This window comes from Bacillus cereus group sp. BfR-BA-01356, from assembly GCF_022663635.1.
GTDB lineage: Bacteria > Bacillota > Bacilli > Bacillales > Bacillaceae_G > Bacillus_A > Bacillus_A cereus.
This window is the reverse complement of the sequence record NZ_JAKUFX010000036.1, coordinates 1-44,496: the sequence shown is the minus strand read 5'-3', so window position 1 is coordinate 44,496 and position 44,496 is coordinate 1. Positions and strand designations below refer to the sequence as shown.

Sequence of the window (44,496 nt, the reverse complement as noted above, 5' to 3'; positions counted from 1 at the left end):
AATCGAGAGATTCATAAGAAAACGTCATCCTTTCTAGTCTAGCTTTTTTAGAAAGAATAACGTTTTTTTACACTTGGGGGTAGTGAAGATTTTTAAGTTGATGGGCATGGGGTTTTATCCACATTACATTTCTTTCGAAAAATAAAAAAATACAGATTAGGATTTACCTCATCTGTATGTATCATTTACTTTTATATAAAATGAAAGACGCCTGCAAAGCAGGCGTCTTGATGCGTTTACGGCGAGAGACCAGGCGACCACATTCGCGTGTTTAGCACTTAAGCATATCTCTCGTCTTACGTAAATTAGCTCATCGCTTTGCTAATATAACATTAATAAAGTATAAGTGCAACATGTTTATAAAAATATTTTATTTCCTCTGTTATCCAAACGAACAATATGTAAATTATAAATTGATAATTGCAACATATATGTTACAATTAATGTAACAGCGAAATCATCATAAAACAGTAGATGGATATTATGAAAAAAATAAAGGATGAACGTCTCATTCTGCAAACATTAAAAAACGTGCATATCGCCTTTCTTTTTCAGTCACTTGGTATAATTGGAATTTTAAGCTACATCGGATTCACTGAAGGAATGGATCAAATTACGAAATCTCCATTGTGGCTATTATTTATGTTTACAAGTATTTTACTTGCTTATTTACAGTTAAGTGTTTCAATCGATGTAGAAGAAGGCGAAAAGGAAATACAGTTAACTCCTTATTACAAACTTATCTTCCACTCCCTTATTGTAGGAATCGTTACGGCTATTATTTATATTATTTTCAGTCCAGAAAGACCACTGTTTGAAGCTATTTTAACAGGTAGTATTCTTTTCATATGCTTTTTAGTTTCTTATTCCGTTAGTTATTTTATTAAAAAACGTCGCTTACAAGACAACGATGAATAAAGAGGAAGGGCTATCCCTTCCTCTTTTGTTTTGTTATCGCACTGTACCAGTTAAACCGTAACGAATGTCTCGGAACATATTCACTATGTCACGATTAAAATCGTTTGTAACTGTACCGTTACGTAGACGCGTACTCATTGCATCGACACGAGTAAACATATCATTTCTTACAGAAACATATACGTTTCTGTTTCCAACTTCATTTGAAACCGCTTGACGAATTTCGTTCGCCATCGCCGTTTCATTTGTCACTGTGTTACGTGGTTTTACCGCAATCGCTACATCGTTTCCATATACAACTGTAGACACACGGTCTACGTTATTCATACGTTTCACACGATTTGTTATTCTTTCAGCTGTTTTACCATCATTGTTAATGTATGAATTGTTCATTGTAATATTACGAGTTGGATGCGGATTAGCAATTTGTCCATTGTAATTTACATCTCGATAATAATTGTATCCTGTATCGTTACGACCATTTCTATATGTTACATAATCTGTATAACGATCATTACGTGTCACATTATCACGATACTGGTGTGTATCATTATAAGATGTACGCTCGTAATTGTAGTTACGTCCATCCATTGCATTGTTATCTTTCGGTGTACCACATGCAGCTAATGCACTGGTAACTAACAAAGAAGCAGCAATCACTTTTACTTTCGTATTCAATACAAAAACCCCCTCTGTTAGAATGAGCTTCTCTACTGAAAAGCTCCCTCTTATGATGAGTAACCGAGAAGGTTTTTACACTGTTAATATTTCACTAGGAATTTTCTAGCACTTCATAAAAAAACTTCATTTTCTTAATTAACAGGAATGCAAAAAAGGCGGGAATACTCCCGCCTTTTTAAACTTCTTCTTCGTTCTCTTCTTCTGAAACGGGCTCTCCAAATACATTCGGTGGATCTGGTTGATAATACATCGTTCCTGGCTGTGGTGCATATGCAGACTGAGTTGGTTGATAATATAAAGGATTCGCATATTGCGGACCGCCTGGTTGTGGACTATATAGTCTACTTTCTCCTCCGCATCCACAATCTTCCTCACCCTGCACAAGCGGTGGCATATTATTATCCATTGGCATCATATTCGGGTTTGGCATAGACGTATATTGCGGTCCAAACGGCGCTCCTTGCTGATATGGCATTTGATATGGATTTGGTTGTTGATAATACGGATTCGGCGGCATCATGGGCTGTTGATACGGCATTTGATAGGGCATCATATTGGGTGGTTGATTGTTATCCATGATTGGCATCATATTAGGCATTTGATTGTTATCCATAATTGGCATTATATTCGGCATTTGATTGTTATCCATGATTGGCATCATATTCGGCATTTGATTGTTATCCATGATCGGCATTATATTCGGCGGCTGGTTGTTATCCATAATTGGCATTATATTCGGTGGCTGGTTGTTATCCATAATTGGCATTATATTCGGTGGCTGGTTGTTATCCATGATTGGCATTTGAATATTTGGCATTTGAATATTTGGCGGTATGACTTGTGGAATAACTACATTTTCTTTCGATACATTTGGCGATACTATATTCCCTACATTCTCTTTCTTCACTTGTGGTGACACTATATTCCCTACATTTTCTTTCTTCACCTGAGGCGATACTATATTTCCTACATTTTCTTTCTTCACTTGTGGCGATATTATATTCCCTACATTTTCTTTCTTCACTTGCGGCGATACTATATTTCCTACATTTTCTTTCTTCACTTGCGGCGATACTATATTCCCTACATTTTCTTTCTTCACTTGCGGCGATACTATATTGTTTTTTTTCGTTTGCGGAGAAATGATATTGTTAGGTTTCATTTTACTAATTTGAGGAGCAATTAACTCGCTTCCTTTTTTTATTACATCTGAAATTTTATATTCTTTTTTCGGTTTTATTGGTGGTTGTGGCGGCTGCGGTAATACATTTACCGAAAACTTCGTGTTTTCTTTTTCCGCCGGTTTTTGTTTTTCTATCACAGGTGGTTTTTGAATAACAGACGGTTTTTCAACTGGTTTTTCTTTTTGAATTGGCTGTTCTTTTTGCACTTCTTTTTGCGGTTTCACCTGTACCTCTTTTTGCGGCTTTACCTGTATCTCCTTCTGTGGTTTCACCTGTACTTCTTTTTGCGGCTTTACCTGCATCTCCTTCTGCGGTTTTACTTGCACTTCTTTTTGTGTTTGTTGCATAGCTGGCTGCTGTGTAATTGGTGCTGATTGATACGTAACTTCTTCTTCATCTTCTATTCCAAGCGGAGTTGGTGTTGCTGCAAATTCTTTTTGCTGCACTTCTTTTACGTATTGCTTTGGAGGCGCTGAACCTGCTCCAGCCTGTTGTTTCATGTGAACACTCTTGGATGGCACTTTAATTTTCATACCTGGCATAATTAAATCTGGATTACTAAGTTGTGTATTTGTTTTTTTCAACGTGTCAAAATCCACTCCGTACTTTTTCGCAATTTTCCAAAGGGTATCCCCTTTTTGCACGATATGAATTTTCAAATTTTCCCCCTCCTGTATAACTTATCTATAAGTAACAAATCTCATGAAGTAACTCTTTCTAAATAACATTAACTTCTTTTCACTTTTATCACTTCTTCGATTTTCAATATCATTCGAAGCGGAATAAGCATAAAGAACCACAATGATTTCTTCAAAACAATGTATGCCCATTTCGTTCTCGTTATGATTATATGTATGAAAAAAAGCAACGGGAATACCGTTGCTTTACACACGCTCTAACATACGATTTAATGCAAAAACCGCTTCTGTCGTTACTTGTTTATCTACGCTAATAACGTTAATTTCTTCTCCTCTTTCTATCGTTTCAAGTGCCCATAATAAGTGAGGCAGATCAATTCGGTTCATCGTTAAGCACGGACACATAAATGGATTAAGTGAAACAATTTCTTTATCTGGATGTTGCTGAATAATTCGGTTCACTAAATTCATTTCTGTACCAATCGCCCATTTGCTACCAGATGGCGCTGATTCAATCATATCAATAATATATTTCGTTGAGCCTGCATAATCTGAAGCAGCTACAACTTCATAGCAACATTCTGGATGTACAATAATATTCATATCCGGATGATTTTTTCGTACACTCTCAATATTCTTCATTGTAAAATTTTGATGAACAGAACAATGTCCTTTCCATAAAATCACTTGAATTTCTTCTATATCCCCATCGTACTCTAATGAATCTGTGTGTGGGTCCCATACTGCCATTTTATCTAACGGGATACCTAAATCGTGCGCTGTATTTCTCCCTAAATGTTGGTCTGGTAAAAAGACGAGACGTTCTTTTTGAGTAAACGCCCAAGATACCATTTGCTTTGCATTAGAAGAAGTTACTGTTGCTCCTCCGTTACGACCACAAAACGCTTTAATTGCAGCTGTAGAGTTCACATATGTTAACGGAATCATCGTATCTCCAAATAATTTCGTGAGCTCTTTCCATGCTCTTTCTGTTTGTTCAATATCTGCCATATCCGCCATCGAACAACCTGCACGCATATCTGGTAAGATGACAACTTGATCATCTGTAGTTAACATATCTGCTGTTTCCGCCATAAAGTGCACCCCGCAAAACACAATATATTTTGCATCTTTATTGCTCGCTGCAACTTGCGCAAGCTGAAGTGAATCCCCTGCTGCATCTGAAAATTGTACCACTTCATCTTTTTGATAATGATGCCCTGGAATGAATAACATTTTCCCCATTTTCTCTTTAATTTCACGAACACGCTTTTCCATATCTTCCGTTGACATTGTGTAATAACGCTCTGGTAACATCGTTTCAATTGGCTGTACTTGTTCTAAAATACTCATATACGTTTCTCCCCCTCTAAGCCACTTTCCTTACTCTTCAATATTGAAACTAATATCAAGTGCTTTCACTGAATGTGTTAACGCTCCAAGTGAAATATAATCTACCCCTGTTTTTCCGTATTTCGATAAATCTTCAATTGTGATGCCTCCTGAAGCTTCCGTAACGATGGCACTTGGTACAATCTTTGAAAACTCCCGGATTTCATCTGGCGTACGATTATCGAACATAATAATATCCGCACCAGCAGCGACAGCCTCTCTCACCTGTTCCTCAGTTTCTGTTTCCACTTCTACTTTCACCATATGTCCTAACTTTTCTTTCACTGATGTAACAGCTTTTGTAATAGAACCAGCAAAAGCAATATGATTGTCTTTAATCATGACACCATCATATAAACCGAAGCGATGATTAAATCCACCGCCGCACACGACTGCATACTTATCAAACATACGCAGTCCTGGCATCGTTTTTCGCGTATCACAAATACGAGTATAGCTACTATCTAAAGCAAGAACCGCTTTACGCGTCATCGTCGCTATTCCACTCATACGCTGAATAACGTTTAATATAACGCGCTCTGCTGTTAATAACGATGCGATTGGACCTTGCACTGTTGCAATAATTTCTCCTTTTTCTACAAGATCCCCATCTTTTTTATGAAGCTCTATTTCAATTCTCTCATCAATTAATTTAAATCCTGATTCAATTACTAAACATCCTGCAAAGACCCCTGTATCCTTCGCAAGAAACGTTCCTTTCGAAAGCAAGTTATCTGGAAAAATAAGCTGAGATGTTACATCTCTTTCTCCTATATCTTCTAAAAAAAATCGGTTTAATGCTTCTTTAACTTTTATCGTGTTCATAAAGCCTCTCTTCCCCTCATCACACAAGTTGTCGTTTTCTCTTTACTCGAACAATCTCTTTCTTTCCTATATTTCTATCTGGATAATCACTCCGGTAATGCCCGCCAATACTTTCTTCTCTTTGCAAGGCTGACACAACTATAAGCTCACAAACCGTTAACATATTAATAAGCGTTATCTCTTCATTCGTAAGAACATCATGTTGTAATATCATATTTCGAACACCATACTTACTAAGCCATCTCTTCGCATAAGATAAACTTTGCTCTGTTCGCACAATCCCAACATATTTCATCATGCATTTTTGTATTTCTTCTTTCGTCGGTAAATGATTCAGAACGATAAACTTTGCTTCCTTTTCGGCTAGCATGTTCACCTTTTCTTTTGTCTCTCTAGATAAAATGTGTCGTCCGATTCTTTTTCCAAACACAAGACCTTCTAATAATGAATTACTCGCTAATCTATTTGCACCATGAACCCCGTTACAAGCTACTTCACCGACTGCGTATAAGTTCGGAATAGACGTCTCTCCATCACAGTTCGTTTTCACGCCGCCCATGTGAAAATGAGTACCAGGCACGACTGGAATAAGTTTTTTATTTATATCGACTCCATTTGTTTTACATATCGATGACACGGTCGGAAAGCGTTGTTCAAAGTTTTGAATCATTTCGATGTTTAAGTACACTTTTTCACCCGCAAGTAGCTGTTCATGAATAGCCCTTGCGACTACATCACGAGGCGCTAAATCCTGTTCGGAATGTATATCCATCATAAAACGCTGCCCTTTTCCATTTATAAGGACAGCTCCTTCTCCGCGAACAGCTTCGGACACAAGACCAGAACAACGCCCACCCGCGTATAACATCGTCGGATGAAATTGTATAAACTCTAAATCTACAAGCTCTCCGCCTGCACGGTACACCATTGCAAGTCCATCGCCTGTAATCGTCTCATCATTAGAAGTAAAGGCGTATAAACCGCCAATACCGCCTGAAGCTAACACCGTATAATCTGCATTGTAACGTTTCAATTCTCCTTTATTGTTGCGAGTTAAAGCCCCAACACATTTATCTTTTTCTATAATAAAATCGAGCACCATTTCCTGTTCCACTACCGTAACGTATGGAGCTACTTCTTGAATAAGATGCTCTAATAAATTCTTTCCTGTTGCATCGCCACCTGCATGTAAAATACGACGTTTTCGATGCGCTCCTTCTTTTCCAAGATGAGGACCTGTTTCATCTCCATCAAATTTCATTCCATTTTCAATAAGGTTATTAATTTCTTTCGGTCCTTCCTCGACTAAATAACGGACCACTTCTTCATTGTTATAATGACACCCTGCTACTAGCGTATCTTCAAAATGATCATTAGGATTGTCGTATGTAGCTACCGCTGCGGCAATTCCACCTTGAGCTAAATGTGTATTATTATTACGTTTCGTCTCCTTTGTGATAATAATCACATTCTTTTCGTGACAAATCTCTTTTGCAACACGAAGTGCCGCAACGCCACTTCCAATAATTAAGACATCTGCGCTTGGCATAATTGTTGCCTCCTACTTTACACTTTTCAACTGTCTTGACACCTATATTTACATAGTTTTAAAATAATGACAAGAGTTTTTTTATAATTCTTATTTTCACTACCATTTAAAAAGTAAAAGAAATGTAACTCTTACTAGAGAGAGGAACTTACATGATGATATATCTTGACTATGCAGCTACTACACCTATGAGCGAGGAAGCGTTACAAACATATATGAAAGCAGCATCGCAATACTTCGGAAATGAACAAAGTTTACATGATATTGGAGGAACGGCTTCTTCTTTATTACAAGTTTGCCGAAAAACATTTGCGGAAATGATTGGAGGAAAAGAACAAGGAATATTTTTCACAAGTGGTGGATCGGAATCGAACTATCTTGCAATCCAATCACTTCTAAATGCCCGAAATAAGAAGCATATTATTACGACACCTATGGAACATGCATCCATTCGAAGTTATTTTCAATCCCTAAAATCAAAAGGCTATACGATCACTGAAATTCCTGTTGATAAAAATGGACTCATTTGTTTAGTAGATTTAGAGGCAGCTATTACGGAAGATACTGTGCTAGCAAGTATACAGCATGGAAACTCTGAAATCGGAACCGTTCAAAACATTACAGAAATCGGGGCACTTTTAAAAAAATATAATGTTTTATTTCATACGGATTGTGTGCAAACGTTTGGTAAACTGCCTATCCATGTTTTTGAGATGGGGATTGATAGTCTTTCTGTTTCAGCACATAAAATATACGGACCAAAAGGTGTCGGCGCTTGCTACATAAATCCGCAAACTCGCTGGGAACAAGTATTTCCAGGAACTTCTCACGAAAAAGGATTTCGCCCAGGTACAGTGAACGTTCCCGGCATCGCATCTTTTTTAACAGCTGCTGAAAATATATTAAAAACTCAATGGGAAGAAAGTTTACGTTTTAAAGAGTTACGATCCTACTTTTTAGAGCAAATACAAACACTTCCGCTAGAAATTGAAGTAGAAGGTCATTCTACTTCTTGTTTACCACATATTGTTGGGGTTACAATAAAAGGAATAGAAGGTCAATATACTATGCTAGAATGTAATCGCCATGGTATCGCCATTTCCACCGGAAGTGCTTGCCAAGTCGGTAAACAAGAACCTTCGAAAACTATGCTTGCAATTGGAAAAACGTATGAAGAGGCAAAACAATATGTCCGCTTCTCTTTCGGACAACAAACAACGAAAGATCAAATTGATACTACTATTCATGCACTACACACAATTGGAAATCAATTTTATAGAGGTGTTAAATCATAATGAAACAAAATGAACAAAAAAAGATTTTAGGTGAAGAAAGACGACAGCTTATCCTCCAGTGGCTTCTTGCTGCAAATGAACCGTTATCGGGGAATGAACTATCGAAAAAGACGAACGTAAGTAGACAAGTTATCGTGCAAGATATTTCCTTGCTTAAAGCACGAAACGAACCAATTATTGCAACTGCTCAAGGCTATTTATATTTAAAGCCACAAGAGAAACAACAAACTTTCGAACGCGTAATCGTATGCCAGCACAAACCAGCAGAAGTACGTCAAGAACTTACAATGCTTGTTGACCACGGCGTTACGATTAAAGACGTAAAAGTTGAGCATCCTGTATACGGTGACTTAACAGCATCCATTATGGTAAGCAATCGCTTTGATGTAGAGCAATATTTACAAAAAATCGAAAACACAAACGCTTCCTATCTATCGCAACTAACAGATGGTATTCACTTACATACAATTGAAGCAGATTCTAAAGAGAAGTTAGATGCTGCTTGCGAAGCTTTAGATAAAGCAGGATTTCTCGTTTATTAATGTAAAGCACAGAGTTTTTATCATTCTCTGTGCTTTTTTAATGCTATAATATTGTAATCAATCGTAAAGGAGATCAAATATGGGAATTGAACTCGTTCACTTTAGCATTGGGAAACCGAAACAAATGAAATATAGCGAAGATAAAGAAATGATTACCGGTATATGTAAAGAACTTACCGAAGAAGCTTTCCTATCAAAAGATGGCTTCCTTGGTGATGATGTAGCAGATTTAAAACACCACGGTGGACCTGATCGCGCAGTTTGTGTGTACTCACACGAGCATTACGCACTATGGGAAAAAGAATTTCAAACAACACTTCCAGCTTCCGCATTTGGCGAAAACATTACCGTAACAAATATGTTAGAGCATGATGTTTGCATCGGAGATACATACAAATTAGGTGAAGCGATTATTCAAGTGACACAAGCGCGCGTACCTTGTAGCACAATTTCAAAACGCCTTGGCATCCCTGGCATACTGCCGCGTATTGTAGCAACTGGATTTACTGGCTACCTATGCCGCGTTCTTCAAGAAGGTACTGTACGTAAAGATTCAAAAATCACATTACTAGAACGTCCATCAAGCAATGTTTCTGTTTTATTCTCTAACGAAATTTATTTTCATAATAGAAAAGATAAAGATGGCATCGAGAAGATTCTTGCTGTTCCAGAACTAGCTGATATTTGGCGTGGTCAATTAGAAGATCGTCTTGCGAAGTTGAAATAAAGTGAAACTTTAATCAGTGGGGGTTTTGTTCATTCCCCACTGATTATCAGCCCGATCCCCTCATAACTTCTTCACTTTCGCTGAATTTTGAGGTGGGGCTCTTACTGCCCGGCAAATAGCGGGATAAAGAATCCCACCTTCTGCAGGTGGGATTTTATTAATCTATTAAAAAATATATTAGGCAATGAAATGATATTGACGATTAGACAAATACCAACATTCCATCTACATCTTACAACCAATAAGAAGAATAACTCCCCAGCACAGTAACAGAAAAACCGAGTGCTTCAAGTTCCATCGTTACGCCTGGCAATAATACGTCATCGTATGCTTTATCGACATCGATTAAGAAAAAGTAATTTCCAAGACCTGTTTTCATCGGACGCGATTCGATTTTTGATAAGTTTAATTTTCTCCATGCGAAAGCTGATAACACTTGATATAGGGCACCTGCATAATCTGCAGGTAACGTTATCATAAGCGTCGTTTTCTCTCCGCGGTTCTCTCCGTTATTCGGGAGTACTGCTTTCTTTTTCTTATGGAGTACTAAGAAACGTGTGTGATTATTTTTATGCGTATGAATACTACGTCTCACAATTGTTAATCCGTATTTTTCTGCAGCCGCTTCATTTGCAATAGCGGCAATTTTCTCTTCAGGATGTTCTTTCACATATTGTGCAGCAGCACTTGTAGATGTCATATCTCGAACAGTTACTCCTTTTAATTCTTCATTTAAAAATTTATGGCACTGTGCAATGGCATGCGGATGAGAATGCACTGCATATACTTCATCCCACACTTCTGCATACTGCGGATGTACAAGTAAATGCTGCTGAATTGGTACTGTAATTTCTCCTACAATGGAAAGTGGCTGCTCATGTACAAGGTAATCAACCGTTATATTCACTGAACCTTCTATTGCATTTTCTAACGGTACAACTGCGAAGTCTACATTTTCATTTGCAGCTGCATCTATACAATCTGGAATCGTTCGATACGGTACATGCTCTGCTTCCGGAAAAAAACGACTCACCGCCATATTTGTAAATGTTGCTTCTGGTCCTAAATATCCTACTCGAATCATCGTCTTTTCCCCTCTTTTTCGTTTTCTTACTGTTATACCATACTTTTTTATATTCTTCTATGTAAATTTCGAATTTTTAAAAAAGACTAGCATTCGCTAGTCTAAATGTTTCTTATACTCTCTTTGAGCGAAGAAGAAATAAATGATACATGCTGCGATATAAAACAGAATGAACAAACCTACTTTTCTTAATGATCCATCCATAAAAAGCGTATTATGAAACGTATATAATGCAACTGCACTATGCATACTCCCTACTATAATTGGCGCAAAAAATAGCATACATAATTGCCAACGAGAAATTTTCCATACTTCTTCCTTCGTCATTCCAAGTTTAGAGAGTGCACCATACTGCTTTCGGTCCGATGCAATATTATGGAACCATTTAAAATACACGATACTACATGAAGTGAGAAAGAATAATATACTAATAAATGAGCCTACAAATAGAGTAATATCGCCGCCTTCTTTCATATTTACATACAACTCCATATTGCTTCGAAATGCATTATTATTATCTTGTTTTATATGTCTTCGTAAATCTTCATTTAATTTCTTCGTCTTTTCGATATTTGATAATGTGTAGCCTCTATATATCATTTTTTCAGAATCAGGAACCTGATTTGCTATACTGTCAAAATCTTCATCATTCATAACGAAGAACAGACCATTAATGTACGAAGGGTGATGGTTAAATTGAACCCCTTCTTTCTGACCGTTAAATACGAATTGATATGGTTGATTCATTACTTGCAATTGAATCTCTTTTTGATTATACACATTCGAATTATTGTATTTATTATAATAAACGAGTGTCACTGTACCTTTTTTAGGACGATACGTTTTCTGTTTTTGTTTCCTTGCTTCTTGGTTATATTCACTTTCTTTTATAAGCGGTACTATTGTTGTTTCTCCCTTATTAGACTGAATGGATGCATAAACTCCAACAAAACTCATATATTGAAAATCATCATACTCATATTGATGCAGTAATTTTTCAACCGCACCTTCCTCAAAGACTTCATGAGTAGAAATACCTTTTTCTATGTACGAAAACGAGTGTACCCCTCCAGTTCGCCACATATCTTGCATGCTAGAAAAATATAAGAACACCGTACCTGTTGCTGTAACTACAAACGTCGTTGCCATAGACATCAGAAAGAAAAAGCGACCATTTTCCTTCATTCGATGTGACAATTGATTCACAATAAATAAATACGGATATGTATACATAATCTTTTTATTTCGCTTTATCATTTCTAACACTTGGGTAGCTCCATGTGTAAAAGAAAAGTACGTTCCAAAAAAGACAAGTATAGACACAGGGAAAAAGTATATTGCTATCGTAGTCATCGTCACTTGTAGCGCCAACGCATACCCGCCCACTAAACAAGCAAAACCGAATAAACAAAGCCACTTTGATGTTTTCTTCTCTTTTTTATCTGTTCGAAATTCTTTCAATAACCGAATGATTTTTATATTCCATATACGTAAAGCACTTATAAAAGATAACAAAATAAAAACGACCATATATGTAATAAATGTTACACCAATCGCCCTTACGTCAAATATGACAGGGAGTTCTTTCGGAAGCCCCAGTAACATACTAAATACCATAAAAAAGAGTTTTAAAAATATCATACCGAGCACAATACCGAAAATATTCGCGAAGACCCCGATTAAAATTTGTTCGGTCATAATCATTCCTATTACGTTAGATTTCGTTGCTCCCATTAACATATATAACCCTAATTCTTTCTTACGTGCTTCTATGAAAATAGAAGTAGAGTACAAAATAAATATGACGAAAAAAGAAATGATTATAACATTACATATGATAAGTCCCCAACGTACGTTTTGATACCACATCGTCTCTTGCATATACGGATGCACAATGACAGACATATATGCGTAAGAAGCAAATATCGCAAAACAACTACTTAAGAAAAACACTTTATAATTACGCCAATTCCCTTTTATATTTTGCAGCGCTAGTTGCCAAATGTTCATCTATCGTCCTCCTATAACTTACTACATAGGCAAAAAGCTAGAGGTTCCCCTAGCTTTTTACGTGTTTTAAATATCCTCTTTGCGCGATCATAAAGTAAATGGCAGAAGCTAAAATGTATGCTCCAATTACAAGCCCACCTGATTTCCATAAATCAATATAAAGCATTTTCCCTAACGTATGAAGAGCAACTCCACTATGAATGGAACCGATTAAAATTGGGATAAAGAAGATAACTCCCATTTGTCGAATCGCAATTTTGCGAATTTCTTTATCTGTCATACCGATTCTCTTTAACGATTTAAATTGAATACGATCTTGTTCTTTATCGTTAAACCATTTAAAGTATGTCATACTACAAGCGAAGAAGAAGAACAGTACCGCTACGAAGAAACCGATGAACATTGTAATTGCTCCACCTTCTCTTATATCCTTATACGCAAACACTGAATTTCTCAATTCCCCTTGCTTTTCTGGTGCAATTTCATTTTTCAAATCTAATACAAGATCTTCTGTACTTTTCCAATCCTCGATATAATAACCGTAATATTTCGTCTTTTCTTCATCTGGTACGAGTTTTGCATATTTCTCAAAATCTTGATCATTTACAATAAGATATTCACTATCATTAAAAACAGAATACTGCGTTGGACTATTTAATTGAACAGACTGCTTTTGCCCGTTAATTGTAAATTCATACGGTTTCGTACGATCTATCTTCATCAGTTCATTTGACATATCAACCATAACCATCGTTGCACTACCTGGTGCATTATGAACTTCTGTAGGTTGCTCTCTCTTTTGTTTGCGCACTTCTGCATTATATTCTTTTTCTGAAATAATCGTCATCGGTACTTCATGTTCACTATTAAACAACGTTATTTTCTGTGTTGCCTGTAGTTTAACGTAGGTTACTTTTCGCGCATCTTCAAACCCGTGTCTCTTCACAAGCTCCTGTACCTTTTCTTCATTAATAAGATTATGCGTATTTAACCCCTTTTCCTCATATGAAATAGCATGTGGTGTAAGTTCTACCGTTTTCGCACTCATATTTTCAAAATATACGTACAGTGTACCTACTGCTGAAGATACTACCGCCGTAATAATAGAAATTACAAATAGAAAACGAGCATTATCTTTCATTTTATAAATAAGATTGCTAAGGACGAACATATTTGGGTACGTATAAAAAGATTGTTTTCGTTTTTGTAATGCTTTTAATACGACTGTACTTCCTTGTGTAAATAGTAAATACGTTCCGCCAATTGTCAGTCCTACCACCGGTAAAAAGAGAATAATAAAATTCAGAAACGTTACTTGGAAGCTAAGTACATATGCAGCAATAATACATCCTATACCAACTACACATAACCATGTAAATGCAAACGGCTCTACTTTTTGCTTTCTAGCTTCTCTTAATAAATCAATAATTTGCAAGCGTCCTACTGTCCAAACGCTAAACAATGATAGGATTAAAAATAGGATAAAGTATACGGCAGCTGTAATAAGAACTGCTTTACTATTCCAAACAAGTGGAAGTGTCTTATCTATTTTCAATAATACGCTTAACGCTTGGAAAAATAATTTTGAACAAAGCATTCCAACCCCAATACCAATTACAATTGCAATACTACCTAACATCAGTTGCTCTAATATAATCATTCGGCCGAGCTGCGATTTCGTTCCGCCTATTAATGTTAGTAGACCAAACTCTTTTTTTCTTGCTCGTAAAAACGTTGAATTTGCATATAAAATAAAGAGTGCCGAGAAGATGACCACAATATAATTCATCGATTCTAATCCTTTTGTGATCATCTTTCTCATACTAATATTACCGCTTACGACATCTGGATGATAAATAAAAGAAGCATACATGAAAAATACGACAATCGATAAACAACTACTTATAAGAAACGCTTTATAGTTACGCCAATTTCCTTTTACGTTATTAAGCGCGAGCTGGCGAAAGTTCATGATATTCTCCTCCTAGCATCGCAAGTACGTCCAGAATTTCTTGGAAAAAGGCTTGTTTCGTTCTTCCTTTATGTATTTCCGAGAAAATTTCCCCATCGCGTATGAAAAGGATACGTTCACAATAACTAGCCGCTACTGGATCGTGCGTAACCATTGCAATCGTTACTTTCTTTTGCTCGTGTAAATCTTGCAGAGCGCCCATTAGCGATTTCGCTGACTTCGAGTCTAAGTTTCCAGTTGGCTCATCTGCTAAAATTAACGTCGGTTCATGAATGATTGCTCTCGCTGCTGCTGCACGTTGTTGTTGTCCCCCAGATACTTCGTATACTTTTTTATTTAAAATTTCTTCGATATTTAAAAACTTCGCAATTTCCAGTACTTTCGCATCGATTTCATTTACAGATTTCTTCGCCATTACAAGTGGTAAAATAATATTTTCTTTAATGGATAACGTATCAAGTAAATTAAAATCTTGAAAGATGAACCCTAAATGTGTACGGCGAAACTCCGCTAATTTTGCAGCACGCATTTGATTAATTTCTTCACCATTTACAAGCACATGACCTGAAGTTTGCTTATCAATTGTTGCTAATAAATTTAAAAGCGTCGTTTTCCCGCTTCCTGAAGGACCCATAATCCCTACAAATTCGCCTTCTTCTATTTTAAAATTTATATCGTTTAAAGCAGTCGTCGCTACTGAACCTTTTGATTGGTACACCTTCGTTAATCCTTTTACTTCAAGAACACTCATTTCTAATCCCCCTACGTGTTTTCTTCTTACATTTACTATAAGAAAAATAAGAAAAAGAAACGAGTGATTTCCCTTACAAAACGTTTTGTTATCTTACAGTTTTGTCATTTTTCTCATCAATGTATGATATTCTTCATCTTTTGCAAATTGGAACGTGAATGTTGTCCCTTCTCCTTCAGCCGATTGGACATACATTCCATGATGTAAATTATCGCAAATTTCCTTCGTAATATATAAACCCATTCCAGTCGCTTCTCTCGTTTTACGGCCATTTACCCCCGTAAAGAATGGATCAAATATGCGCTTTACATCTTGCTCTGGAATACCGATTCCATTGTCCTTAATATGTAATAACACCTTTTGGTCTTTCTCTTCAATTTGAAATTGAATTTCTTTTTTCTCTGCCGCTGAAATTTTTGTATACTTAATTGCGTTTACAATAATTTGACCTATAGCAATACTTAGCCATTTTCTATCAGAGGCAACCATACAAGTATCTTCTTCAAACATCACTTTCGGAAATACAGACGATTGAATGAAGGATTTCCGATTTTCATTAATAATACCTCGCACGACATCTATAACATTTACTACTTCTACCTTATAATCTTTCGCAAACTGCTCTAGTCTTGCCATATGTAACGCTAAATCTAAACCATTTAGTATACGGTTATTTTCTTCACGAATACTTTCAACTGTTGCTCTTGCCTCACGATGCTCTTTGCCAAACTTTTGCAGCAATAATTCAATAACAGATACTGGTGTTTTCATTTGGTGAATCCATTGGTTCATAAATATCATTTGCTGTTGCTCTTTCGCATGCTGTTTATGAACTTCATTCATATATTGCTGTCTTAATAACGTAAAAGATTCAACGACCATTTCTTGATCTGATGTATAAGATTCATCAATAAGTAAAGAGTCATGTAATGTATTTCCACCAGTAACATACTTTTCGATCCTCTTTAAAAACACACTCCGTTTTCGGTAATCGTAAATGAGGTATACAGTAAACACAACTGTTCCTAATAAAAGTCCATATAACCACGTACTCCAATCAATGGATTTCTTTTCTAAAAGACTTTGCAACTGTAAAACGAGCCCAAATAAACAAAGGCTAACAATATAAGAAAGAATTAAAGAAAAGCGGTCCATGAGGTAATTTTTAACCTTCATGCCCTTCGCCCCACTCCGTAAGAAGCGCATAACCATATCCACGTTTCGTTACAATTGCATTTTTAATGCCTAACTCCTCTAGTTTCTTCCTTACACGTTTTACATTTACGGTTAATGTATTATCATCCACAAATGCTACTTCATCCCATAGAGCTTCTAACAGTTCTTCGCGCGTTACATATTGATTCACCTGTTTCATTAAACACTCCAATAAGTAAAACTCATTTTTTGTCAGTTCAGTTTGTTGTCCTTGCCACTCAACAATATGCTGAGACGGGAATAACAACAGTCCATTTACACCTAAACAATCACTCTCAGCAGCAGAGGCATACTCTCCGTAGCCACGGCGAAGCGCACTCTTCACCTTTGCCATTACGATATCTAAATGGAATGGCTTCGTAATATAATCATCGCCGCCATTTTCAATCGCCATTACTTGATCCATTTCCCCTGTTCTTGCAGAAACAAAAATAATCGGCGCATTCGATACAGTACGAATTTGACGACACCAATAAAAACCGTCAAAGTACGGTAAATTAATATCAAGTAACACAAGATGAGGATTTATTTTTACAAACTCATCTTTTATATGACGTAAATCACTTGCTCTAAATGATTGATAGCCATACCTTTCTAAATGCTCCTCTAATATTCCCGCAATTTTCTCATCGTCTTCTACAATTAATATTTTATACATGTTCTTTTTCTCCCCATAAAAGAATTCTTCTACATTTACTCCTTTTTCCATTATAAATTGAAAATTTAATTAGTGGGGATTTTTTCCTATATAAATCCGATTTTTACGATATAAAAAAAGACTGCCGTATTTCGGCAGTCTTAATCGATAAATTCAAATTCATATTCAAGAATTTTTACAATATCTCCGTCTTTTGCACCACGTGCACGAAGCGCTTCATCAATACCCATTCCGCGCATTTGACGAGCGAAACGACGTATAGATTCATCACGTGAGAAGTCTGTCATCTTGAATGTTTTCTCGATATCGTAACCAGAGATAACAAACGTGCCATCACTTTCACGTGTAATTTCAAATTTAACACCTTCAGTATCAAATTTGTACATTACACTTGTATCAGACTCATCCGCAACTTCATGTATTGGGAATTCTGGTGTTGTTTCTATTAAGTTTGCTACTTCAAACAGTAAGTCACGAACACCTTGTCTTGTTACAGCTGAGATTGGGAAGATTTTTACTTCGTCTCCCACTTTCTCTTTAAATGCTTGTAAGTTTTCTTCTGCATCTGGCATATCCATTTTGTTTGCAACAACAACTTGTGGACGCTCAGTTAAGCGAAGATTGTATTCTTTCAATTCATTATTAATCGTTACGTAATCTTCATATGGATCACGGCCTTCTAAACCAGACATATCAATAACATGCACGATTACACGTGTACGCTCAATATGACGTAAGAATTGGTGTCCAAGTCCAACGCCAGCATGTGCGCCTTCAATTAGTCCTGGAAGGTCAGCCATAACGAAGCTGCGGTTATCACCAGTTTCAACAACACCAAGATTCGGAACGATTGTTGTGAAGTGATACTCTGCAATTTTCGGACGCGCTGATGATACAACAGATAATAATGTAGATTTACCTACACTTGGGAATCCAACAAGTCCAACGTCTGCTAGTACTTTAAGTTCTAGAATGACATCACGCTCTTGACCTGGTTCCCCGTTCTCAGCGATTTCTGGCGCTGGGTTCGTAGCTGTTGCGAAACGTGAGTTACCACGGCCACCACGGCCACCTTTTGCAATTACAGCAGTTTGTCCATGCGTTACTAAATCGGCAAGAATTTGACCAGTTTTTTCATCTTTTACTACTGTTCCTGGCGGAACCTTTACAAGTAAATCTTCAGATTTACGTCCGTGCTGACCTTTACTCATTCCGTGCTGACCGCGATCAGCTTTGAAATGACGTTGGTAGCGGAAGTCCATTAATGTACGTAAGCCTTCCTCAACTACGAAAACAACATCTGCACCTTTACCGCCGTCGCCACCTGCTGGGCCACCTTTAGGAACATACTTCTCACGACGATACGCAACCATACCGTTACCACCGTCGCCGCCTTTTACATATATCTTGACCTGATCTACAAACATTATTTCACCACACTTTTTTCAATTGGTTGTAATATAACTGAGACTTCTTCGTCTCGCACTGTATAAGAAATGGAATACCATTTATTGTTTTGGGTCGCAAGCCAATTCTGTAGTTCTTCTACACTCGTTAGCTTACCACGAAAATCAAAAAAGAAACGAGCATTCTCCGCGTCACATTCAATTGTGATACAAACATAATTTTCAACATATACGTCTAAACTATGCTGAAGCATTGAGAAAAATTGATTCGTCCATGTACATACAGTCTCATCCAAGTGAGATAAGTTATGTAATTTCCCTAATACTTCGTACTCCAATAAGCACGGCTGCTGTTTCCAATTATATGTTAAAATCCACTCTGAAAATAAAGGCATTGATAGCCCCATCAGATTGGATTCTTGTCTCGCTTCTTGGACAAAACGATCGATGAGACTATGAATTTCTTCCACTTTTCCAAGTGAAAGGTTTCCTTTCACCATCTGCATACGATTGAGCCAATCATGTCTTGAATGGCGCAATGCATCTATAATTGTCCATTTTTCATTCATTTAGATACCCCTTAATATAGAAAAACTCTAACCTGCACTCAGGTTAGAGTTTTCCGTGAGTTCTTATGCTTCTTGAGCAACAGGATATACGCTCACTTGTTTGCGGTCACGGCCAAGACGCTCAAAGCGTACTACGCCGTCAACTTTCGCGTATAAAGTGTCATCGCCACCACGACCAACGTTAACACCTGGATAAATTTTTGTACCGCGTTGACGGTAAAGAATTGAACCACCTGAAACCGTTTGACCATCTGCGCGTTTAGCACCAAGACGTTTTGACTGAGAGTCACGACCGTTCTTTGTACTACCTACACCTTTCTTAGATGCGAAAAACTGAAGATCTAATCTTAACATACGTTACACCTCCTGCACTTTTTCTATTAAACGGATATACTTTCCGTAATCAAGTTCGATCGTCTTAAGCGAAACAACTAATCCTTCTAAAAGGGTTTGTGCTTTTTCTGCTGCATGAACGTCTAAATCATTAGGCAATTCATACGTTAAGAATCCGCCATCACTTCCGAGTTCAATAGTTGCTTGCACATTACAAAGTTCTTCCACTGCATTTATAGAACCAAACACAACCGCTGTAGTTCCAGCACAGACAAGGTCTTGTCCATGTGGCGCATAATCGGCATGTCCAGTCATTTTAAATGATTGGATACTTCCTAATTTCGTGCGACTTATCGTAATTTTAATCATGTTAACCAGAATTAAGCGTTGATAGCTTCAACAACTAGCTTAGTGTAAGGTTGACGATGACCTTGTTTCTTACGATTGTTCTTTTTCGCTTTGTATTTGAAAACGATAATTTTCTTAGCGCGACCTTGTTTTTCAACTTTCGCAGTAACTGTTGCACCTTCTACAACTGGGCTACCAACTTTAACGTTTTCGCCACCAACGAAAAGAACTTTGTCAAAAGTAACAGTTTCACCAGCTTCAACATCTAATTTTTCAATGTAGATTGCTTGACCAGCTTCAACTTTAATTTGTTTTCCACCTGTTTCGATAATTGCGTACATACTTGCACCTCCTCTTAATTACTAAGACTCGCCAAAAACGAGGTAGACATAAATGCCTTTAGGGAACCTGTCTTGTGCGGTTGTAGCATATAGCCGTTTAGGTGCTATAAACTATAACATAAAGATGTTACCATAATTCATTGAGTATTGTCAATGAATCTTCTACTAACTATTTTTTCCGTTCTACAATTTCTTTTTTACTTCCAAAACGGATAATAGCGTACTTTTCGATAATATCATCTTTGAAATAGATTTCAAATGGAATATTTTTTTGTAATTCTTTTTGCAAAAATTGTTTTTGCAGTTCTTTAGGCGCAGCGATTAATACCGCTTCATCTTCTATATTGCCATATGTGATTAGTTCTCTCTCTAACTCATACGCAATTGTTTCATGCGACATCACATAACCCGTCGCTTTGCAAGATACACACTCTTCTAGTAATACGTCACGTAAAGAATGTTTTTTACGTTTTCGTGTCATCTCCAAAATTCCTAACTCAGTAAATCCAAGTATTCTTGTATAAGTACGATCATCTTTCATAGCAGCTATGAGACATTCTCTTACCTTTTCTTTATCTTCTCTTTTTTTCATATTAATAAAATCAATTAATATCATACCACCAATATCACGAAGTCTTAATTGGCGTGCAATTTCTTCAGCGGCTAGCTCATTTGTGCGAAGTACTGTATCTTGTAAATTTTGTTTTCCCGTAAACTTGCCCGTATTCACATCAATTACAGTCATCGTCTCCATTTGTTCTACAATTAAATAAGCACCATTTGGAAGCCACACAATTTTTTGGAGTGCTTTCTCAATCTCACGCTCTATTCCAAAATGGTTAAACATCGAAGACTTTTCATTATAAAAAGATACTTTTTCTTTTCCAACTTTGTCTTCTAATTCCTTTACTATACTTCTTGTATCTACAACTACTTTTTCAATTGTTTCAATTGGGTTCTCTTGAAATACACGATCTAAAAAGGTCGCCGGTCGATGAAGTAATAACGGCGCCTTTCCTTGGCCCTCTTTTCTTTTTAACTCTTCATACAACTGTTGTAACCCTTGCATTTCAGCTTGTATTTCTTCAATTGCTCCTTTTTCAGAAGCAGAACGGAAAATGTATCCCCCCGTTCCCTCTATTTCAATTTGGAGTAACTGTTGTCTTCTTTTATTATTTTTTATTTTTCGAGAAACAGCGCGCATCTCATCAAACGGCATATAAACGACATATTTCCCGGTAAATTCTATATTCGCTGTCAATTTAGGCCCTTTCGTATCAATTGCCTCTTTCACAACTTGTACGAGTATCGCTTGCCCTTCATGTATACGATAAGAAGATGGTACATCATCGTATGAAAGGTAAGCATGTTTTTCTAAACCGATGTTTACAAAAGCTGCATTCATTCCAGCAATTGTTCTTACGACACGTCCAACATAAATATGCCCAACAATCTCTTGCTCTTCATTACGTTTCCATAAAAACTCAACAATTTTTTTCTTCTCTTCAATTGCAACGCGCTTTTCCGAACCAGCGTAATTCACATATAACGTTTTCAAAATTATTTCCTCACTTTATAATCTTCTTTGCTTTTACAATAATAAAAGGTTAGTGCTATCGTCAACACTAACCGATTAATTCTTCAACTGATGAAGTTGTTCGTTTTTCAGTAAAATATGCATAGAGCAATTCATTTTCATCCAATGTGTAATGCTCTTTATATTTTCCACGGACGATAATAGAATGCTTATATCCTCTACGAAATTTTGTGAAGATCGTATATAAACGATCTTCCGTTTGCACTTCAATAGGTGCAATCTTTTCGATTCCTCTTTTGTTTCCATAATAACGTTCTAATAAAAAACGCATAAATGCATACCGTCTTTGTTTCCACTCTTGATATAATGACACTGCTAAAAATATGAGTAGTACCCACATCATAATATTGTTACTATTCCAGAGTAACTGCCATCCTAATATTACACCAAAAAAAACACATGACAATTGCATCATCTTTTCATGTGCTTGTAAATAAGGGAAACGATATGATAGTATATTAAACAATACTTTCCCGCCATCTAACGGCCAAATAGGAAGTAAATTAAATGCTAAAATAATTATATTATTCCACATGAAGAAATAATATAAATCTGCATTTAGCCAACCAGCTTTGAACAACATATAACCTACCAGCATCATCCAAACATGTTGAATCGGTCCTGCAATTACGACAACAAGTTCCTCTTTCAATGACTTATTACCATGTTCCTCAAGCTCGGCAACGCCACCAAACGGCAAAAGCTGAATTCTTTTTATACGCCAATTATAGTGTGCTGCTGCAAAAGCATGCCCAAGTTCATGAATAAGAACAATACAAAATAACAGTAGTAACTCTTTAAAACGCGCAGTAAAAATACCAATGACAATAATAACCCAAAATAATGGATGCACGGAAATTTTCGTTAAAACGTCCCTATATTTAATCAAATGATATCACCTGGATCGGATCAATAAATTTCTCATTCTTTTTTATCGCGAAATAAAACTTTCCATTTTTATCATTTGTATCATTACTCACCGTTCCAATTTTTTGTTTCTTTGAAACGTAATCATATAATTTCACTGACATATCGTTTAAGTTTGCATACCATGACTCCGTACCATCTGCATGTTGAATTTGAACTGTATTTCCAAGTTCCTCTTTCTTGCCTGCAAAAACAACTAACCCTTCATTTACTGACTCCACTTTTGCATTTGTAGCTGTTTGGACAAATACACCTTGGCCATTTTTTTGAAACCCTTGCATTACTTTTCCAGAAGCAGGAATTGCATAATCTTTTTGCTGAATACTTCCTTCTTTTTTCTCGTTCGGTGAATAGAATACAAGCGGTTTTCCAAATTGCTTTTCGTACCATTTCGCTACAGTAGCAAACTGAAATTCCTCTTTCATCACTTTTTCTGTAACAGCTTTAGCTCCATTGAATGAAGAAGGAGCATTCTTATATAAAATAGCAACCGAAAGAACTAATATTGCTGATAATAAAACTTTGAAGAAAAAGACTTCCTTTCGAAATAAGGGATGCATTTCCTTTTCTCCATCTTCAATAAATACTGCTTCACTATCAAAATTCCCTCCGTTAAAATACTGCTCTTCCTCCATCCTTTCTTGCTCGGCCTTCCTTTTTGCAATCCGCTTTTTAATTTCTTCTACGCGTCTATTCTTCATACTGTCTCCTTTCTTTCGTTAAGCTAATTTCATTTAGAAACAGTTGTATACAGTTTGTACATATGTATGAGCTAAGAAAGAAAGATATTCGTGTGAAGAAAAAAGAAAGCACCTCGCATATGTGCGAAGTGCTCTTAACGGATTCCAAAGAAGTTTTTCACCTTTGCAAATACCGATACCTTTTCTTGTTCAAATGCTTGTAATGGTACATTCTCACCTAACAAGCGTCTTGCAATATTACGATAAGCCAACGCTGCTTTTCCGCTTGGTTGCAACGCCACAGGTTCACCTGTATTTGTAGCTCGAATAACTTCATCGTCATCTTCGACAACACCAAGAAGCTCGATTGACAATGTACGTACAATTTCATCAACATCTAACATATCCTGTTCATGAAGCATATGACTACGTACACGGTTAATAACAAGTTTGGGTGGTTCAATATCCTCTTTTTCTAAAAGCCCAATAATACGATCCGCATCGCGCATTGAGGATACTTCTGGAGTCGTAACAACGATTGCTTTATCCGCACCAGCTACCGCATTTTTAAATCCCTGCTCAATCCCCGCAGGACAATCAATTAATATGTAATCATAATCTTGACGTAATACTTGTATTAATTCATCCATTTGTTCAGGTGTTACCGCTGATTTATCACTCGTTTGTGCTGCAGGTAATAAATAAAGATCATCAAAACGTTTGTCTTTAATAAGAGCCTGAGGTAAACGGCAACGCCCTTCAACGACATCAACAAGATCAAATACAATACGATTTTCCAGCCCCATTACTACGTCTAAATTTCGAAGACCGATATCTGTGTCAATTAAGCACACTTTCTTTCCAGATAACGCTAGGGCCGTACCAATGTTCGCAGATGTAGTAGTTTTACCTACTCCGCCTTTTCCAGATGTAATTACTATTGCCTCTCCCACAGCTATACAATTCCCCTTTCTAACTTTGTTAAATTAGGTCTAAGATGAGTGAGAAGTTGCAGGCGATCGACAACAATGTGATTGTTCTCATTAATATACGCACATTCTGCCGCCTCCGCTCCGTCTTCTTTCTCTTCCGGAGCCCGCATTGCCACATCACTAATTCGAAGTTGCATCGGGTTCATAACAGATGCAGCGATTACAGCATCCGAATCCCCATAATACCCAGCATGTGCAATTCCTCTTAATGATCCTACGACAAAAATATTCCCCCCAGCGATAACCGTTCCGCCTGGATTAACATCTCCAATTAACAACAAATTTCCTTTTACATGTAAAACTTGTCCAGAGCGAACAATTTTGGAAATAGGGACAATTTCTGTTTCTTCTTTCCAAGCTATTGCTTCTGCTTTAGTGATAACATCACTTTCAATTGAATCCACAACAAGATTCTTTTTATTACGAATTAACGTACGAATCTCTTCTTGTTGGACTTCTGTTAAATAACGATTTCCTACTTTCACATGCACTTCAATTAAAGAGCGCCCATCACCATCGTAGTAATGTGTAGAAAGTTTTTCGTCTAATTCCATCAATAATTCTGAGAATGAACAACAATCATCTAAATGAAGCGTTATCCCATCTTTTGTCCCTTTTATCGTTACATTTTGTTGCTTTTTTTCTTCCACTAAAGTTCACCCCACCGATTCAATTCGACATAAAATTAGAAAATCCTTTTTTCTTTTTCTTCCATCGCTTTTGAAAGACGCACTATATATCGTCTCAGTGGGAAACAAACTATCAATAAGAAAATAGCATTTAACAATAAAGTAGAAAGGAGACGATCTGTGAAAAAGACATACGCTGGCATATGAGTACGTCCTAATAAAGTTAAGAATCCATACACATAATACTCTAGTGCTACAACGCTAGCTAATATGATAGAAACAACAATAAATAAATTCAATTGTAGTACTTTCATCACACTATATACTAAATAAGCTAAAATCGGATAAGCAAAAATATATATCCCGACAAGTTCTGTGTATACGGTATCAAATAAGAAGCCAAATAATAGTCCGTAATAAATCCCTTGGACCGGACTATAATACACTGTAATAAAACATAAGACGATTATAAAGAAATGCGGTGCTGCTATGCTGTCTTTCCAAAACACATCCGTTGGAACAACAGTAGCAAACATATTTTCAAATAGAAACACAAAAAGGAGCAAAAGAGGAAGAGCTGCTCTTTTTAATATCTTCATCATCTCTTCTTCTCCTCCTATTCTAATGACGCTGAAGGTGTTGCACGTTTAGCAACCGTAATATGCTCTACGTCATTTAAATCAGCGGCAGGTTTTACATAAGCTGTTTTTGTTAAGCCATATGCATCCGGCTGAACTTCAACGATTTTTCCAATTACAAGACCTTTCGGGAAAATATCACCCAGTCCAGATGTTACAACTAGTTGATCTTTCTCTACCGGTGCATCAGAGCCAATCTTTGTGAAAAGAAGTAATTGCTTTTCTTTGTCATAACCTTCAATCAATCCAAAGATTTTCTCTTGCCCTTGTACAATAGCAGAAACGCGATTTGTTCGGCTCATAGAACTTAGTAATTCTACTGATGATGTAAATTGAGATACACTTTTCACTCTTCCAACTAACCCTTGTGAAGTTACTACAGCCATATCTTTTTTAATTCCTTGCTGTGCCCCTTTATCAATTCCAATTAAATCGTACCATTTATCTGGATTACGAGAAACAACAGTAGCTGGAATTTCAGTATACCCGCTATTTAACTCTTTTTTACCAGTTAGTTCTTGTAACTTCTTGTTATCATCTTCTAATTGTTTTACTTTCCCTGATAGACCTGCATAATTATCTAATTTTGCTTTTAATTCTTTATTCTCTTCATACGTGCGCTTTACATCCTCTACATTTTCGAAGAATCCAGCTACGTATTTCGCTGGCTTTTGGAATACACGTTCTACAACACCGACAGTATCTTTAACAAACTGCTCTGGCCATGTTAAACTGTTCCGTTCTTTCAATGAGATTCCAATCAATGCCACGAGAAGAATAATACTAACCAACAAAACAATTAATCTTTTGTTTAAGAAAAACTGTGGCACGTTCACACCCTCTTAATTTCACTGATTTTTATTTTGCAATATTATCGAGCAGCAGTTTTGAAAAGATCGATATTGTCTAATGCTTTACCTGTTCCAATTGCTACGCAATCTAATGGATCTTCTGCAACAAGAACTGGCATTTTCGTTTCTTCACTAATTACTTTATCTAAATTACGTAGTAATGCCCCGCCACCTGTTAATACGATACCGCGGTCCATAATATCAGCCGCTAATTCAGGTGGAGTTTTTTCTAACGTATTTTTAACTGATTCTACAATCGCATCTACTGTATCTTTTAATGCATCTGCAATTTCTTCTGGCTGAATTAGTACTGTTTTTGGTAAACCACTTACTAAATCACGACCGCGAATTTCCATAGGCTCGATACCTTCTGGCTCGCCTGCAGAACCAATTTCTAATTTTAATGCTTCAGCTGTTCTTTCACCGATCATTAAGTTATAGCTTTTCTTAATGTACTGAATGATTGAATCGTCCATATCATCACCAGCAACACGGACTGACTGGCTTGTTACAATACCACCTAGAGAAATAATTGCAACTTCTGTTGTACCGCCACCGATATCAACAACCATACTACCAGTTGGTTCCCAAACAGGTAAGTTTGCACCAATTGCTGCTGCAAATGGCTCTTCGATAGGATAAGCATCACGAGCACCCGCTTGACGAGTCGCATCGATTACTGCACGTCTTTCTACAGCTGTAATACCAGATGGTACACATACCATTACATACGGCTTACGTGAGAAGAAACCGTTTGATTTTTGAGCTTGTTGAATGTAATATTTCATCATTGTTGCAGTTGTTTCATAATCAGCAATTACACCGTCTTTCATCGGGCGAAGTGCCACAACGTTCCCTGGTGTACGACCAATCATTTGTTTTGCATCGCTACCTACAGCAACGATTTGTTTCGTATCAGTTTGTAACGCAACTACTGAAGGTTCACGTAAAACTACACCTTTTCCTTTTACATATACAAGCGTGTTCGCAGTTCCTAAGTCTATTCCAAGATCGCGAGTAAATCCACCAAATCCAAACATATTATTTATCTTCCTTTCTTGTTTTCACGGACTCATTTTTTCTTACTTTATATTATAAAAACAGTACGTTTTTTATATCTTTATCCTTTTTGTAGATAAATTTCTACAAAAAACTCATAAATCACATTATAAAACAAAATAAGTAAAAAGCATAGTCTTAAATATGACCTTTTTCCTTTAAACTCACGAATTTATGGTCACCTATTATAATATGATCAAGCACTTCAATTCCGATAATCTGGCCGCATTCTACTAAGCGTTTTGTTACTGCAATATCTTCACGGCTCGGCGTGGGATCTCCTGAGGGATGGTTATGAAGACATATGATAGAGGCTGCTGCACGACGGAAGGCTTCTTTAAAAACTTCCCTCGGGTGTACAATTGACGTGTTTAAACTTCCAATAAAGATCGTTTGCCTATGTATAACTTGATTTTTTGTATTTAAATATAAACAAACAAAATGCTCTTGTTGTAAAAAACGCATTTCTTCCATCATGTATTTCGCACAATCTTCTGGACTTCGAATACTATATCTATTTTGATATTCTAAACGTACCATTCTTCTGCCTAGTTCAAAGGCTGCCATAAGTTGCGATGCCTTTGAAATCCCAATACCATGTATACTAATTAGCTCTTCTAATGTTGCATCTTTCAACATACGTAAGCCATCAAATTGATGTAAAATTTTATCTGACAACTTTAAAACTGTTTCTTCTTTAGAACCTGTTCTGAGTAACACTGCGAGAAGCTCTCGATTTGATAAACTTCCAGCACCTTCTAACAATAAACGCTCCCGTGGCTGTTCTTCTCTTACAACATCACGAATACCGTTCATCTCTCCACCCCTTTATTTGTTCTCTCAAAGAAAACCCCATGCAATTTTACGCATGGGTTACATCAATATCAAATTGTTTTAATTCCCGAACGAGACGTGCAATTGGTAAGCCAACTACACTATAGTAGTCCCCTTGAATATTTTGAACGAAAATAGATCCTTTACCTTGAATCCCATAACTACCGGCTTTATCAAGAGGTTCTTTCGACGCGACGTATGTATCAATTTCCTCTTCTGTTAACTCCCAAAATGTAACTTCTGTACGCTCATAAAAAGTAACCGTTTTTTCTTTTGATATAATCGCAACACCTGTATACACTTCATGTGTTTTCCCTGATAGTAATTGTAACATTTCTTTCGCCTCATCCTCATTAGAAGGCTTACCAAGAATACGCGACTCATATGTAACAATTGTATCTGCACCTAACACAATGTGATCACTATTATTTTCTGCCACCGCTGATGCTTTTTGCAAGGCAAGCGACATTACAATATCAGAAGGCGATGAATATGCACCAATTGTTTCCTCTACTTCACTTACAACGATTTCAAATGGCACACTAGCTAACTCAAGCAATTCCTTCCTCCGAGGTGACCCTGAAGCTAAAATTATTTTTCTCATATTTTCTCCTTCCTTTCTCACATGAAGCAGAACAATTTATATTAATCGTATCAAAGGAATAGTTTGCCCACAAATGAAAGAAATATTAATTTCTCTAACTAAAATAACACTTCTTTATTGCATACGATTATATTCCTGTCATAGAGAAAGCACTTTGCTCTAAATTCAAAAGAAAAGAAAGAAGTACATGTACTTCTTTCTTACTCATTTTATTATCCTATCATTTCACTTTCTACGAAACAATTTTTTCATACGAGAGTAAACCATCAATAATAACTTGATTTAATTTCGCCAAAGATTCCTTATCCATCTTCCCATCTTTTACTGTTTGTACAGCTACCGACGTATACATATACAGTTTCTTTGCTTCTTCTTGTTTCATACTTTTCCCTTCTTTTTCAACCTTTTCCCATTCTTTTTCAATTGCTTCTATATCTTTTGCGCTGCTTTTTCCACCAACTTGTACGCTAGAAGCATATTTTGCTAAATGAGTGTATAATGGCTGCACTTTTGTTAAAAATGTTCCTACTTCTTTATCATCTTTCAGCAATGCTTTATCTGTTATATCCCAGTTCTTTTTTAAAACGGGGACACCATCATTTTTATACTTAGTCATTAATTGATTTATAGACTGTTCATCGCTAGCAATACCAACAACTATTGCATACTTATCACCGCTTGGTCTCAAAGCACCAATGCCCCCATTGCCTTTCCATTCTTCAAGAGCTGCCTGTCCCTTTTCTTCAGAAGAATAAAGCCCCCCTTGAACAAAAAATAATTTCATCGGATCCAATGCCGTTCCTGCCTGTGCTTTTTGTTTTTCTTCTTTCGGTGCTGGTGTTTGTTCTGCCGTTCCACCCACCTTTGATTCTCCATTTCCAGTCGGCCTTGAAGCTGTCACTTCACTTCCTCCTGTCGTTCCTTGTCCAGTAAGTAAATGAAGCATCCCCATTCCAAACGCCGTACCGATAATGATTGCAGTTGCAACGATTACAATTAATGTATTACTCCACTTCTTTCGGTATTTTTCCACAGACATTGATTTCGCTTTTTGAAACGGAACAACATTTTTCGGTCGTTCACTTTCTACTACCATCCATTCAAATTCATCTTTCTTTTTTTCCTCATACTTCGCTTCTGTTCCATTCACTTTCACTGAGATCGTTCGTGATTGCTTGTCCATACACTCACACCTCACCTCTTATCGTTGTCCGCATCATATCATATTCATTTCATAAAAAAACGAGATATTTGTCAGAGGAATTCGCCAAATAACCCTATATATTTATCTTATATGTATGCATTTGACTTCATTTGTAGAACAAAAAAACTAGATAGCAAAGACTATCTAGTTTTTCTCGCGAATATATTTTCGTACTTCAGAAATGAAATAAAGAGAACCTGTTATGATAAAAACATCATTTTCTGCTATCATTTCAACTTTTGTATCAATTGCCTCTTTCCAATTTTCAAAAACTAATTTTGATTCTTTCTGTGAATATGATGCAAGCTTATCAGCAGAAATAGCACGATCAAAGGCGAATGTTGTAAAAATAATTTCATCTGCAATGGTTTCTAATTGGCCTACCATGTTATGTAATTGTTTATCACCAAGGGCAGTAAATAACACTATTACATTTTTATCTTTGTAATGCGCTTCTACTGTTTTCACAAGGCTTTCGATACCTTCTGGATTATGAGCACCATCTATAATAATATCTGGATTACTTTGCAGTTTTTCAAAGCGCCCCACCCAATACGCTTCCTGTAATCCAGTTCTTATTTCTTCTTCCTCAATTAAAAATGATAAGTATGTTTTTACATACATGACTGCCATAAGCGCAAGTGCTGCGTTTCCTACTTGGTGGCTGCCTTTCATTGTGATTCGCACATCTTCAAAAGAGGCGAAAGGACAAGTGAAATCGAACTGTTCTCCATCTTCACTAGACTGTTTATGTAATGCTGTAAAATGGTTGTCCATCTCGTATAAGTTTGCATGATTTTCCTTTGCAACATTTTGAATAACTTGCAAAGCTTCTTCATCTTGTACACCAGTAATTACCGGCACGCCAGACTTAATAATCCCCGCCTTTTCATATGCAATTTCTCCTAGTGTATTTCCTAAAATATGCATATGATCGTGACCGATATTCGTAATAATCGTGAGAACAGGGTGTATAACATTGGTAGAATCAAAACGTCCACCAAGCCCTGTTTCAAATAAAACAACATCACAGAAATTGAATTTGCCGAAATAGCAAATCGCCATAACAGTAATAATTTCAAACTCTGTCGCTTCCCCTAAATCCGTTTCATCTAGTTTTTCCACGACTGGTTTTACCAGCTTTACAAGTTCAGTAATCTCTTCGTTTGCAATTGGTGTTCCATTCACACTAATGCGTTCATTAAATGATTCGATGTAAGGAGAGGTAAACGTCCCTACCTTATATTTCGCGCCTTCTAACATGTAACGCATATATGTTAACGTTGAACCTTTTCCATTTGTACCAGCAAGATGAACACATTTTATATGACGCTCTGGATTTCCAAGTTCTTCTAACATCCATCTCATTCTTTCTAATCCTGGCTTAATTCCAAATTTCAATCGGCTATGGATCCACCCTATCGCTTCTTCGTATGTATGTATCACGTATGTTTTTCCCCTTTCAAAAGACACCTTTCATAGTTCTATTATACGCAAAGAAAAGAGACTCACCAATATAGTGAGTCTCTAAAAACATTTTTACTTTTCAAGATCTGCTAGACGTTGACGAACTGCTTCGCGTTTTTCTAGGTAATCTTGCTCTTTCGCACGCTCTCCTTCAATAACCGCTGCAGGAGCTTTCGCTACGAAACCTTGGTTAGAAAGTTTCTTCTGTACACGTTCTACTTCTTTATCGAACTTCTCAAGTTCTTTCTCAAGACGAGCTCTCTCTTCATCAAGATTGATAAGATCAGCTAACGGTAAGAATAACTCTGCACCTGATACGATTGCAGTCATTGCCTTTTCTGGCGCTTGTAAGTCTGTTTGAATTGTTAATTCGCTTGGGTTACAGAAACGCTCAATGTAAGAGCTATTTTTCGTAAGTTGAGCAAGTACAGCCTCATCTTTTGCTTTAATTTGCATTTGAACTTTTTTGCTCATTGGCGTATTTACTTCTGCACGGATGTTACGAACAGAGCGAATGATATCAACTAGAAGGTGCATTTCTGCCGCAGCCTCCGTATCTTGTAAATCTTCGCGAACTGTTGGCCACGCAGCTACTGTAATAGACTCGCCTTCATGCGGTAAATGTTGCCAAATTTTCTCTGTTACGAATGGCATGAATGGGTGTAATAGACGCATTGTTTGATCTAATACGTAAGCTAAAATAGAACGAGTTGTTTTCTTAGCTGCTTCATCTTCACCGTATAGTGGAAGTTTCGCCATTTCAATATACCAATCACAGAAATCGTCCCAAATGAAGTTGTATAATGAACGACCAGCTTCACCGAACTCATATTTATCCATGTTACGTGTTACGCTTTCGATTGTTTCGTTTAAGCGAGTTAAGATCCACTTATCCGCAACTGATTTTTCACCAGTTAAATCGATTTCTTCATACTTCATATCATCCATGTTCATTAATACGAAACGTGATGCGTTCCAAATTTTATTAATGAAGTTCCAAGTAGATTCTACTTTTTCCATGCTGAAACGTAAATCTTGACCTGGTGCACTTCCTGTTGATAAGAAGAAACGCATTGCATCTGCACCGTACTTCTCGATAACATCCATTGGGTCAATACCGTTACCAAGAGATTTACTCATTTTACGACCTTGCTCGTCACGAACTAAACCGTGAATTAATACATCTTTAAATGGACGCTCGCCTGTAAACTCTAAACCTTGGAAAATCATACGAGATACCCAGAAGAAGATGATATCATAACCCGTTACTAGTGCATCTGTTGAATAGTAACGTTTGAAGTCTGCTGAATCTTCATTTGGCCAACCAAGTGTTGAGAATGGCCATAACGCTGAACTGAACCATGTATCAAGTACATCGTTATCTTGATTCCAGTTTTCAATATCTGCTGGTGCTTCTGTACCTACGTATACTTCACCAGTTTCTTTATGGTACCAAGCTGGAATACGGTGTCCCCACCATAATTGACGAGAAATACACCAGTCATGAATATTTTCCATCCAACGTAAATATGTGTTTTCAAAACGCTCTGGTACGAACGTTACTTTTTCTTCTTCTTTTTGTTGAAGCGCTACTGCTTTTTCAGCAAGTGGAGCCATTTTTACGAACCACTGTGTTGATAAATAAGGCTCAACAACTGCACCGCTACGCTCACTATGACCTACTGAATGCATATGTGGCTCGATTTCTACTAATACGCCAGCTTCTTGTAAGTCTTTTACTAATTCTTTACGGCATTCGAAACGATCCATACCGTTATACTTACCAGCTTTTTCGTTCATTGTTCCATCTTCGTTCATTACTAAAATGCGTGGTAAGTCATGACGGTTACCTACTTCAAAGTCATTCGGGTCATGAGCTGGTGTAATTTTTACAACGCCCGTTCCGAAATCTTTTTCTACGTACTCATCAGCAATAATCGGAATCTCACGGCCTACGATTGGAAGTGTAACTGTTTTTCCGATTAAATGTTTGTAACGATCGTCTTCTGGATGAACTGCTACTGCTGTATCACCAAGCATCGTTTCTGGACGAGTTGTCGCAAGACGAATATGACCAGAACCATCTGTTAACGGATAGTTCATATGGTAGAATGCACCTTGAACTTCTTTATGAATTACTTCAATATCAGAAAGAGCTGTACGTGTAGCTGGATCCCAGTTGATGATATATTCACCACGGTAAATTAAGCCTTTTTCGTATAATTGAACGAATACTTTATTAACCGCATCTGATAAACCTTTGTCTAATGTGAAACGTTCACGAGAATAGTCTAGTCCTAAACCAACTTTCCCCCATTGTTGACGAATGTGAGAAGCGTACTCTTCTTTCCACTCCCAAGCTTTTTCAAGGAATTTTTCACGGCCAAGATCGTAACGTGAAATACCTTCTTCACGAAGTTTTCCTTCTACTTTCGCTTGTGTTGCGATACCAGCATGGTCCATTCCTGGAAGCCATAGTACATCGTATCCTTGCATACGCTTCGTACGAGTTAAAATATCTTGAAGAGTTGTATCCCAAGCATGACCTAAGTGTAACTTACCAGTTACGTTCGGAGGTGGAATTACAATTGTATACGGTTGTTTCTTCTCGTCTCCTGTTGCTTCAAAATATTTGCCTTCAAGCCACCATTGATAAAGGCCTTCTTCAACGGACATATGATCATATTTAGTTGGTAAATTCTTTTCCGTGTTTGACATTATTTTCCCTCCTTAAAATAAAAAATGTCCCTCATCCAAAAAGGACGAGGGACATCGCGGTACCACCTTTATTTACAAACAAATTCATAATTTGCTTATACTCTTAATTTGATAACGGACAAATCCGTCTTTTCCTAATAAGAACTATTCTGTTCAGAAAAGATGCTCCAGGGCTACCTTCTAACATAACTATCTAGAGAATCTCCCAGCTAATGATTCTCCTCTCTGAAGACGTTTCATGTTATACTCTTCCCCTTCAAGGCATTTATATGATTGTTAATTATTATATACAATAGTGTAAAAAACGAAACCTTATTCGTCAAGATAAATTTAAAACTACAGCTTTTCGTGCCAAAAAGAAGATAAGTAGAATCCTCTACTTATCTTCTTTACCACGCTATTTGTGGGCAGTAAGACCTCCACCTCAAAACTCAGCTGAAGCAAAGAAGTTAGATGGGAGCCCTGCTGCCCGTAAACGCCCAATTGGTGAAGGCTAATCATCAGCGGGGAATGTTTACTTTATCCGTTCCCTTGCTGGGCAGCTTGTAATTGTGACAGGAAATATTCTATATTGCTAACGAGCCAATGCGATTGTTGCAAACTCTTTACTCCGCGCAGTTCATTTTCCTCGTTGCGATTATCTCTTCTTTTCTTATAGGACTGGATTTGCCGAATAAATTGCGATGGATACGTCATATACGCAAACATAAGTAGTTGCTCTTCTTTCGTAAAAGGGAAATTTTTTTGATACATTTGAAACCATTCAAACCGATCACTTCTTGCGATTGGATATGTGTTTAAAGACCGTGAATAAAAACCTACTATATCTTGCACAGGCGTTGCAAACTTCGATTTTTCTAAACTAATAAAATAGCCATTCCGCTCATAGTCAAATAAAAAATGATTCAGTGACACATTACCATGCACAAAAGTAATACGCGTTTTCTCTTTTTCTTTCATCGCATCGTTCCACTCATTTAATTGCTTCGTTGCAAATTCACGCGCTCTCATTACATGATGATAGTACGTACAATATTGCAATTCAAACGGGGACATATACCATTTTGATTCAGATTCTACGAGAAACTCTTCTAACATCTCACCATCATTTTCCCAACGATCGGATATACTTGTATAATGTTTTTCTAAATCTTCTTCCGTATACGTTTCTTCCTTCACAGTTTTTTGATGCAACGTTCCAAGTGTCTGAAACATTTTATGGTATTGATCATTGTCCTCACCGTTTCCTTCTGCACGTTCTAACCAAGGCATTAAATAATAATTATACGTCCCGTCACTTAAAATATAACTTCCATCCGTCGCATGATATATAGGTACATAATTTGAAAAACCTTTCTCCTTCAAATATTGAATATGATGCAGAAAGTTATTCCGCTCTAACTTTCTGCCTTCTATTTTCTTGAGTGCATATGGACCTTGATTCGTATAAATTTTCATTACATTTCCGTGCTCTTCCATATGCTGCGTATCCAATCTATATTGCCTCACGATAGGTTCATAGTGATTTCGCAACTCAATATCCATACGAATAACCCTTTCTATTCAAAACATAGCCTCTAAGAAAGGAAGTGAGTGAAAACACTCACTTCCTTATTTCGCCTTTACCCTTGAAACGGGAATATAAATAATTTGCCCCGTATTTAAAAATATATCTTCTGTTTGATTGACACGGTATAAATTTTGTACAGACGTTTCATAACGGTCTGCAATAGATTCAATTGTATCCCCTTCTTGCACGAAATACATTCTTAACTTTGTAAATTCTTCTTCCGGTTCTTTCGTAAATAGTTTTGTTAAATAAAGCGCATTTTCATCTCGCTGTGAGTACTCTTCTTCTTGTTCTTCCTGCTTTTTCGCTTTTTCTTTCTTGAAATCTTTTCGTCCGAACAGTTCAAATTGCGGCGTTGTTTCTTGCTCCTCTTCACGTTCCACAAATTCATGTTCTTCTATTTTCTCTTCTTCTAATTCCTGCTCTTTTCTTTCCTCTAATTGGAACGGTTCAAACGCGTAATCTTCCCACTCATCTGATTCCTTATATGCTGGTTCTTCTACATGCGGCGCCGGTCTATTTTCATCCTCTTGCGCTGAATCTTCTTCTAACTCAGCATACACCGTTTCTTCCTCTTCCTCTTCAACTTCATCCTCGCTTCTCTCTTCATCACACAAACCGGTAATAGATATATCCGCTAATAATTGTAAGCAACCATTTTCCTTTAATTCATAATCAAATTCCTCGATTGATACATATAGCTCTTCAATTACTTTCACTCGATTTCTCGGAATTGATATTTCAAGTGGAAAGGAATGAACAAGTTCATTAACCCCATCTTCTCTTGTTTCTACATAATCAATTGACTTTGCTGGCGATAGTTCTCTTAATGAATACGCGGAATCATCTTTTCGTGCAACATACTCTCCCGTTAAATCTAATTGTCCTCTCACGATTACTTCATGATCAAGCTCTTCTATCTCAACGTCTGGATCTAACGAAATTGACAAAAGTTCTTCGACTTCCTGTCCTTTTTGGAACCACACAGATTCTTTTAATGAAAATCGTAATGAATGATCTGTAGCCACTTCTTTTCCCCCTCCCAAACTATATGTCATTACAGATTTATGTGCGGAAAGCTTACTTTATGAATAAAAAAAATCGCTCCCCTTACGGAGAGCGATTTTCTCTAATACATTACGCTTTTAATTTTGACATTGCAATTTCAGCTGCTGCAATCGTCGCTTCAATATCTGCATCACTATGTGCTGTCGATAAGAATAAACCTTCGAATTGAGATGGTGGTAAGAATACACCTTGTTCTACCATTTCACGATAGTAAACCGCAAAGAATTCTAAGTTTGAAGATTTTGCTGCATCGTAATTAATAACGGGTTCATCTGTAAAGAAAATACCAATCATAGAGCCTGCACGGTTAATATGATGCGGAATGCCATGTTTTTCAGCTGCTTTACGTAATCCAGCTTCTAACATTTCAGCTTTACGCTCAAATTCTACATATGATTCTGGCGTTAACTGTACTAACGTTTCATAACCTGCCGCCATTGCAAGTGGGTTACCTGATAAAGTACCAGCTTGGTAAATCGGTCCGCTTGGCGCAACTTGGCGCATAATTTCCGCTTTACCACCGTATGCTCCTACCGGTAAACCACCACCGATTACTTTACCTAGGCATGTTAAATCAGGCGTTACGCCATAATAACCTTGGCCACAATTATAAGCTACTCGGAACCCTGTCATTACTTCATCAAAAATAAGCAATGCACCGTTTTCTTCTGTTACTTCACGAAGACCTTCTAAAAATCCAGGCTGCGGAGGAACAACCCCCATATTTCCTGCTACTGGTTCTACAATTACACAAGCAATATCATCACCGAATTGTTCAAACGCGTATTTTACGCTTTCTAAATCGTTATAAGCTACTGTAATCGTATTTTTCGCTACACCTTCTGGTACACCAGGACTATCTGGTAAACCTAAAGTCGCCACACCAGAACCAGCTTTAATTAATAACGAATCACCATGACCGTGGTAACAACCGATAAATTTCAAGATTTTATTACGACCTGTATAACCACGAGCTAAACGTAGTGCACTCATTGTTGCTTCCGTTCCAGAGTTAACCATACGCACAATCTCAATTGATGGCACGCGCTCAATAACAAGTTTTGCTAATTTATTTTCAATTTCTGTTGGTGCACCGAAGCTTGTACCTCTTTCAGCAACAGATTTTAACGCTTCTACAACACGATCATTTGCATGACCATGAATTAAAGGACCCCATGATAATACGTAGTCGATGTATTCATTCCCATCGATATCATATACTTTAGAGCCTTTTCCACGCTCCATAAACAACGGATTCATCCCAACAGACTTAAAGGCACGGACCGGGCTATTTACGCCACCAGGCATTAAGTCTTGCGCCTCTTCAAACGCTGCAATTGACTTATCAAACTTTTTCATTATTTAGCGCCTCCTTCTTGTAACCATCTTGCTGCATCTTTTGCATGATACGTAATAATTAAATCTGCCCCTGCACGTTTCATACTAATTAATTTTTCAAGAACAACTTCTTTTTCATTAATCCAACCATTTTGCGCTGCCGCTTTAATCATCGAATATTCACCACTTACATTATAAGCGACAACTGGTAAATTAAAGTTATTTTTCACATCACGAACGATATCTAAGTAAGAAAGAGCTGGTTTTACGATTAAGAAATCTGCACCTTCCATTACATCTGATTCTGCTTCACGGAATGCTTCCATACGGTTTGCCGGATCCATTTGATATGTTTTACGGTCACCAAATTGCGGTGCACCGTGCGCAGCATCACGGAATGGTCCATAAAATGCTGATGAATATTTCACAGCGTACGACATAACTGGCACGTGTCCAAAACCATTTTCGTCTAATGCATGACGAATTGCTGTTACGAAGCCGTCCATCATGTTTGATGGCGCAATAATATCCGCTCCTGCTTTCGCTTGACTTACAGCTGTTTTCGCAAGAACTGCAAGAGACTCGTCATTTAAAATAATCCCATCTTCAATTAAACCGCAATGACTATGGCTTGTAAATTGACATAAACATGTGTCTGCAACTACTACTAGCTCAGGGAAATCACCTTTAATTTGCTGAATAGCACGTTGTACAATTCCATGATCACAATATGCTGATGATCCAACTTCATCCTTTTCAGCAGGTAAACCAAATACAATAACAGAACGAATACCTAAATCAACAACTTCTTGCATTTCAGCTTGCAATAAATCTAAAGACATTTGATATACGCCCGGCATAGAAGGAACTTCATTACGAACATTTTCACCTTCTAATACAAAAATAGGGTAAATAAAATCTTCCGTATGTAAAAACGTTTCACGCACAAGTGCACGCATGCCCCCGCTTTGTCTTAAACGACGATGACGATTAAATTGTAAAGAGTTCATAGATTTCTATCCCCATTCTTTCATTTTATAGATTCACAAACATATTGTAGTAATGCTTCTACAGTGTACTCTTTCGGCATAATAACAGACGGAAAATAAAGACTTGCCTCTTTTTCCGTAATAGGTCCTATACAAGCAATTGTACATTTTTTTGTCCATTCTCTCCAGTTTGTACCCTCAAGTAAACGAACAAAACTAGTAACAGTTGAAGGGCTCGTAAATGTAATAATGTCTACTTTCCCTAACTTCAATGCTGCTATAAGTTCTTGCTTTTTTTCTATATTCACTTTCGTACCGTATACGATTAGCTCATCTAGAGAAACACCAATTTCCCGAAGTGCAACCGGAATTACCTCTCTTGCTAAATTCCCTTTCGGAAATAAAATACGTTCGTTTCCACTTAATTCTTTTAGAAACTCTTCTGCAAATGCTTCTGCAACAAATGAAGTCGGAACAAAATGAACTTGATAGCCCCTTTTTTCTAACTCTAATTTTGTTTTCACACCTACCGCAGCGATTTTAATGGTTAGCGGTAGTTTCTTTTTTAAACTATCTAGAAAAAAAGCTACACCATTTCTGCTCGTAAAAATAACCCAGTCGTATGAATGTAGCTGCTCTTCAATATGTTGAATTTGCCTATGAGACATACCTTCCATACGCAAAAGCGGAATTTCCAATGGAATTCCGCTCTTTTCTTTCACTGCTACACTCATTTGTTTCGCTTGATGCTGGGCACGTGTAATCAATACCGTTTTTCCAGCGAGAGCGTTCATATTTATTGTTGCTCCTTATTTGCAGCAAGAATGAGTTCTTTGGCGCCTTGTTTAATTAAACGGTCCGCGGCCTCTAACCCTACTTCCTCAGGATTAGTACCCACTACTGTCTCTTTTAATAAAACAGAGCCATCCATAGAGCCGACAAGAGCTGTTAATTCGATTGCATCGTTTTCTGTAAGGGTTGCATATCCAGCAATTGGAACTTGGCATCCACCTTCAAGTTTATGAAGAAATACTCGCTCCGCTGCCACTGTTCTTTCTGTTATCGTATCATTAATATGCGCTAACAACTGCAATAAATCCTTATCATCCTCACGACACTCAATCGCTAATGCACCTTGTCCTACAGCAGGTACACATAACGTATCATCTAAATGTTCTGTAATAACATCATTATCCCAGCCCATTCTTTGTAATCCAGCTGTCGCTAAAATAATCGCATCGTAATCTTCTTCTTTTAATTTACGTAAACGTGTATCGATATTCCCGCGAATCCACTTCACTTGTAAATCTGGTCTCGCAGCGAGTAGCTGTGCACTACGTCTTAAACTACTCGTACCTAAAATAGCACCTTCCGCTAACTCTTTAAACGATGCTCCATTTTTTGAGATAAAAGCATCACGAGGGTCAACACGCTTTGGTGTACAGCCAATCATTAAACCTTCTGGAAGTACGGCTGGCATATCTTTCATACTATGTACAGCCATATCGATTTCTTTCGTAAGTAACGCATGCTCAATTTCTTTAACGAACAAGCCTTTTCCGCCTACTTTTGAAAGAGTAACATCTAAAATAACATCACCTTTTGTGACAATTTCTTTCACTTCAAATTCATATGGTAGACCTAGGGCTTTTAACTGATCAATAAACCAGTTTGTTTGCGTTAATGCTAGTTTACTCTTTCGTGATCCTACAATAATTTTGCGCATAATTCTCTCTCCTCATTATAAATACCAAAAGTGGAAATTGGACAAACTGCTTAATAGAAAAATGTTTACTAGCATTACGAGAAACGATCCGATATTCCACTGTACAATTTTCTTACCTTGCAACACATCTGCCGCTCGTAAATACAAACCTGTGCAATACACAAATAGAACGACAAAAGATCCGATTACTTTCGTATCATACCAATGGAAATTATCCAATTTTGTATATCCCCATATACATCCTAATAAAATTGCTAGTAAGAAAAATGGAACAGAAAATAAATTTAATCCGTAAGACATAGATTCTAGCTTCGGTAAATTCCCTAACCTTCTTAATCTCGCATTCCATTTTTTCTTTTTTAATAGGCGATATTGCAATAAATACATAATAGAAAAAATGAACGATACAGTAAACGTTGCGTAAGAAATAATTGCCATACCGACATGCACGTATACAAGTTCTGAAACTAATTGTTCCGCAAGTACTGGCGACATCTTTCCGAGCGGTGTAAAAATAGAAAAAGCGCTTACGCCAAATGCTACAACATTTGTAAAAAAGACTAAAAAGTCAATTCTCATAAATCGATTAATAACTAACGACATCGTAATCAATAACCAAACATAAAAATAAATCCCTGATAATAAAGTTAAAATAGGATTCGTTTCTGAATCTGTAGCTCTAAGCAACATAAAAATAGACTGCAGGACCCATACAATCGCAAGTAACCAAAAAGCAAATCGGTTCGCCTTTCGGTTACTTTGGAAATAATCTATAAAATATAAACTAATGCTACAAGCATATAAAATAATTGCAATATGATAAATAATACTGTTATTTAAAAAACTCATCCGATCATCCTTCCAAATTATAAAGATGGAACGGATGGTGTCCACACTCTTTTATGTTCTACTTCTTCCGCACGACTCTCTACTTCTTCCGTTTCTAAATCAAAAATCTTTGCAAATAACGCTAATTTTTCGCTCGCTCCCTCTTCAGCAGCTATTTCTTTCGCTACTAAAATTGGGTCTTTTAATAATTGATTAATAATACTTTTCGTATGCTTACTAATAACTTTTTTCTCACGATCACTAAGGTTTGGTATTTTTCGCTCTAGGCTTACCATCGTTTCACTTTGGATTGCAAGTGCCTTATCACGAAGAGCTGATATTAATGGAACAACACCAAGTGTACTTAACCACGTTTTAAATAGAACAATTTCCTCTTCAATCATAAATTGAATTTTCTCTGCCTCTTTCAAACGCTCAGCACGGTTTGCCTCCACTACTCCTTGTAAATCATCAATATCATACAAGAAAGAACCTTCTAGCTCATCAATCGCTGGATCAATATCACGCGGCACTGCAATGTCAACCATAAATAATGGACGACCAGAGCGCATTTTCTCCACCTTTGTCATCATCTCTTTCGTAATGACATACTCAGATGCACCAGTTGAACTAATTAAAATATCTGCTTCTAATAATGCACATTGTAATTCGCTTAACGATTTTGCATGTCCCATATATTTCTCAGCCATTACTTCTGCTTTCGAAAGCGTCCTATTCATAACTGTTACTTTACGAGCACCACTTCCATATAAGTTTTGTAGTGCAAGTTCGCCCATTTTACCAGCACCAAGAATAAGCACATGACAATCTGTTAACTCGCCAAATATTTTCTTTCCAAGCTCAACAGCAGCATAACTAACAGACATTGCACTTTCCCCGATTGTTGTTTCTGAGTGGGCACGTTTTGCTAATGTAATGACTTGCTTAAACAATTCATTAAAAATTGTGCCTGTTGCTTTAACTTGTTGCGCTTCTAAAAAGCTATCTTTTATTTGACCTAAAATCTGCGTTTCTCCGACTACCATTGAATCTAAACCGCACGTTACGCGGAATAAATGATCTATTGCGCCATCTTGTTCAAAAATAGTTAAATATGGTGCGACTTCTTCTATTTCAAGCTGAAACCAATCAGCTAAAAACTTCTTAATATAATACCGTCCCGTGTGTAATTGATCGACAACAGCATAAATCTCAGTGCGATTACAAGTTGATACAATGACATTCTCTAACACGCTCTTTTGATTTTGTAATGTAGTCATCGCTCGCTCTAGTTCTGCTGCCTGAAATGTGAGTTTCTCACGAAATTCTACAGGGGCTGTTCGATAATTTACACTAACAACAAGAATATGCACGCAGCATGTCCCCCTTCACCCGTTTTATCACTTTATCTACTATCATAATACAACTTTCCTCTTATGAATCTGACAATCGTGTGAACAACCGATTATTTTTTAATTATTCTCCGTATGTAATACAGGAGATTCAGTAACACTAATAAAAAAATTTCTACTTTATAATGATTATAAATTAATAACTCTATTTGTACGTTACCAAAAAAAGCCCTCATAATCAAGTGATGGAAACTATTCCATATAAATTATAACATCATCTTCCCTATCTTCTTTCATCATGAAGGAAAATATGTATGATTGTTCCAAAATGTAACAAAGACTTTCTCAATACAATGTATTTGACATTGTATTTCTTTTTCGTTATATTGGTTTTACAAAATTAAATTGTGCACAACTTAATTAGAAGGGAGTTATTTATGACAGAAGACTCTTTGCATCTAGATAACCAACTTTGTTTTTCTATTTACGCCTGCTCTAGAGAGGTTACTCGTTTTTATCGACCTTATTTAGAAGAAATGGGTATTACGTATCCCCAGTACATTACTTTACTCGTACTATGGGAGCAAGATGGACTAACAGTAAAAGAAATTGGAGAACGTCTATTTTTAGATTCTGGTACGTTAACACCTATGTTAAAACGTATGGAATCATTAAAACTTGTAAAACGTGTTCGTTCCAAAGAAGACGAGCGAAAAGTTTGTATTGAATTAACAGAACAGGGCAAAGATTTAAAGGAAAAGGCTTGTTCATTACCGACAACGATGGCTACAAACTTAGGAATTACAGAGCAAGAATATCGCTCTTTATTAATTCAACTAAATAAACTGATTGACACAATGAAAACAATTAATGATGGAAAAGACCTGCGGTAGTATGTCAACTGAAAAATAATATCTTTTGAAGTTATCAAAGGACAAATTGCTTAAAAAAGACATCACGAAACTAGACCAGTATTTTATGTAAAAT

41 protein-coding genes, 1 pseudogene and 2 other annotated features are annotated in these 44,496 nt (G+C 36.9%); of the genes and pseudogenes, 5 read left to right on the top strand and 37 right to left on the bottom strand.

All coding sequences use genetic code 11. The annotated features are described in order from the left end of the window. Positions 1-483: 483 nt before the first annotated feature. The gene (locus tag MR168_RS14580) at positions 484-918 is read left to right on the top strand and encodes a branched-chain amino acid ABC transporter substrate-binding protein (protein WP_242291405.1); all 435 of its coding nucleotides are present in this window, start codon (positions 484-486) and stop codon (positions 916-918) included. Between the two features lie 33 nt (positions 919-951). Here the strand turns inward: MR168_RS14580 and MR168_RS14575 are convergent, their stop codons facing one another. From MR168_RS14575 to nadB, 5 genes and pseudogenes are all read right to left on the bottom strand, one after another. Then, complete coding sequence (locus tag MR168_RS14575) at positions 952-1,596, bottom strand: YhcN/YlaJ family sporulation lipoprotein (RefSeq protein WP_001093537.1); 645 nt, start codon at positions 1,594-1,596, stop codon at positions 952-954. 1,689 nt (positions 1,597-3,285) lie between these two features. Then, positions 3,286-3,442, bottom strand: a pseudogene (gene safA / locus MR168_RS33905) (SafA/ExsA family spore coat assembly protein); the annotation flags it as partial. Between the two features lie 225 nt (positions 3,443-3,667). After that, on the bottom strand, positions 3,668-4,774 hold the full coding sequence (gene nadA, locus MR168_RS14565; RefSeq protein WP_000025336.1) for a quinolinate synthase NadA: 1,107 nt from the start codon (positions 4,772-4,774) through the stop codon (positions 3,668-3,670). Positions 4,775-4,804: 30 nt separating this feature from the next. Then, positions 4,805-5,638, bottom strand: coding sequence for a carboxylating nicotinate-nucleotide diphosphorylase (gene nadC, locus MR168_RS14560; RefSeq protein WP_001092209.1), 834 nt, complete (start codon positions 5,636-5,638; stop codon positions 4,805-4,807). Positions 5,639-5,657: 19 nt separating this feature from the next. Further along, on the bottom strand, positions 5,658-7,187 hold the full coding sequence (nadB, locus tag MR168_RS14555) for an L-aspartate oxidase (RefSeq protein ID WP_001138531.1): 1,530 nt from the start codon (positions 7,185-7,187) through the stop codon (positions 5,658-5,660). Between the two features lie 152 nt (positions 7,188-7,339). Here nadB and MR168_RS14550 point away from each other — a divergent pair, with 152 nt between their 5' ends. The 3 genes from MR168_RS14550 to MR168_RS14540 all read left to right on the top strand — a co-directional run bounded on the left by MR168_RS14550 (position 7,340) and on the right by MR168_RS14540 (position 9,751). Next, positions 7,340-8,482: an IscS subfamily cysteine desulfurase gene (locus MR168_RS14550; protein ID WP_000973766.1), complete on the top strand. Its 1,143-nt coding sequence runs from the start codon at positions 7,340-7,342 to the stop codon at positions 8,480-8,482. Further along, positions 8,482-9,024 (top strand): transcription repressor NadR, encoded by a 543-nt coding sequence (locus tag MR168_RS14545; RefSeq protein ID WP_000812275.1) that lies wholly within the window; start codon positions 8,482-8,484, stop codon positions 9,022-9,024. Before MR168_RS14550 ends, MR168_RS14545 begins: the two co-directional genes overlap by 1 nt. A 79-nt stretch (positions 9,025-9,103) precedes the next feature. Beyond that, positions 9,104-9,751, top strand: coding sequence for an MOSC domain-containing protein (locus MR168_RS14540; RefSeq protein ID WP_000510698.1), 648 nt, complete (start codon positions 9,104-9,106; stop codon positions 9,749-9,751). Between the two features lie 232 nt (positions 9,752-9,983). Here MR168_RS14540 and pheA read toward each other — a convergent pair whose 3' ends face one another. From pheA to hemA, 32 genes are all read right to left on the bottom strand, one after another. After that, positions 9,984-10,835, bottom strand: a complete 852-nt coding sequence (gene pheA / locus MR168_RS14535) for a prephenate dehydratase (protein WP_000621701.1) — start codon at positions 10,833-10,835, stop codon at positions 9,984-9,986. A 96-nt stretch (positions 10,836-10,931) separates the two neighbouring features. After that, positions 10,932-12,845, bottom strand: a complete 1,914-nt coding sequence (locus tag MR168_RS14530) for an ABC transporter permease (RefSeq protein ID WP_242291403.1) — start codon at positions 12,843-12,845, stop codon at positions 10,932-10,934. Between the two features lie 49 nt (positions 12,846-12,894). Further along, the gene (locus MR168_RS14525; RefSeq protein ID WP_086412191.1) at positions 12,895-14,817 is read right to left on the bottom strand and encodes an ABC transporter permease; all 1,923 of its coding nucleotides are present in this window, start codon (positions 14,815-14,817) and stop codon (positions 12,895-12,897) included. Further along, positions 14,792-15,568, bottom strand: a complete 777-nt coding sequence (locus tag MR168_RS14520; RefSeq protein WP_000114529.1) for an ABC transporter ATP-binding protein — start codon at positions 15,566-15,568, stop codon at positions 14,792-14,794. The genes MR168_RS14525 and MR168_RS14520 overlap by 26 nt, the downstream gene beginning before the upstream one ends. Positions 15,569-15,661: 93 nt before the next feature. Continuing rightward, entirely contained in the window at positions 15,662-16,744 is a 1,083-nt protein-coding gene (locus tag MR168_RS14515; protein WP_086412192.1) for a HAMP domain-containing histidine kinase, read from the bottom strand. Further along, positions 16,734-17,441: a response regulator transcription factor gene (locus tag MR168_RS14510; RefSeq protein WP_002082113.1), complete on the bottom strand. Its 708-nt coding sequence runs from the start codon at positions 17,439-17,441 to the stop codon at positions 16,734-16,736. Before MR168_RS14510 ends, MR168_RS14515 begins: the two co-directional genes overlap by 11 nt. Before the next feature lie 140 nt (positions 17,442-17,581). Beyond that, positions 17,582-18,868, bottom strand: coding sequence for a GTPase ObgE (obgE, locus tag MR168_RS14505; protein ID WP_000497127.1), 1,287 nt, complete (start codon positions 18,866-18,868; stop codon positions 17,582-17,584). After that, positions 18,868-19,416, bottom strand: a complete 549-nt coding sequence (locus MR168_RS14500) for a sporulation initiation phosphotransferase B (RefSeq protein WP_001003587.1) — start codon at positions 19,414-19,416, stop codon at positions 18,868-18,870. Before MR168_RS14500 ends, obgE begins: the two co-directional genes overlap by 1 nt. A gap of 63 nt (positions 19,417-19,479) precedes the next feature. Beyond that, on the bottom strand, positions 19,480-19,770 hold the full coding sequence (gene rpmA / locus MR168_RS14495; RefSeq protein WP_000944957.1) for a 50S ribosomal protein L27: 291 nt from the start codon (positions 19,768-19,770) through the stop codon (positions 19,480-19,482). 3 nt (positions 19,771-19,773) lie between these two features. Beyond that, on the bottom strand, positions 19,774-20,118 hold the full coding sequence (locus MR168_RS14490; protein WP_001973720.1) for a ribosomal-processing cysteine protease Prp: 345 nt from the start codon (positions 20,116-20,118) through the stop codon (positions 19,774-19,776). 11 nt (positions 20,119-20,129) lie between these two features. Continuing rightward, positions 20,130-20,438 carry a 50S ribosomal protein L21 gene (rplU, locus tag MR168_RS14485; RefSeq protein WP_000270907.1) on the bottom strand — a complete coding sequence of 103 codons (309 nt, stop codon included), beginning with the start codon at positions 20,436-20,438 and terminating at the stop codon, positions 20,130-20,132. 14 nt (positions 20,439-20,452) lie between these two features. Next, positions 20,453-20,530 (bottom strand) — a sequence feature (ribosomal protein L21 leader region). A 77-nt stretch (positions 20,531-20,607) separates the two neighbouring features. Then, a complete protein-coding gene (locus MR168_RS14480; RefSeq protein WP_086389519.1) occupies positions 20,608-21,996 on the bottom strand; it encodes an Rne/Rng family ribonuclease in 1,389 nt (462 codons plus the stop codon). A 67-nt stretch (positions 21,997-22,063) separates the two neighbouring features. Continuing rightward, a complete protein-coding gene (gene spoIVFB / locus MR168_RS14475) occupies positions 22,064-22,924 on the bottom strand; it encodes a stage IV sporulation intramembrane metalloprotease SpoIVFB (protein ID WP_086412193.1) in 861 nt (286 codons plus the stop codon). Then, on the bottom strand, positions 22,917-23,663 hold the full coding sequence (gene spoIVFA, locus MR168_RS14470) for a stage IV sporulation protein SpoIVFA (RefSeq protein ID WP_000797471.1): 747 nt from the start codon (positions 23,661-23,663) through the stop codon (positions 22,917-22,919). The genes spoIVFB and spoIVFA overlap by 8 nt, the downstream gene beginning before the upstream one ends. 134 nt (positions 23,664-23,797) lie before the next feature. Further along, on the bottom strand, positions 23,798-24,595 hold the full coding sequence (gene minD / locus MR168_RS14465) for a septum site-determining protein MinD (protein ID WP_000503309.1): 798 nt from the start codon (positions 24,593-24,595) through the stop codon (positions 23,798-23,800). 2 nt (positions 24,596-24,597) lie between these two features. Continuing rightward, positions 24,598-25,284 carry a septum site-determining protein MinC gene (gene minC / locus MR168_RS14460; RefSeq protein WP_000391521.1) on the bottom strand — a complete coding sequence of 229 codons (687 nt, stop codon included), beginning with the start codon at positions 25,282-25,284 and terminating at the stop codon, positions 24,598-24,600. 35 nt (positions 25,285-25,319) lie between these two features. Further along, positions 25,320-25,865 (bottom strand): rod shape-determining protein MreD, encoded by a 546-nt coding sequence (gene mreD, locus MR168_RS14455; RefSeq protein ID WP_000975766.1) that lies wholly within the window; start codon positions 25,863-25,865, stop codon positions 25,320-25,322. Positions 25,866-25,879: 14 nt separating this feature from the next. Next, positions 25,880-26,731, bottom strand: a complete 852-nt coding sequence (mreC, locus tag MR168_RS14450) for a rod shape-determining protein MreC (RefSeq protein ID WP_086412194.1) — start codon at positions 26,729-26,731, stop codon at positions 25,880-25,882. 41 nt (positions 26,732-26,772) lie between these two features. Then, positions 26,773-27,792 carry a cell shape-determining protein MreB gene (gene mreB, locus MR168_RS14445; RefSeq protein ID WP_000466736.1) on the bottom strand — a complete coding sequence of 340 codons (1,020 nt, stop codon included), beginning with the start codon at positions 27,790-27,792 and terminating at the stop codon, positions 26,773-26,775. Between the two features lie 157 nt (positions 27,793-27,949). After that, positions 27,950-28,627, bottom strand: a complete 678-nt coding sequence (radC, locus tag MR168_RS14440; protein WP_001013390.1) for a RadC family protein — start codon at positions 28,625-28,627, stop codon at positions 27,950-27,952. Between the two features lie 46 nt (positions 28,628-28,673). Next, on the bottom strand, positions 28,674-29,249 hold the full coding sequence (locus MR168_RS14435; protein ID WP_001226293.1) for a Maf family protein: 576 nt from the start codon (positions 29,247-29,249) through the stop codon (positions 28,674-28,676). 232 nt (positions 29,250-29,481) lie between these two features. Beyond that, positions 29,482-30,432, bottom strand: a complete 951-nt coding sequence (locus MR168_RS14430; RefSeq protein WP_242291402.1) for a stage II sporulation protein B — start codon at positions 30,430-30,432, stop codon at positions 29,482-29,484. A gap of 165 nt (positions 30,433-30,597) precedes the next feature. Next, positions 30,598-31,899: a bifunctional folylpolyglutamate synthase/dihydrofolate synthase gene (locus tag MR168_RS14425; RefSeq protein ID WP_000582071.1), complete on the bottom strand. Its 1,302-nt coding sequence runs from the start codon at positions 31,897-31,899 to the stop codon at positions 30,598-30,600. A 93-nt stretch (positions 31,900-31,992) separates the two neighbouring features. Beyond that, positions 31,993-34,638, bottom strand: a complete 2,646-nt coding sequence (locus MR168_RS14420) for a valine--tRNA ligase (protein WP_000072250.1) — start codon at positions 34,636-34,638, stop codon at positions 31,993-31,995. A gap of 37 nt (positions 34,639-34,675) precedes the next feature. Next, positions 34,676-34,907: a binding site (T-box leader), on the bottom strand. Between the two features lie 250 nt (positions 34,908-35,157). Then, a complete protein-coding gene (gene ysxE / locus MR168_RS14415; RefSeq protein ID WP_000350658.1) occupies positions 35,158-36,183 on the bottom strand; it encodes a spore coat protein YsxE in 1,026 nt (341 codons plus the stop codon). A gap of 66 nt (positions 36,184-36,249) precedes the next feature. Continuing rightward, positions 36,250-37,266: a stage VI sporulation protein D gene (gene spoVID / locus MR168_RS14410; RefSeq protein WP_140159417.1), complete on the bottom strand. Its 1,017-nt coding sequence runs from the start codon at positions 37,264-37,266 to the stop codon at positions 36,250-36,252. Between the two features lie 79 nt (positions 37,267-37,345). Next, positions 37,346-38,635, bottom strand: coding sequence for a glutamate-1-semialdehyde 2,1-aminomutase (gene hemL / locus MR168_RS14405; RefSeq protein ID WP_086412561.1), 1,290 nt, complete (start codon positions 38,633-38,635; stop codon positions 37,346-37,348). Beyond that, complete coding sequence (hemB, locus tag MR168_RS14400) at positions 38,635-39,624, bottom strand: porphobilinogen synthase (protein ID WP_242291401.1); 990 nt, start codon at positions 39,622-39,624, stop codon at positions 38,635-38,637. Before hemB ends, hemL begins: the two co-directional genes overlap by 1 nt. Before the next feature lie 20 nt (positions 39,625-39,644). After that, positions 39,645-40,397, bottom strand: coding sequence for a uroporphyrinogen-III synthase (gene hemD / locus MR168_RS14395; protein ID WP_086412563.1), 753 nt, complete (start codon positions 40,395-40,397; stop codon positions 39,645-39,647). Positions 40,398-40,399: 2 nt separating this feature from the next. Further along, a complete protein-coding gene (gene hemC, locus MR168_RS14390; RefSeq protein WP_001226407.1) occupies positions 40,400-41,329 on the bottom strand; it encodes a hydroxymethylbilane synthase in 930 nt (309 codons plus the stop codon). Between the two features lie 15 nt (positions 41,330-41,344). Further along, positions 41,345-42,178: a cytochrome c biogenesis protein gene (locus tag MR168_RS14385; protein ID WP_000008991.1), complete on the bottom strand. Its 834-nt coding sequence runs from the start codon at positions 42,176-42,178 to the stop codon at positions 41,345-41,347. Positions 42,179-42,195: 17 nt separating this feature from the next. Continuing rightward, a complete protein-coding gene (gene hemA / locus MR168_RS14380; protein WP_000547868.1) occupies positions 42,196-43,530 on the bottom strand; it encodes a glutamyl-tRNA reductase in 1,335 nt (444 codons plus the stop codon). Positions 43,531-43,946: 416 nt separating this feature from the next. Here hemA and MR168_RS14375 point away from each other — a divergent pair, with 416 nt between their 5' ends. Further along, on the top strand, positions 43,947-44,402 hold the full coding sequence (locus tag MR168_RS14375) for a MarR family winged helix-turn-helix transcriptional regulator (RefSeq protein WP_086412564.1): 456 nt from the start codon (positions 43,947-43,949) through the stop codon (positions 44,400-44,402). Positions 44,403-44,496: the final 94 nt, after the last annotated feature.

Coding starts and splice junctions, on each gene's coding strand:
- MR168_RS14520 (WP_000114529.1), bottom strand. CDS start 15,568: ATGAGTGTTCTTGAAGTAAAAGGATTAACGAAGGTGTACCAATCAAAA.
- hemL (WP_086412561.1), bottom strand. CDS start 38,635: ATGAAAAAGTTTGATAAGTCAATTGCAGCGTTTGAAGAGGCGCAAGAC.
- spoVID (WP_140159417.1), bottom strand. CDS start 37,266: ATGACATATAGTTTGGGAGGGGGAAAAGAAGTGGCTACAGATCATTCA.
- MR168_RS14530 (WP_242291403.1), bottom strand. CDS start 12,845: ATGAACATTTGGCAACTAGCGCTGCAAAATATAAAAGGGAATTGGCGT.
- rpmA (WP_000944957.1), bottom strand. CDS start 19,770: ATGTTAAGATTAGATCTTCAGTTTTTCGCATCTAAGAAAGGTGTAGGT.
- MR168_RS14500 (WP_001003587.1), bottom strand. CDS start 19,416: ATGAATGAAAAATGGACAATTATAGATGCATTGCGCCATTCAAGACAT.
- MR168_RS14510 (WP_002082113.1), bottom strand. CDS start 17,441: ATGTATAAAATATTAATTGTAGAAGACGATGAGAAAATTGCGGGAATA.
- hemC (WP_001226407.1), bottom strand. CDS start 41,329: ATGCGCAAAATTATTGTAGGATCACGAAAGAGTAAACTAGCATTAACG.
- mreD (WP_000975766.1), bottom strand. CDS start 25,865: ATGATGAAGATATTAAAAAGAGCAGCTCTTCCTCTTTTGCTCCTTTTT.
- nadA (WP_000025336.1), bottom strand. CDS start 4,774: ATGAGTATTTTAGAACAAGTACAGCCAATTGAAACGATGTTACCAGAG.
- nadC (WP_001092209.1), bottom strand. CDS start 5,638: ATGAACACGATAAAAGTTAAAGAAGCATTAAACCGATTTTTTTTAGAA.
- ysxE (WP_000350658.1), bottom strand. CDS start 36,183: ATGGATATTGAGTTGCGAAATCACTATGAACCTATCGTGAGGCAATAT.
- spoIVFA (WP_000797471.1), bottom strand. CDS start 23,663: ATGAAGAATAGACGCGTAGAAGAAATTAAAAAGCGGATTGCAAAAAGG.
- nadB (WP_001138531.1), bottom strand. CDS start 7,187: ATGCCAAGCGCAGATGTCTTAATTATTGGAAGTGGCGTTGCGGCACTT.
- mreB (WP_000466736.1), bottom strand. CDS start 27,792: ATGTTTGGATTTGGTGGATTTACTCGCGATCTTGGAATAGACTTAGGA.
- radC (WP_001013390.1), bottom strand. CDS start 28,627: ATGAACGGTATTCGTGATGTTGTAAGAGAAGAACAGCCACGGGAGCGT.
- MR168_RS14545 (WP_000812275.1), top strand. CDS start 8,482: ATGAAACAAAATGAACAAAAAAAGATTTTAGGTGAAGAAAGACGACAG.
- MR168_RS14580 (WP_242291405.1), top strand. CDS start 484: ATGAAAAAAATAAAGGATGAACGTCTCATTCTGCAAACATTAAAAAAC.
- MR168_RS14420 (WP_000072250.1), bottom strand. CDS start 34,638: ATGTCAAACACGGAAAAGAATTTACCAACTAAATATGATCATATGTCC.
- MR168_RS14490 (WP_001973720.1), bottom strand. CDS start 20,118: ATGATTAAAATTACGATAAGTCGCACGAAATTAGGAAGTATCCAATCA.
- obgE (WP_000497127.1), bottom strand. CDS start 18,868: ATGTTTGTAGATCAGGTCAAGATATATGTAAAAGGCGGCGACGGTGGT.
- MR168_RS14435 (WP_001226293.1), bottom strand. CDS start 29,249: ATGAGAAAAATAATTTTAGCTTCAGGGTCACCTCGGAGGAAGGAATTG.
- MR168_RS14550 (WP_000973766.1), top strand. CDS start 7,340: ATGATGATATATCTTGACTATGCAGCTACTACACCTATGAGCGAGGAA.
- pheA (WP_000621701.1), bottom strand. CDS start 10,835: ATGATTCGAGTAGGATATTTAGGACCAGAAGCAACATTTACAAATATG.
- MR168_RS14540 (WP_000510698.1), top strand. CDS start 9,104: ATGGGAATTGAACTCGTTCACTTTAGCATTGGGAAACCGAAACAAATG.
- rplU (WP_000270907.1), bottom strand. CDS start 20,438: ATGTACGCAATTATCGAAACAGGTGGAAAACAAATTAAAGTTGAAGCT.
- MR168_RS14430 (WP_242291402.1), bottom strand. CDS start 30,432: ATGGACAAGCAATCACGAACGATCTCAGTGAAAGTGAATGGAACAGAA.
- MR168_RS14375 (WP_086412564.1), top strand. CDS start 43,947: ATGACAGAAGACTCTTTGCATCTAGATAACCAACTTTGTTTTTCTATT.
- hemD (WP_086412563.1), bottom strand. CDS start 40,397: ATGAACGCTCTCGCTGGAAAAACGGTATTGATTACACGTGCCCAGCAT.
- MR168_RS14525 (WP_086412191.1), bottom strand. CDS start 14,817: ATGAACTTTCGCCAGCTCGCGCTTAATAACGTAAAAGGAAATTGGCGT.
- MR168_RS14515 (WP_086412192.1), bottom strand. CDS start 16,744: ATGAAGGTTAAAAATTACCTCATGGACCGCTTTTCTTTAATTCTTTCT.
- hemB (WP_242291401.1), bottom strand. CDS start 39,624: ATGAACTCTTTACAATTTAATCGTCATCGTCGTTTAAGACAAAGCGGG.
- MR168_RS14385 (WP_000008991.1), bottom strand. CDS start 42,178: ATGAGTTTTTTAAATAACAGTATTATTTATCATATTGCAATTATTTTA.